Annotated in this window: 49 protein-coding genes and 1 tRNA gene (1 of these 50 only partly in view); 32 read left to right on the forward strand and 18 right to left on the reverse strand. The window is 55.9% G+C overall.

The window, feature by feature from the left end:
• Nucleotides 1-232 carry the 3' end of a glycoside hydrolase family 20 zincin-like fold domain-containing protein gene (locus J9789_RS02975; RefSeq protein ID WP_209342138.1) on the forward strand. 1,772 nt of this gene lie to the left of the window's left edge, so the window shows 232 of its 2,004 coding nt (coding positions 1,773-2,004); its start codon lies off the left edge, out of view; it ends in the stop codon at nt 230-232.
• 227 nt (nt 233-459) lie between these two features.
• Here the strand turns inward: J9789_RS02975 and J9789_RS02980 are convergent, their stop codons facing one another.
• The gene (locus J9789_RS02980) at nt 460-684 is read right to left on the reverse strand and encodes a hypothetical protein (protein ID WP_209342139.1); all 225 of its coding nucleotides are present in this window, start codon (nt 682-684) and stop codon (nt 460-462) included.
• Nucleotides 685-713: 29 nt separating this feature from the next.
• Between J9789_RS02980 and J9789_RS02985 the strand changes: the two genes are divergently transcribed.
• Complete coding sequence (locus J9789_RS02985; RefSeq protein WP_209342140.1) at nt 714-878, forward strand: helix-turn-helix domain-containing protein; 165 nt, start codon at nt 714-716, stop codon at nt 876-878.
• A 353-nt stretch (nt 879-1,231) separates the two neighbouring features.
• Here the strand turns inward: J9789_RS02985 and J9789_RS02990 are convergent, their stop codons facing one another.
• On the reverse strand, nt 1,232-2,752 hold the full coding sequence (locus J9789_RS02990; protein ID WP_209342141.1) for a helix-turn-helix domain-containing protein: 1,521 nt from the start codon (nt 2,750-2,752) through the stop codon (nt 1,232-1,234).
• Between the two features lie 173 nt (nt 2,753-2,925).
• Between J9789_RS02990 and J9789_RS02995 the strand changes: the two genes are divergently transcribed.
• From J9789_RS02995 to J9789_RS03025, 7 genes are all read left to right on the forward strand, one after another.
• A complete protein-coding gene (locus J9789_RS02995; RefSeq protein ID WP_245185002.1) occupies nt 2,926-3,183 on the forward strand; it encodes an acyl carrier protein in 258 nt (85 codons plus the stop codon).
• 22 nt (nt 3,184-3,205) lie between these two features.
• Nucleotides 3,206-4,978, forward strand: coding sequence for a CocE/NonD family hydrolase (locus tag J9789_RS03000; protein ID WP_209342143.1), 1,773 nt, complete (start codon nt 3,206-3,208; stop codon nt 4,976-4,978).
• Between the two features lie 33 nt (nt 4,979-5,011).
• A complete protein-coding gene (locus tag J9789_RS03005; protein ID WP_209342145.1) occupies nt 5,012-5,425 on the forward strand; it encodes a holo-ACP synthase in 414 nt (137 codons plus the stop codon).
• On the forward strand, nt 5,413-6,411 hold the full coding sequence (locus tag J9789_RS03010) for a phosphate acyltransferase (protein ID WP_209342148.1): 999 nt from the start codon (nt 5,413-5,415) through the stop codon (nt 6,409-6,411). The genes J9789_RS03005 and J9789_RS03010 overlap by 13 nt, the downstream gene beginning before the upstream one ends.
• Nucleotides 6,412-6,425: 14 nt before the next feature.
• The gene (buk, locus tag J9789_RS03015; RefSeq protein ID WP_209342150.1) at nt 6,426-7,532 is read left to right on the forward strand and encodes a butyrate kinase; all 1,107 of its coding nucleotides are present in this window, start codon (nt 6,426-6,428) and stop codon (nt 7,530-7,532) included.
• Between the two features lie 97 nt (nt 7,533-7,629).
• On the forward strand, nt 7,630-8,991 hold the full coding sequence (locus J9789_RS03020) for an MFS transporter (RefSeq protein ID WP_209342152.1): 1,362 nt from the start codon (nt 7,630-7,632) through the stop codon (nt 8,989-8,991).
• A gap of 18 nt (nt 8,992-9,009) precedes the next feature.
• A complete protein-coding gene (locus J9789_RS03025; protein ID WP_209342154.1) occupies nt 9,010-9,846 on the forward strand; it encodes an alpha/beta hydrolase in 837 nt (278 codons plus the stop codon).
• A 312-nt stretch (nt 9,847-10,158) separates the two neighbouring features.
• On the opposite strand, the gene J9789_RS03030 is transcribed toward J9789_RS03025, so the two are convergent.
• The 4 genes from J9789_RS03030 to J9789_RS03045 form a co-directional block, all read right to left on the reverse strand.
• Nucleotides 10,159-10,235 (reverse strand) — tRNA-Arg (locus tag J9789_RS03030).
• A 68-nt stretch (nt 10,236-10,303) separates the two neighbouring features.
• Complete coding sequence (locus J9789_RS03035; RefSeq protein ID WP_209342156.1) at nt 10,304-12,343, reverse strand: serine hydrolase domain-containing protein; 2,040 nt, start codon at nt 12,341-12,343, stop codon at nt 10,304-10,306.
• Between the two features lie 123 nt (nt 12,344-12,466).
• Nucleotides 12,467-14,599 carry a ferrous iron transport protein B gene (gene feoB, locus J9789_RS03040; protein WP_209342158.1) on the reverse strand — a complete coding sequence of 711 codons (2,133 nt, stop codon included), beginning with the start codon at nt 14,597-14,599 and terminating at the stop codon, nt 12,467-12,469.
• Nucleotides 14,590-14,832, reverse strand: a complete 243-nt coding sequence (locus J9789_RS03045; RefSeq protein WP_209342160.1) for a FeoA family protein — start codon at nt 14,830-14,832, stop codon at nt 14,590-14,592. The genes feoB and J9789_RS03045 overlap by 10 nt, the downstream gene beginning before the upstream one ends.
• A 233-nt stretch (nt 14,833-15,065) precedes the next feature.
• Here J9789_RS03045 and J9789_RS03050 point away from each other — a divergent pair, with 233 nt between their 5' ends.
• The gene (locus tag J9789_RS03050; protein ID WP_209342161.1) at nt 15,066-16,436 is read left to right on the forward strand and encodes an MATE family efflux transporter; all 1,371 of its coding nucleotides are present in this window, start codon (nt 15,066-15,068) and stop codon (nt 16,434-16,436) included.
• A gap of 58 nt (nt 16,437-16,494) precedes the next feature.
• Here the strand turns inward: J9789_RS03050 and J9789_RS03055 are convergent, their stop codons facing one another.
• From J9789_RS03055 to J9789_RS03070, 4 genes are all read right to left on the reverse strand, one after another.
• Nucleotides 16,495-17,526, reverse strand: coding sequence for an aminotransferase class I/II-fold pyridoxal phosphate-dependent enzyme (locus J9789_RS03055; RefSeq protein ID WP_209342162.1), 1,032 nt, complete (start codon nt 17,524-17,526; stop codon nt 16,495-16,497).
• Between the two features lie 66 nt (nt 17,527-17,592).
• Complete coding sequence (locus tag J9789_RS03060; RefSeq protein WP_209342163.1) at nt 17,593-19,275, reverse strand: glutamine--tRNA ligase/YqeY domain fusion protein; 1,683 nt, start codon at nt 19,273-19,275, stop codon at nt 17,593-17,595.
• A gap of 87 nt (nt 19,276-19,362) precedes the next feature.
• Nucleotides 19,363-20,526 (reverse strand): YibE/F family protein, encoded by a 1,164-nt coding sequence (locus J9789_RS03065; RefSeq protein ID WP_209342164.1) that lies wholly within the window; start codon nt 20,524-20,526, stop codon nt 19,363-19,365.
• A gap of 96 nt (nt 20,527-20,622) precedes the next feature.
• Nucleotides 20,623-22,182, reverse strand: a complete 1,560-nt coding sequence (locus J9789_RS03070; RefSeq protein WP_209342166.1) for an alkaline phosphatase — start codon at nt 22,180-22,182, stop codon at nt 20,623-20,625.
• Nucleotides 22,183-22,376: 194 nt separating this feature from the next.
• Here J9789_RS03070 and J9789_RS03075 point away from each other — a divergent pair, with 194 nt between their 5' ends.
• From J9789_RS03075 to lysS, 3 genes are all read left to right on the forward strand, one after another.
• Nucleotides 22,377-23,102, forward strand: coding sequence for a hypothetical protein (locus J9789_RS03075; RefSeq protein ID WP_209342168.1), 726 nt, complete (start codon nt 22,377-22,379; stop codon nt 23,100-23,102).
• A gap of 129 nt (nt 23,103-23,231) precedes the next feature.
• On the forward strand, nt 23,232-23,705 hold the full coding sequence (gene greA, locus J9789_RS03080; RefSeq protein WP_209342170.1) for a transcription elongation factor GreA: 474 nt from the start codon (nt 23,232-23,234) through the stop codon (nt 23,703-23,705).
• Nucleotides 23,706-23,717: 12 nt separating this feature from the next.
• Complete coding sequence (gene lysS, locus J9789_RS03085) at nt 23,718-25,682, forward strand: lysine--tRNA ligase (RefSeq protein ID WP_209342171.1); 1,965 nt, start codon at nt 23,718-23,720, stop codon at nt 25,680-25,682.
• Nucleotides 25,683-25,817: 135 nt separating this feature from the next.
• Here the strand turns inward: lysS and J9789_RS03090 are convergent, their stop codons facing one another.
• Both J9789_RS03090 and J9789_RS03095 read right to left on the reverse strand, forming a co-directional pair.
• Complete coding sequence (locus J9789_RS03090; protein WP_007713157.1) at nt 25,818-27,047, reverse strand: site-specific integrase; 1,230 nt, start codon at nt 27,045-27,047, stop codon at nt 25,818-25,820.
• 57 nt (nt 27,048-27,104) lie between these two features.
• On the reverse strand, nt 27,105-27,305 hold the full coding sequence (locus J9789_RS03095) for a hypothetical protein (protein ID WP_007713156.1): 201 nt from the start codon (nt 27,303-27,305) through the stop codon (nt 27,105-27,107).
• 912 nt (nt 27,306-28,217) lie between these two features.
• Between J9789_RS03095 and J9789_RS03100 the strand changes: the two genes are divergently transcribed.
• From J9789_RS03100 to J9789_RS03190, 19 genes are all read left to right on the forward strand, one after another.
• Nucleotides 28,218-29,282, forward strand: a complete 1,065-nt coding sequence (locus J9789_RS03100) for a lambda-exonuclease family protein (protein ID WP_007713152.1) — start codon at nt 28,218-28,220, stop codon at nt 29,280-29,282.
• A gap of 15 nt (nt 29,283-29,297) precedes the next feature.
• The gene (locus J9789_RS03105; protein WP_209342173.1) at nt 29,298-31,571 is read left to right on the forward strand and encodes an ATP-dependent RecD-like DNA helicase; all 2,274 of its coding nucleotides are present in this window, start codon (nt 29,298-29,300) and stop codon (nt 31,569-31,571) included.
• A gap of 69 nt (nt 31,572-31,640) precedes the next feature.
• Nucleotides 31,641-32,660, forward strand: coding sequence for a hypothetical protein (locus J9789_RS03110; protein WP_209342176.1), 1,020 nt, complete (start codon nt 31,641-31,643; stop codon nt 32,658-32,660).
• Nucleotides 32,661-32,698: 38 nt separating this feature from the next.
• Nucleotides 32,699-34,477 (forward strand): YodL domain-containing protein, encoded by a 1,779-nt coding sequence (locus J9789_RS03115; protein WP_209342178.1) that lies wholly within the window; start codon nt 32,699-32,701, stop codon nt 34,475-34,477.
• Nucleotides 34,474-34,737 (forward strand): hypothetical protein, encoded by a 264-nt coding sequence (locus tag J9789_RS03120; RefSeq protein WP_245185003.1) that lies wholly within the window; start codon nt 34,474-34,476, stop codon nt 34,735-34,737. Before J9789_RS03115 ends, J9789_RS03120 begins: the two co-directional genes overlap by 4 nt.
• A 71-nt stretch (nt 34,738-34,808) precedes the next feature.
• A complete protein-coding gene (locus J9789_RS03125) occupies nt 34,809-35,771 on the forward strand; it encodes a Cas9 inhibitor AcrIIA9 family protein (protein WP_209342180.1) in 963 nt (320 codons plus the stop codon).
• An 11-nt stretch (nt 35,772-35,782) separates the two neighbouring features.
• Nucleotides 35,783-36,328 carry a hypothetical protein gene (locus J9789_RS03130; RefSeq protein WP_007713138.1) on the forward strand — a complete coding sequence of 182 codons (546 nt, stop codon included), beginning with the start codon at nt 35,783-35,785 and terminating at the stop codon, nt 36,326-36,328.
• A 1-nt stretch (nt 36,329) separates the two neighbouring features.
• A complete protein-coding gene (locus tag J9789_RS03135) occupies nt 36,330-38,522 on the forward strand; it encodes a PcfJ domain-containing protein (RefSeq protein WP_245185004.1) in 2,193 nt (730 codons plus the stop codon).
• A 65-nt stretch (nt 38,523-38,587) separates the two neighbouring features.
• Nucleotides 38,588-39,070, forward strand: coding sequence for a hypothetical protein (locus J9789_RS03140; RefSeq protein WP_040411903.1), 483 nt, complete (start codon nt 38,588-38,590; stop codon nt 39,068-39,070).
• Between the two features lie 13 nt (nt 39,071-39,083).
• Complete coding sequence (locus tag J9789_RS03145; RefSeq protein ID WP_130868875.1) at nt 39,084-39,308, forward strand: hypothetical protein; 225 nt, start codon at nt 39,084-39,086, stop codon at nt 39,306-39,308.
• Entirely contained in the window at nt 39,305-39,625 is a 321-nt protein-coding gene (locus tag J9789_RS03150; RefSeq protein ID WP_007713133.1) for a hypothetical protein, read from the forward strand. Before J9789_RS03145 ends, J9789_RS03150 begins: the two co-directional genes overlap by 4 nt.
• The gene (ligA, locus tag J9789_RS03155) at nt 39,625-41,646 is read left to right on the forward strand and encodes an NAD-dependent DNA ligase LigA (protein ID WP_209342182.1); all 2,022 of its coding nucleotides are present in this window, start codon (nt 39,625-39,627) and stop codon (nt 41,644-41,646) included. Before J9789_RS03150 ends, ligA begins: the two co-directional genes overlap by 1 nt.
• A 76-nt stretch (nt 41,647-41,722) precedes the next feature.
• Nucleotides 41,723-41,947: a hypothetical protein gene (locus tag J9789_RS03160; protein ID WP_040411900.1), complete on the forward strand. Its 225-nt coding sequence runs from the start codon at nt 41,723-41,725 to the stop codon at nt 41,945-41,947.
• A gap of 20 nt (nt 41,948-41,967) precedes the next feature.
• Complete coding sequence (locus tag J9789_RS03165; RefSeq protein ID WP_209342184.1) at nt 41,968-44,088, forward strand: hypothetical protein; 2,121 nt, start codon at nt 41,968-41,970, stop codon at nt 44,086-44,088.
• A complete protein-coding gene (locus J9789_RS03170; protein ID WP_209342186.1) occupies nt 44,085-46,550 on the forward strand; it encodes a hypothetical protein in 2,466 nt (821 codons plus the stop codon). Before J9789_RS03165 ends, J9789_RS03170 begins: the two co-directional genes overlap by 4 nt.
• 4 nt (nt 46,551-46,554) lie before the next feature.
• A complete protein-coding gene (locus tag J9789_RS03175; protein WP_209342188.1) occupies nt 46,555-47,187 on the forward strand; it encodes a hypothetical protein in 633 nt (210 codons plus the stop codon).
• A 23-nt stretch (nt 47,188-47,210) separates the two neighbouring features.
• Entirely contained in the window at nt 47,211-47,750 is a 540-nt protein-coding gene (locus tag J9789_RS03180) for a hypothetical protein (RefSeq protein ID WP_209342190.1), read from the forward strand.
• Nucleotides 47,750-47,992 carry a hypothetical protein gene (locus J9789_RS03185; protein ID WP_209342192.1) on the forward strand — a complete coding sequence of 81 codons (243 nt, stop codon included), beginning with the start codon at nt 47,750-47,752 and terminating at the stop codon, nt 47,990-47,992. Before J9789_RS03180 ends, J9789_RS03185 begins: the two co-directional genes overlap by 1 nt.
• Nucleotides 47,993-48,335: 343 nt before the next feature.
• Nucleotides 48,336-48,668 (forward strand): hypothetical protein, encoded by a 333-nt coding sequence (locus J9789_RS03190; protein WP_209342193.1) that lies wholly within the window; start codon nt 48,336-48,338, stop codon nt 48,666-48,668.
• A gap of 58 nt (nt 48,669-48,726) precedes the next feature.
• Here the strand turns inward: J9789_RS03190 and J9789_RS03195 are convergent, their stop codons facing one another.
• The 6 genes from J9789_RS03195 to J9789_RS03220 form a co-directional block, all read right to left on the reverse strand.
• Nucleotides 48,727-49,131, reverse strand: a complete 405-nt coding sequence (locus J9789_RS03195) for a winged helix-turn-helix domain-containing protein (RefSeq protein ID WP_209342194.1) — start codon at nt 49,129-49,131, stop codon at nt 48,727-48,729.
• Nucleotides 49,132-49,284: 153 nt separating this feature from the next.
• Nucleotides 49,285-49,941, reverse strand: a complete 657-nt coding sequence (locus J9789_RS03200) for a biosynthetic peptidoglycan transglycosylase (protein ID WP_209342196.1) — start codon at nt 49,939-49,941, stop codon at nt 49,285-49,287.
• Between the two features lie 106 nt (nt 49,942-50,047).
• Nucleotides 50,048-50,401: a YxeA family protein gene (locus J9789_RS03205; RefSeq protein WP_209342198.1), complete on the reverse strand. Its 354-nt coding sequence runs from the start codon at nt 50,399-50,401 to the stop codon at nt 50,048-50,050.
• Between the two features lie 12 nt (nt 50,402-50,413).
• Nucleotides 50,414-51,031, reverse strand: coding sequence for a hypothetical protein (locus J9789_RS03210; protein WP_209342200.1), 618 nt, complete (start codon nt 51,029-51,031; stop codon nt 50,414-50,416).
• Between the two features lie 13 nt (nt 51,032-51,044).
• Nucleotides 51,045-51,851, reverse strand: a complete 807-nt coding sequence (locus J9789_RS03215; RefSeq protein WP_209342202.1) for an ABC transporter permease — start codon at nt 51,849-51,851, stop codon at nt 51,045-51,047.
• Nucleotides 51,852-51,865: 14 nt separating this feature from the next.
• Nucleotides 51,866-52,273, reverse strand: a complete 408-nt coding sequence (locus J9789_RS03220) for an ABC transporter permease (protein WP_348633622.1) — start codon at nt 52,271-52,273, stop codon at nt 51,866-51,868.
• Between the last annotated feature and the right edge of the window lie 111 nt (nt 52,274-52,384).

Below are 52,384 nucleotides of genomic sequence, written 5' to 3' on the forward strand. Positions count from 1 at the left end.
GATCAAGCGGTTTGTGCGCCTGCAGTTGGATTACGTAAAGATCTGGCTTTCTGTGGCACGGCCCTCTGAGATAGAGCTTTCCATCACCTACTTTGCGCATATCATTGAGCGCCTGGACTATCTGAAAGAGTGGCTCTCTGTTCAGAGGGAACTGACGGCGGCTGGAAGAATTGTGGACTATGATTTCGATACCTATGAGACCGCGGGCTATCGTACGCTTCCCACCTACTGATCGCTGCGGTATCTCAGTTAAAGAAAGGAAGCCCAGGGAGTATAGCTCCCTGGGCTTCCTTATTCGTTCGAAGACGGTAACAATAATAGTTGGTTCTCAGCCTCAGGAATGGCGGATAAGCAATTCTGTATTCTTGCCGAAGAGTAGGCCTTCATTATAGGTTCAACATTGTTATTATGTGTTTTTTCTAAATTTGTGCTCAACCAGTAATGGTCACGCCCCCAGCATTATTGCAAATGAAGTATGTCCTCTACCGCGATATGAAAGAGTTCTATACCATTCCGAAACTGTGCCGTCTCTTTGAGTTGGACAAAAGTGAGCTGAGACAACACGCCGACAAATATGCCATCAGCCCGGTAGAGAATCAGTTCGGTAACTGGGGATTCCTCAAGGCTGGTGTGCAGAAGCTGCACAACGCTATCTACAAGTAGCAGTGGAGCTACTAGCTCCAAAGCAGCAACTTCCATCAGGATCCCTGAGCATGAGCGAGATCCTGACGGTCAAAGAGGCAGCAATTTTGCTCAAAACTAGCTGCCAGCAGATCTGCAGGATGATCCAGAATGAGAAACTCCCGGCCGTCACGGTTGGCCGGGAGTGGAGAATCAGCAAGTACGCCCTGCTGGATTATCTGGGGTTCCCGTATTAGCGGGAACCCCATTTTTATTTGGCCAACGTTTCTAAAAAAGAAATCAATGCCAGTATCTGTTTATCTGTAAGTTTGGTGATCTGTTGCAGCAACCGATCCTGCTTTGTATCCCAGTCGGACGGAACATCAAAATCCCTCAGTAAGATATACAGGGCATCACATGCTTGCCGAATAAAGATGGATGGCATAGCTAGGCAGACCTAAGAGAAATGAAGTAGCTACTCTCTTTTATTTCGGGCGATTTAGAAATTGAACAGTACGGTTGACAGACCAAAGCCCACTAAAGAGTAGGCAATAATGCCGCAAAAATACTAACTGCTTGGGGACAGTCCGTTGGACCGTCCCCTCTTTTTCTATTGCATCAGCTGCAAAAAGGCCAGTGTGAGTCCTATGCGCATCCGCTCACTACCGTCCTCCAGCCGCAGGCCAAAGCGCTCCTTGATCTGCCGGATGCGGTAAAACAGCGTGTTTTTGTGGATAAATAGTTCGTCCGCCGCCTTATGCGGGGTCTCCGCGTACTTCAGGTAGCTGGTCAGGGTAGCCAGATACTGGGTCTGGTTGGCCCGGTCATACTCCGCCAGCCGGATGACGTTCGGGCGGCAGAAGGAACCCAGGGGCGCATGCTGAGACAGAAGCTCGCCAATGTGATAGGGCAGATAATCCCGGTAATTGTAGACTGTCCGGTCAGGCGAGACCCGGCACCCCAGCTCAAACGCGGCCAGACTCTGCTGATAGGCGCAGCGCAGCTCCAGCAGCGTTTTGAAGCGTCCGCTGATCGCTGCCCGCAGCTTGTTTTTGGACAGATACTCCAGCAGTCCTGTGTTGGTCTTATCATCCGCCGCACCGTCGGCGGGGTAAGCGGTGAAATATACGATCTTATTGTCATAAATGACCCAGCGGCTGTTGGGCAGCAGCGAATGGAGGGCCTCCGACACCAGCCGCGCTTTCCGGTCAAATACGCCGAATCTCTGGTCGAACACGGTAATGATGTACATGTTGTCGGTCAGCGTCCATCCCAGCTGCGCACTGCGAACGGTAGCTGTTTCGCCGTCGGTCACATTCCCGTTGAGCAGGTCGGCCAGCAGTACGCTGTGCTGCAGGCTGACGTTGTTGCCATAAAAGTCGTTTTTCTGCAGTTCCAGCGCCACCAGGCGGCAAAGAAAATTCACCAGTTCAAAATCGTAGTGGGTAAATGGGCGGTTGCAGTCCATCACGCCGATCTGCGCCACCTCAATACCGTCGGAGTAGACCAGAGCTGTGATCCAGCCGTGGGCGGCGTCCGGCTCCTTGTTGTAATAGGGATAATGAAACTGACGGGCGCACTCATACAGCTTGGCCCGCTTCATGGCATTGATGTTGGCATCCAGCATATATCCCACGTCTTTTTGGCGGGTCAGGTCCGCCCGCTGGAGAGTCAGATCCGAGTTGATGGCCAGGATCTTGTAGCTGGTATCCACTACGATCATGGGATTCCCCAGAACACGGTAGGCGCAGTCCAGCAGATGCTGCAGGCCCCGACCAGTGGACAGGGCCCCCACCAGCTCCCCGCAGGCAGACTGATAGCGATACTGCTGGGACAGGCACTGGCTGACCTGCCGGATTACATTCTCCGGCGGACTGGAGGTCCACACCAGATTGACCCCCTCCCAGGCGGGCAGCTGGTCCTCATCCGGCCGGGGACCAATGCACAGACAACTGATGCCAAACCGGGGCGGGGGCAGCTGTTCCAGCTGCCCAACATACAGTACGCCGATTTCCGGCGCATCATCGTTATCCGCCGGCAAGAAGGTCTCAATCTCGGCTTGGCGGTCAACGGAGCGCAGCCAGGTCACGTCTTTGAACTGCGCTTCTTCCAGCAGGCGAAACAATTCCAAACCCGTTTCCTCCATTTCACCCTATTGTGCTGGAACACAAAGAGACCGCATTTTTTGTCGGTTTGTTTACACTCCAGCACATGTTGAATTGCTTTTTATTATAGTACAATACACCAGAAGAAAGCAAGGAACGTTGCTAAATCTATTCATTTTCAACAATGGAGGGTATTAAAATGTCTGCATCTGTGCGTGAAGAAGTAAAGGCCAAGCTGATTCAGCGGGCAGCGCCCCTGTTTGGGAAAAAGCCCGAAGAGCTCACCGAAGAGCTGCGTTTTGTGGAGGATCTGAATGCCAAGTCGGTCCATTATTCTCAGATCACCACCTTCCTGGAGGACGAGTTTGATGTGGAGATCCCCTACATGACCTTCCGCCGGAAAAAGACCATCGGCGAGGCCATTGAGTACGTGTACGACCTGGTCGAGAACGGCTAAAAAACGAGAGGAGCTGAATACCATGGCAGAGTGTCCCAAGGGTGAATACGTAGTCAAAAAGGAAGTGTTCGGCGGCGAGGAGCTGGAGGCTATCTACCGCGTGGCCCGCAAGCCGGTAGCCAATCAGGAAGAGGTCGACCTGGCCACCAGCGACGACCCCATGGCCCGCATGGGTCAGGGCTTCTGTCCCGCCTTCAATCAGCGGGTCTACGAGGCGGCTCCCGGCATCCTGTGTGAGCAGGATGTGCCCGTGAAAATGCGAGACGGTGCCACCATTTACTGCGATATCTTCCGTCCCAAGGATGAGAGCAAGACCTATCCCGCCATTGTGTCCTGGAGCTGGTTCGGCAAGCGCCCCGGCGACGGCATGAGCGAGTGGCAGATCATGGGCGTACCCCCTCACACCGTCTCCAAGATGGCCAAGTTCGAGAGCCCCGACCCCATGTACTGGTGCTATCAGGGTTACGCCGTGGCCAACGTGGATGTTCGCGGCGCCGGCCATTCTGAAGGCGCCGTACATATGTTTACTCACCAGGACCGGGAGGATGGCTACGACTTCGTAGAGTGGCTGGCCGCCCAGCACTGGTGCAACGGCAAGGTGGGCATGTCCGGCAACTCCGGCGTCGCCATGCATCAGTGGGGCATCGCTGCCATGCAGCCCCCGCACCTGGCCTGCATCGCCCCCTGGGAGTGCACCACCGACCTCTTCCGCGAGAGCCTCTATGAGGGCGGCATCCCCGCACTGAGCTTCAACGAGTTTATCGCCGCCCAGGTCACCGGTACCGGCGGCGTGGATGATCAGGTGGCCATGGCCCGCAAGTACCCCTTCATGAACGCCTACTGGCAGGACAAGATCGCCGACTGGGCCAGCGTGAAGATCCCTGTGTACCAGACCGCCGGCTGGAGCCACTTCCACCTGCCCGGTTCCATCAACGCCTGGCGCCGGTGTAAGAGCCGCCGCAAGTGGCTGCGTATCCACCGGGACTTTGAGTGGCCCGACACCTACGCTCCCGAGAACCTGGAGGACCTGAAGCGCTTCTATGACCGCTACCTGAAGGACATCCACAATGGCTGGGAGATGACCCCCAAGGTGCGGGTGGACGTGATGGACGCCTTCGATCTGGACCACGCCGACCGCCGTCCCGAGACCAGCTTCCCCCTGCAGCGCACCCAGTACAAGAAGCTGTACCTCAACGCCGCCGACACCAGCCTCCAGACCACCCCTGTGGAGACGGAGAGCCAGATCTCCTACGACGGCAACACCGGCAAGGTGGAGTTTGACATGGCCTTCGATGAGGACACTGAGCTGACCGGCTACATGTACCTGCGCTTGTATGTGGAGGCCGACGGCCACGACGATATGGACCTGTTCGTCAACATCCAGAAGGCGGATGCCTCCGGCCGCTGGATCCCCTGGTTCACCCTGAACGAGCCCCATCCCGGCGCCTGGGGCAAGATGCGAGTCTCCCGCCTCGAGCTGGACGAGAAGCTGTCCACCAAGTTCTGCCCCGTGCTGGCCCAGAAGCGTGAACTGAAGCTGTCCAAGGGCGAGATCGTGCCGGTGGACATCGCCATCGTGCCCTCCAGCCGCTTCTGGCACAAGGGCGAGCGCATCCGCGTTCAGATCGCCGGCCGCTACATCCGTGAGGGCTGGTTCGAGCCTCTGGCTTGGGACACCGACAACCGCGGCAATCATATCATCCACACCGGCGGCCAGTACCAGAGCTTCCTCCAGGTGCCCATGATTCCCAGCAAGTACGACTACTACATGGACATGGGCTACGAGAGCAACTGATCCATAGGGCGGCATCAGGCAGGAGGCGGTGTTATGGTAGTGGGCATCGGTACAGATATCGTAACCAAGACGGAACTGAATCCGGAGTGGCTCACGCCGACGGACCCCTTCTGCCGGGCCACCTTTACCCCGGCGGAGCAGCAGGAGGCCCAGGCCTGCCGGGACCGGCACAGCTATTTCTGCGGACGGTTTGCCGCCAAAGAGGCGGTCTTCAAGACCCTGGGCCTGCCCACGGATACCCGGCTCCCACTGGGGCAGATCGAGGTCCTGCACAATGCCCAGGGCGCCCCGACGGTTCGCCTCCACGCCGATGCGGCGGAGGCGGCCCGCCGCCGGGGGATCGGGAGCATTTTGCTCACCCTGACCCACAATTCAGATTACGCGGTCGCCTTTGCCCTGGCGCAGAGCGGCCCGGACAGCAATGAGGAGGAACTATGGCAAACCTGATTCAGGAACTGATTCAGAAGGCGGCCCAGAACCCCAAACGGGTGGCGCTGCCTGAATGCGAGGCGGAGAAGACCCTGCTGGCCGCCCGCGCGGTGCTGGATTCCGGCATCGGCATGCCGGTGCTGGTAAACGACCCCGCTGTGATCCGCGAGACGGCGGAAAAGGCAGGGGTATCTATTGAGGGCATGGAGATCGTGGACATCACCGACGAGGCTGGCCGGGCCGGCCTGGCCGCCCGCTTCCCCAAGGAAGAGATGATGCTCAGCGAGAAGGCCTGCCTGCGCAAGATGAAGAATCCCATCTACTACGCCATGATGCTGGAGAAGGTGGGCGATGTGGACTGCACCTTCTGCGGCCACACCAACACCACCGGCGACGTGCTGCTGGCCGCTCAGACCGTGATCGGCATGCAGGAAGGGGTGGAGGTGCCCTCCATCTTCGCCCTCATGGAGGTACCCGGTTTTGAGGGACCCGAGGGGGACCGCATCGTGCTTACCGACTGCGGCCTGAACCCCGCCCCCACGCCCAGCGAGCTGGCGGGCATCGCCATTGCCACCTGTGACAACGTGCGGGCTCTGATGGGCTGGGAGCCCAAGGCAGCCTTCCTGTCCTTCTCCACCCTGGGCAGCGGTGCTGCCGACAGCGTGGACAAGATCACCGAGGCCCTGCGCATTGCCCAGGAACGGCGGCCCGACCTGAAGCTGGACGGCGAGCTCCAGCTGGATGCCGCTCTGGATCCGGCGGTGGCCGCCAAGAAGCTGGGCCGGGAGTCCTCTGTGGCTGGCCAGGCCAACATCCTGGTCTTCCCTGAGCTCAACGCCGCCAACATCGCCGTCAAGCTGATTCAGCGCTTCAGCCACGGCAAGGGCTACGGCCACACCCTCTCCGGCTTCCAGAAGCCGGTGGCCGACTCCTCCCGGGGTTCCAGCGTGGAGGAGATGACCGGCGATATCGCCATGGTGGTCATTGCCGCTGCCAACCAGTAAGAAGGAGAACTACGATGGGATACAAAATCTTTACCCTGAGCCCCGGCTCCACCAGCACCAAGCTGGCAGTGTTTGACGGGGAGGAACGCATTTTCAAAGCCAACGTCACCCACGATCCGGAGACCCTCAAGAGCTTTGCCAAGGTCAACGACCAGCTGCCCTACCGGGTGGAGACCATTCTGGAGGAGCTGGGCAAGGAGGGGATCTCCCTGGAGGAGATGGACGCCTTTGCCGCCTACTCCGGCGGTCTGGAGTCCACCCCCGGCGGTATTTTCCCCGTCAACGACAAGATCATTGAGGACTGCACCAAGCCCCACATCTTTGAGCATCCCGCCATCCTGGGCGCTCAGATCATCCACCGCTTCAGCCAGCAGACCGGCAAGCCCGCCCTGCTGGTCAATCCTCCCGACACCGACGAGTTCCAGGATCTGGCCCGCGTGTCCGGCATTAAGGGCATCTACCGGGGGAGTCACGTCCACGTGCTCAACCAGAAGGAGGTTGCCATGCGGGCCGCCAAGGAGCTGGGCAAGACCTATGAGGAGTGCAGCCTGGTGGTGTGCCATGTGGGCGGCGGCCTGTCCATCACCGCCCAGCAGAACGGCCGTATCATCGACGGCAACGACGTGCTCCAGGGCGAGGGCCCCATGGCTCCCAACCGCTCGGGCAACGTGCCGCTGATGCCGGTGATCCGGATGTGCTTCTCCGGGGAATATACCCAGAAGGAAGTGGAGAACAAGGTCAGCAAGACCGGTGGCTGGCTGGGTTTGGCCGGCACCGACAGCGCCCTGGAGCTGGAGCGCCGTATCGGCGAAGGCGACCAGTGGGCTGAGCTGGTGTTCGACGCCATGGCCTATCAGCTGGCCAAGAACATCGGCAGCTACGCCTGCGTCCTCCGGGGCAAGGTGGACGCGGTGGTTATGACCGGCGGCGTCTCCAACAGCAAGCGCTTCGTGGACAAGGTGAAGGAATACGCCGGCTGGGTGGCCCCCTTCATCGTCTACGGCGGCGACTTTGAGATGGAGGCCCTGGCCAGCGGTGCCATCCGCTACCTCACCGGAGCGGAGGCCCCCAAGGAGTACACCGGTATTCCGGTGTGGTCTGGCTTTTCTTTCGAGCACTGAGACCCGCTCAATACGGGCTGCGGCGCTTTTGAACCACATGACCCATTTCGGCGCCGGAACATACGCCTTGAGTCAATGAGAAAAGAGGAATGGAAACATGAAAAACAAACATAAGGCTTCCTCCGCCGTCAACTTCGGCGGCTGGGGATGGTTTTTGGTTCTGATCTGCATCGTCTATCAGATGATGTACTCCGCCTTCGCGGTGGACGGCATCAACGGATACGGCGCCAGCCTGGCCGCCTATCTGTCCCAGGTCAGCGGAACGGAGATCACCAGCGATATGCTGACCGCCATGCTGACCCCCATCGGCATTATCTGCTGTCTGCTGGGCCTGCTCTTTACCACTCTGGTGCTGAAGAAAGGCACCAAGCTGGTGGCGGTGGTCTCCTGCTTCGGTATGGCCATCGCTGTATTCTGCTTTGGCCGCATTACCAACTTCACCAACTTTACCATCGGCCTGTTTTTCGTACAGATCTTCGGTACCTGCCTGGCCTTTGCGGTTCATCACAGCTTCGTAGGCTCCTGGTTCCCCACCCTGAAGGGTGTGGTCATGGGCTGGACCACCATGGGCCTGCCTCTGACCAGTATGATCCTGGTCCCCTTTGTGACCTGGTGCTTTGCCGGCAGCTGGGGCTGGACCGGTTTCTGCAACACTCTGGCTGTGGTCCTGCTGGTTCTGGGCTTTGTTACCCTGATCTTCATGACCAACACCCCTGAGGAGAAGGGCTGCTATCCCGACAACATCCGGCCGGAAAACCGTCCCCATCAGGATACCCGCGAGGACCTGACCCGCTACTTCAAGACCAAGTACTCCATCGTGGACCTGCTGAAGAACAAGAGCGTCTGGATGATCGTCATCGGCTTTGGCATTCCCTGGGCCACCACCGCTGGTGTTATGAGCCAGATCATCGTGCGTATGATGAGCACCGGCTATTTCGCTGATCCCTTTGCTCCCGTGGCGATCCTCTCCGGCTGCACCCTGATCGGTCTGCTGGGCAGCTTCTGCTGGGGCTGGCTGGACACCGCCATCGGCACCAAGCGGGCCGGTGTGCTCTACAACCTGGCCTATGTGGTGTTCCTTATCGGCATGATGTTCCTGCACAAGATGCCTGTCATCATGTGCACTGTGCTTACCGCCTGCTTGTGCTTCACCGCCGGCGGCATCCCCAACCTGATGCCCAGTATGGTCATCTCCAAGTTCGGCCGCTATGAGTTCATGTCCGCCAACCGGGTATGCACCCCGCTGGCCACCATCATCCAGAGCTGCGGCTTCGCCATCCTGGTTCTGGGCAAGAGCCTGGGCGGCGGCAACAACTGGTTTGCCGGATACGGCGTGTTCGTGGTGCTCTGCCTCATCGGCGCCTTTGTGATCTCCCGCATCGATGACACCAAGGAGTCCGACGATGCGGCCATCGAGCAGGAGCTGCTGGAAAAGGCCAGAGTTCACAGCGCGAAATAAGTCAAACGGAGCTTATAAATGGAACAGAAGCGATATCAGGACCCCTTCCTGCGCAGCTTTGTCAAACTTCTGCCCTCCCTCCGCAGCTCCCAGCGCGACGCGGTATTAGGACAGCCCCTCAGTGGGCTGTCCTTCTCCGTACCCTGCGACGGTCGGGAAATCCCCGTGTGGATCCACCCCGCCAGATCGGCCGGGCGTCCCGCGCTGTTTGAGCTGCACGGCGGCGGCTTTGTGCTGGGCGATGCAGAAAAGTGCGATGGATTCTGCGAGCTGCTGGCGCAGGAACTGGATATAACCGTAGTGGCCATTGGCTACCGTCTGGCCCCGGAATTCCCATATCCCGCGGCGGTGGAGGATGTATATGAGGTTGTGCGCTGGTTTTCTCAGCATCCCCAGACCCACTCCATCGACCCACACCGGATGATGGTCATGGGATACAGCGCGGGCGCCAACCTGGCCACCGTGTGCGCCATGCTGGCAAAGGAACGGGGAGAATTCTCCCTGTGCGGGCAGATTCTGTGCTACCCCTATCTGGACAGCGTTCATGCGCCTGGAGAAAAGCCGCATTTTGAATCAGACATGGATCCCGAAGTTATGGAGGCCTTTTCTGCCCTGTATTGCACCCAAGCGCAGCGGTCAGATCCCCATGTCTCCCCGGTCTGCGCTTCCCTCGCACAGCTCCGGGGTGTGTGCCCCGCCCTTGTGCTTCTGGCTGAGCATGATGCATTAAAGCCCGAGGGGGAGCACTATATCCGCCTTCTGCAGCAGGCAGGTGTACCTGTGGACTACAGGATCCTGAACCAAACCCACCATGGCTTTCTGGAGGACTGGGCTAACCGGGCGGCCTACGAGTAGCAGCCTTCCGATGTCCGCGCAAAGCACAGTCCGGACTTCATCCGGAGTGCTCAGTGGGCTGTGGTCATTATTAAAAATTTTATTCAGCAGATCAACAAGAGTGCCCAATAGTATATTTGGGTTGTTCGCCTCTTTCCTTTTCTTCCAAACGCCACAAACCAACCAGGTATTCGGGTCTATTATGACAGACGATCCTGAGCTGTGAAGCTTCTATGGGTTGGCGCTAAATATAGAGAGGGAAACCATAAGGCAAACCAATCCTCAAAAAGCAAAAAGAAATCCTGTAACCCTTGTGGTTACAGGATTTCTTCGTGGTACGCCCGAAGGGACTCGAACCCCCAGCCTTCAGAACCGGAATCTGACGCTCTATCCAATTGCGCTACGGGCGCGTCTGACACGCTCATTTAACGTGCCAGATTATTATAGCAAAGGAAGGTTGGTTTGTAAAGAGTAATTTTTACTTTTCTTCCCCTGCGGTGAGGGTGAGAACGAACCGGGCATCGGGCGCGCCGGAAAAGACTACCCAGCCGCCCTCCGGCAGCACAGCGGAGGTATCGCCCCAGGCCCAGGAGGCCGCCACCACAGCGCCGTTGGCGTCATAGACCGCGAAGCCGCCCTCTTCTGGCAGCTGGACCGACATGGTCTTTCCGGCGGCGGAGCCCACCTGATACCAGCGGGCATAGCCGTCGGACTGGATGGTGGACCAGGAGTAGGAACCGCCGTAGAGGGTCTCCACGGCGGAGATATCCATATAGATGCTGCCGCAGGTGGAGAGATACTCCACGCCGTTCTGCTCCGTCATGGTGATATTCTGCCAGTCACGGCCGTCCAGGCCGGGGATCTGGGCCGCGCCCTCGGCGTGGTTGGCGTCCACCATGCGGTCAAAGACCATGTAGCCCGGCATATTGACCGGGTCGGTCGCCAGCCCGGCCATGGGGAGTGCCAGGGCATACTGAATGTTGGTGTACTTCAGATTTGCCGCCAGATAGAGCTTGCCGCTGCGAGCATCCCAGGCGGACTGGACGTCCTGGGAAACCGGGTTGTCAGGCAGCTTCATGTAGATATAAGAGGAACTGGGCACCTCCCCCAGGCCGGGAACGGAGGCATAGGCCTTTTGCCAGAGATAGGTCTGGCCGTTGTCTGCCTCCACGAATTTGACCATCACCATCTGGTTTTCGTCCCGGAAGGAGCCGTCGCTGTAGTAGTACAGCGGGGAACCACCGGCGGACAGAACGCCGTCCTCGGTCAGGGTAACAAAGGTGGCCTGGGTGGAATCACCGTACAGGCCAACATAGTCCATCAGCTCCATAGGTACCTCTGTTGTACGCTCTGCGGGAGGCAGGGTGTGGGTCGGCTGATCCACCGTTACCCCCTGCTGGGCCAGAGCGGCAATGAGCATCTGGTTGGCGGCCATCTCGTCATAGGTGCTGATGCCGCCGGAGGAGAGGACCGCCGCCGCCATGTGGTACTGGGGTAGGACCACCAGTCCGCCGTGATAGACAATGGTGTCGCCTCCCTTGGCCAGGGCCTGAACGTCGCTGTAGGCAAAGGGGTACCAGTGGACGTTGTCCCAGCCCAGGCCGTAGGCCACCGCGTCCTCGTCGTCCTCCGGCCAGAGGCCGTTGGCGTATTCCTCCGCCATGGAGGCAGTGCGGGCGGTCTCCGACAGAATGCCGTCCTGGCAGAACAACAGCCCGCCGAAGGCGGCCAGATCGGAAGCGGTGGCGTAGATGCCGCCGGTGCCGTGAACGCCTACCGACTCATTGGGCAGGGCCTGGGTGTCCTCGGCAGAGAGATAGGTCTTGGCCAGACGGCTGGCGTCAAAATCATCGCCGGGGAAGTAGGTGTTTTCCAGCCCGGCAGGCTCCAGCAGGGCCTGGCGGACGTACTGGCCGAAGTTCATGCCGCTGACGGCCTCCACCACCAGCTCCGCCAGGGTGAAGCCGTCGTTGCAGTAGACGCTGAAGGCGCCGGGGTCAGCCTTCAGTGTCTGGGTGGACAGCTCCTCCAGCAGGGTGTCCGCCGCCAGAGTGTCGGGGTCGTTGAGCAAAAAGGCGTTGGCGGTGGTGGAGCCGGCCAGTCCGGAGGAGTGGTTGAGCAGCATCCGGACGGTGATGTCTTTATAGCGGGCGTCCGCCATGGTAAAGTCGGGCAGATAGGTGGTCACCGGAGCGTCCAGCCGGAGCTTGCCCTCGTCGGACAGCTTGAGGACGGCGGCGGTGGTGTACACCTTGCTCACCGAGCCGATGCCGTAGAGGATATCGTCGGTGAGGGCCCGGTTCTCCGTCCGGGAGTAGTCCCCGGCGTGGCCGGTGAGGATGATCTCGCCGTCCTGCCACAGAGCGTACTGGATGCTCTGGGCCCCGCCGTACTGCTGGGCCGCCAGGGCCGCGGCATGGGCGGTCTCTGACAGGGTGTCCTCCGCTGCCCCGGCGGGCAGGACACAGAGGGAGAGGGCCAGCGCTCCGGTCAGGAGCAGGGATCCCATTCGTTTCATGTGTGATTCCTCCTTTTTTCAGATCCTGTGGAGAGCCTACACCCTCCACCAGATAGAAGGTCAAGTGCCTTTTTTTAGGATAGCACCCCTTCCAGTTTGTGTACAGTTAAAAATCCATAAAAATCATGCCAGGCCCAGCAGCCGTACGGCGGAGGCCACCAGGAAGCACAGTCCCATGCCCAGCCCGGCAGGCAGTGCCACCGACAGCAGGGTCCATCTAACGCTGCGGGTCTCCCGGGCAATGGTAAGGCAGGTGGTGGAACAGGGCCAGTGGAACAGGGAAAAGAGCATGGTGCACAGGGCGGTGAGCCAGGTCCAGCCGTTGGCCACCAGCAGCTCCCGCAGAGCGTCCAGGCTGGCGGTGTCCTGAATGGTGCCGGTGGACAGGTAGGACATGAGGATGATGGGAATGACGATCTCGTTGGCGGGGAAGCCCAGCAGGAAAGCCATGAGAATGGTGCCGTCCAGGCCGATAATCTGGCCCAGAGGGTCCAGAAAACCAGTGCACCAATTCAGAATACTGGTCCCGCCCACGGTCACGTTGGCGCACAGCCAGATCACCAGCCCGGCGGGAGCTGCCACAGCTACCGCCCGGCCCAGGACGAAGAGGGTGCGGTCCAGCACCGAGCGGACCAGCACCTGGCCCACCCGGGGCTTGCGGTAGGGGGGCAGCTCCAGAGCGTAGGCCGAGGGAAGGCCCTTCAGCAGGGTACCTGACAGCAGCCGGGACACCGCAAAGGTCATGACCACCCCCAGCAAGATAACGGCGGTGAGCAGCAGGGTGGAGGCCAGCCCCTGCCACCAGCCGCCGGACGTGCCCACGAAGAACATGGCGATGAGGGCGATGAGGGTGGGGAAGCGGCCGTTACAGGGGACAAAGCTGTTGGTCAGGATGGCGATGAGCCGTTCCCGGGGAGAGTCGATGATGCGGCAGCCCACCACACCGGCGGCATTGCAGCCAAAGCCCATGCACATGGTGAGGGCTTGCTTGCCGCAGGCCTTTGCCTTCTGAAAGGCGTGGTCCAGCAAAAAGGCCACCCGGGGCAGATAGCCGAAGTCCTCCAGCAGGGTAAATAGGGGGAAGAAGATGGCCATGGGGGGCAGCATGACGCTGATGACCCAGGCCAGCACCCGGTATACCCCCAGCACCAGAGCTCCGTGGAGCCACTCCGGCGCGCCCAGCCAGAGGAACAGGTCGGTGAGCCGGTCCTGGACCCAGAACAGGCCGGTGGACAGCAGCTGAGAGGGGTAGTTGGCCCCTTCGATGGTGAGCCACAGCACGGCCGCCAGCAGGAGCAGCATGGCGGGAACGCCGGTGGCCCGGGAAGTGAGCAGCCGGTCCAGCCGCTCGCCGCCGGAGGGGGCGCTCCCCTGGGGCAGAGCGGCGGCTGCGGCCTCATGGGCGGCCTGGACCAGACTGGCGGCCAGGGCGCCGCCCAGGTCGTCCACCCCGCTGTGGGCCAGTTGTTCCCTGGCGTGGGTCAGCGCCTCCTGGAGGGGGTGGTCCGTTCTCGGATCCCAGCCCAGCTGCCTGGCCAGGCTGGGCGGTAGGGTGGGGTCCCCCTCCAGCAGCCGCAGCGCGGTCCAGCGGGGGTCCAGCTTCCCCTGGAGCCGGGGCTCCAGCAGAGGACGGAGGGAGGCGGCGGCAAATTCCACCGCCGGTGGGTAGCGGACCGGCCGGGGTCGTGGCGGCTCCGGGGCGGTCAGCAGGGCGTCCAGGTCGTCCAGCAGTTCCTCCAGCCCCTCCTCCCGGCCGGCGGAGATCCCCGCCACCGGCACGCCCAGGTGGGCGGACAGGGCGGGCAGGTCCACCTGGATGTGCTTGCGGGCGGCCTCGTCCAGCAGATTGACGCACACCAGGGTGCGGGGTTCCAGTTCCAGGGTCTGGAGGACCAGGTTCAGGTTGCGCTCCAGGCAGGTGGCGTCGCACACCACCACCGCGCCCTGGGCGCCGCCGAAGCAGAGAAAGTCCCGGGACACCTCCTCCTCGGCGGAGTGGGCCAGCAGGGAATAGGTACCGGGCAGATCCACCAGGGTATAGCTTCTGCTGCCCCGGAGACACTGGCCCTGAGCTACCTCCACGGTCTTTCCCGGCCAGTTGCCGGTGTGCTGACGCAAGCCGGTCAGGGCGTTGAAGAGGGTGGACTTGCCTACGTTGGGGTTGCCGGCCAGGGCCACCACCGGGCCCGAGCCCTCTGTAGGCCGGACCGGCGGGGCGGCGGCGCCCGGCCCGGTGGCCGAGCGGGTCAGTCCCATGGCGCGCCCTCCAGTCTGACGCCGCTGGCGTCCCGCCGCCGCAGGGCAATGACCGCCCCCCGGATCCAGTAGGCCGCCGGGTCACCGGCGGGGCTGACTGCCGTGCAGCTCACCGGGGTCCCCGGCACCAGCCCCAGGTCCAGCAGACGTCGCCGCATGGCGGGCTCGGTGGTCACCTCGGCCACCTGGCCCCACTGGCCCACCCGAAGGGCATCCAAGGTCATGGTACTCATATCAAAACGCTCCTCGCTGTCGGATGAAATGGGGGAGGCCGGGGCCATAGGGCCGGTGCAGGCCTCCACACCCTATCCTATTGCGGGTCGGGAGAGATGGTGCCTTGGGAAAACTGATTCGTATACTGAAAATCTATTGACTAACCATATACAATCCGTTAGAATAACAACGAAATATATCCTTTTTTGCCGCAGCGGGCCGCTGCGGCTCTCTTTTCGGTTGGGAGGTTTTTATGTCGGAACTGCAAGAAAACAAAATGGGAGTCATGCCCATCAAGCGGCTGGTCCTCTCCATGTCCCTGCCCATGATGATCTCCATGCTGGTGCAGGCCCTGTACAACGTGGTGGACAGCTACTTTGTGGCCAAGGTCAGTGAGAACGCTCTGGCTGCCGTAGGCATGGCATTCCCCTATCAGAACCTGATGATCGCCGTGGCCGTTGGTACCGGCGTAGGTGTCAACGCCCTGCTCTCCCGCAGTCTGGGCGCCAAGGATTTTGAGACGGCCAACCACACGGCGGAGAACGGCGTTCTGCTGGCGATCCTCAGCACGGTGGTCTTTTCCATCGTGGGCGTGGTCTTTGCCCAGCCCTTCTTCCAGGCGCAGAGCAATGACCCGGACATCGTCAGCAAGGGTGTGGCTTACCTGCGCATCTGCGCGGGCCTGTCTTGCGGCCTGTTCCTGGAGATCATGTTTGAGCGGCTGCTCCAGTCCACGGGGCGCACCTTCTACACCATGATTACCCAGGGTGTGGGTGCCATCATCAACATCATCATGGACCCGGTGCTCATCTTCGGCATCGGTCCCTTCCCCAAGATGGGTGTGGCCGGCGCTGCCGCTGCCACTGTTATGGGTCAGATCGTGGCTGCTATTCTGGCCCTGATCTTCAATATCACCCGCAACCATGAGATCCAGCCCAGACTGAAGGGCTTCCGTCCCAGAGGAAACATTATCGGGCGGATCTACAGCGTGGGTATCCCTACCATCGTGCTCAATTCCATCAGCTCGGTAATGACCTTCGGTATGAACCTGATCCTGGGCGCCATCTCCACCTCCACTGCCGTGGCGGTCTTCAACGTGTATTTCAAGCTGCAGAGCTTTGTGTTCATGCCGGTGTTCGGCCTGAACAACGGCATGGTGCCCATCGTCTCCTACAACTTCGGCGCCCGGAAGCGCAAGCGCCTCACCGATACGGTGCGGTTCTGCGCCATTCTGGCCGTGGGTATCATGCTGGTGGGCCTGGTCGTCATCCAGCTCTTTGCTGCCCCCATTCTGGGTATCTTCGAGGCATCCGACGAGATGCTGCGCATCGGTGTGCCCGCCCTGCGGATCATCAGCCTGTGCTTCGTCTTTGCCGGCTTCAACATCATCTGCTCCTCCACCTTCCAGGCTCTGGGCAACGGTGTGCTGAGCATGATCATGTCCATCGGCCGTCAGCTGGTGGTGCTGCTGCCTGCCGCCTACCTGCTCTCCCTCACCGGCAACGTGACCGCCGTGTGGTGGGCCTTCCCCATTGCGGAGATCGCCTCTCTGGCTATGGCGCTGCTGTTCCTGCGCCGGATCTTCCGGGAAGTCATCACTCCGCTGGGCGATGTGGAGGCGTAATAGAAAACATAAAAACCCTCCGGGACAATGTCCCGGAGGGTTTTCTTTTTTGCGTTGCTTACTGCAGGTCGGGCAGGGTGGCCAGCAGACCGTCCACGTCAGCCTCAGTGGTGTGGAAGCAGGCCACGAAGCGGACCACGGTGTGGTTCTCGTCGTAGGGGCACCAGTCCTCGTACTGGCAAACCTCGTCCAGCAGAGGCTTCTTGTCGTTGGGGGCGATGACAAAGACCTGGTTGGTGGGGGATTCCACCCACAGCTTCCAGCCCTTGGCCTTCAGACCCTTCTGGAGGCGGGCAGCCATCTCGTTGGCCTGGCGGCCCATCTTGAAGTACAGGTCGTCCTCAAAGACGGTGAGGAACTGTACGCCCTGGATCCAGCCCTTCTCCATCACGGTGAGCAGGCGCTTCTTCATGCGGAAGAAGCCTTTGGTGAGCTCGGGGCGGGTGATGACCAGAGCCTCGCCGAACATGGTGCCGTTCTTGGTGCCGCCGATGTAGAAGGCGTCGCACAGGTGAGCGAACTCGGGCAGGGTCATGTCGTTGGCGTCGGAGGCCAGGGCGCAGCCCAGCCGGGCGCCGTCAATGAAGAGGTACAGGCCGTTCTCACGGCAGAAGGTGTACAGAGCGGTGAGCTCCGCCTTGGTGTACACGGCGCCGTTCTCGGTGGCGTTGGAGATGTAGACCAGGCCGGGCTCAGTCAGATGCACGTCCTGGTGGAGCTTCAGCAGGGGAACCAGCTGCTCGGGAGCGATCTTGCCGTCGGGAGTGGCGGGCACGGTGAGGATCTTGTGACCGGTGGCCTCGAAGGCGCCCACCTCATGGCCGTTCAGGTGGCCGGAGTCGGGGCAGATGGCAGCCTGCCAGGGCTTGAGCAGAAACGCGCAGGTAAGCACGTTGGCCTGGGTGCCGCCGGCGACAAACTCCACCATGGCGTCGGGCAGGCCGCACACTTCGCGGATACGGGCCTTGGCCATATCGCTGTACTTGTCATCGCCGTAGCCGATGTTGCCCTCCAGGTTGGCGGCGCAGACGGCCTCCAGGACCTTGGGATGGGCGCCAAAGGAATAGTCATTGCGGAACCAGAATTTCATGTTCATGACCTCCAAACGGATGGCGCGGGGGCAGAGCCCCGCGCGCCACTCTTTAAAATTTAAGATTTAAAATTTAAAGCTGTCCTTCAGGCTCACAGAACGGTTGAATACCAGATGGCCGGGCTTGGAGTCCTTGTTGTCGGCGCAGAAATAGCCCTGACGCAGGAACTGGAAGGAGGCGGGAGCCTCCACGTTGGCCAGGCCGGCCTCCACCTTGGCGTTGGAGAGGATCTCCAGGGAGCCGGGGTTGAGGCAGTCCAGGAAGTTCTTGTCGCCGGCGTCGGGATCGGCGTCGGTGAACAGGTTGTCGTACAGGCGCACCTCGGCGTCCACGGCGGTGGCAGCGTCCACCCAGTGGATGGTGGCGCCCTTCACCTTGCGGCCATCGGCGGGATCGCCGCCGCGGCTCTCGGGATCGTAGGTGGCAAAGATCTCGGTGATGTTGCCGTTTTCATCCTTGGCACAGCCGGTGCACTTGATGAGGTAGGCACCCTTCAGGCGGCACTCGGGGCCGTCGGGATAGAGACGCTTGTACTTGGGCACCGGGGTCTCCAGGAAGTCCTCGGCCTCCACATACAGGTTGCGGGAGAAGGTGATCTCACGGCTGCCGGCCGCGGGATCGTTGGGGTTATTCTCCACGGAGAAGGTCTCGCTCTGACCCTCGGGGTAGTTGGTAATGGTCAGCTTGACGGGGCGCAGCACCGCCATGACACGCTGAGCGGTCAGGTTCAGGTCCTCCCGCAGGCAGTGCTCCAGGAAGGCATACTCCACGGTGGAGGCGGCCTTGCTCACGCCGTTGCGCTCGGAGAAGTTGCGGATGGCCCGGGGGGTGTAGCCCCGGCGGCGCAGGCCGCACAGGGTGGGCATACGGGGATCGTCCCAGCCGGACACCCGGCCCTCCTCCACCAGCTGGCGCAGCTTACGCTTGCTCATAACGGTGTAGTTGATGCCCAGGCGGGCGAACTCAATCTGCCGGGGCTTGGCGGGCACGTCGCAGTTGGCGATGACCCAGTCGTACAGGGGACGGTGATCCTCAAACTCCAGGGAGCACAGGGAGTGGGTGATCCCCTCCAGGGCGTCCTCCAGGGGGTGAGCGAAGTCGTACATGGGATAGATGCACCACTTGTCCCCCTGGCGGTGGTGGTGCATGTGGTTGATGCGGTAAATGACGGGGTCGCGCATGTTGAAGTTGCCGCTGGCCAGGTCGATCTTGGCCCGCAGGGTCATGCGGCCGTTCTCAAACTCACCGGCCCGCATCCGGGCGAACAGGTCCAGAGACTCCTCGATGGGACGGTCCCGGTAGGGGGAGCGGGCGGGGGTGTTTACGTCGCCGCGGTACTCCTTGAACTGCTCGGGGGTGAGCTCGCACACGTAGGCCAGGCCCTTCTTGATGAGTTCCACGGCGTACTCGTACATTTTCTCAAAGTAGTCGGAGGCGAAATAGAAGCGGTCGCCCCAGTCATAGCCCAGCCAGTGGATATCCTCCTGGATGGCCTCCACGTATTCCACATCCTCCTTGGTGGGGTTGGTGTCATCCATGCGGAGGTTGCAGAGACCGCCGTACTTTTCGGCGGTGCCGAAGTCTACAAAAATTGCCTTGGCATGGCCGATGTGCAGATAGCCGTTGGGCTCCGGGGGGAACCGGGTGTGGACGGTCATGCCTTGGAACTGACCACCCTGGGCGATGTCCTCGTCAATGAAATCATGGATGAAGTTCTGCGTCATGGTGGGGTTCAGCTCTTCTGGCATTTGGTTTCACTCCTTTATCTTAATACGAACCAATATTTTACCCCGGAACTGGAAAAAAAGCAAGAGGCCAAGCAAAAAGGAGGCGGATCATTCCGCCTCCTGCAGGGCCTGCCGTTTTTGCCGTCCCGCCAGCAGGAAGCCGCTGGTGAGGGCGGTGAAGGGGGCCACCGTGACCAGACCGAAGGAGCCCACGATGGTGTGGACGATCTCGGAGGCCACATACTTATAGTTAAGGATGTTCCAGATGGGGGTGCCCTGGGCCATAAAGACCATCAGCAGGGCGATATAGCCGCCGGAGTAGGCCAGCAGCAGGGTGGTGGTCATGGTGCCCATGGCGGCCCGGCCCACGTTCATGCCGGAGCGCACCGCTTCCCAGCGGGAGATGTCGGGCCGCTTTTCCACTACCTCGTGGACAGCGGAGGTGATGTCCACGCTCAGGTCCATCACCGCGCCGGAGGAGCCGATGAAGATGGAGGCCATGAAGATCTGGGTCAGGTTCAGGTCCTGATAGCCGGCGTAGAGCAGGCTTTCGGAGTAGGCCATCACCGCGCCGTGGATCTGGAAGAGGTCGGTGAACAGAATGCCCAGCACACAGGTGACCAGAACGCCCAGAAAGGCACCGGAAACGGCGGAGAGACACCGGCGGTCAAAGCCGTAGACCAGGGCGATGATGAGCAGGGTGAGTACCAAAGTCACCAGCAGCCCCATAAAGATGGGGTTCCAGCCGTTGAGGTAGAGGGGGACCAGCACCTTCCACAGCATGAGCACTGTCAATACAAAGGAGGCGATGGCCCGCAGGCCGGTGCGCCCGGCAAAGAGGATGAGGAACACCGCAAAAATGCCCGCCAGGATGGCCTCCTTGCCGATACGGTAGTGGTCGGTCATGGTGACCGAGAGGATCTCGTCGCCCTGGTAGCTTACCACCACCATGGCCTTGTCGCCGGGGACGAATAGTTTGTCCTGCTCCAGGGAGCCGTTGAGCATATTGATGCCGGTGGTGGTCTGTCCCTCGAAGCGCCCGCCCAGCAGCTCCAGGGTGCAGCGCTGCTCACCGGAGCGGACCAGGCCGGTGTCGATGATGGCGGAGTCGTCTACCGCCGTCACCAGGGCGGTGCAGCGGTCGGCCTGCTGGTATTGCAGGGCCCCCTCAAAGCCGGTGGGGGCCAGCAGCAGGAGGACGATCAGAGCCAGGCAGATGGCCAGAGGGGCGCAATAGCGCCGCTTTTCGGCGTCCAGGAGAAGGGATTTCATCAATGTATCGGTCCTTTCGCATGGGCAGAGAGGATGCGGCATATGCCGCATCCTCTCTGCTGTCTGTATCGGTAGGGGTGGGAAGGAAGGGGAATCTTACTGAACGTTGAGCATGTCAGCCAGCTTGTTGAAGATCTCGGTGTTGTCGTAGTAGCCGTTGAACTGCTCGGCATTGACACCGTGGGCCAGCACGGCCACGGGCAGGCCGGTGTGGCTGTAGGAGGTGAAGGACACGCCGGACTTATTGTTCAGGATGTGGGTGATGGTGACGGTGAGAGGCTCGTAGGTGCCGTACATCACGTACTCCTGCTGCTCGTCCATGCCGGTGGCGGTCTCATTGATGCTCTTCTCGTAGGCGGTCTTCAGCTGAGACAGCTCGTAGGGGGTGAGCACCAGCTTGTCGCCCTCCTCGCCCTCGGTCTTCAGACCGAACAGGGTCTCGATGTCGGCCAGCACGTCCTCAAAGGAGGTCTTGTTCTCCTTGTAGGCGGCCACATAGTCGCTGTCATACTTGGCGAAGGAGATCTTCTGGCTCTCCAGCAGGTTCAGGTAGGTGTCGTAGTCGGTGCCGGCAAAGCCGATGGTCAGGCCGCCGGTCTCATGGTCGCCGGTGACCAGGATCAGAGTCTCGTCGGGATGCTCCTCAGCGAAGTCGATGGCCACCTGCACGGCGTCAGCCAGAGCCTTGGTGTCGTGGATGGAGGAAGCGGCGTCGTTGGCGTGGCAGGCCCAGTCGATCTTGCCGCCCTCGCACATCATGAAGAAGCCCTTGTCATTGTCCAGGACCTCGATGCCCTTCTCCACATAGTCGGCCAGCGCCCACATGTCGTCGGTGCGGTCCAGCTCATAGGCCATGGCGTCGCCGTCGGCCAGGTGCTCGTCCACAATCACCACGGGGCCCTCGGTGACCTGCTCGGCCTCGGCCTGGGTCTTGACCACGTTGTAGCCGGCCTCCTCAGCCAGGGTGTACAGGTCGGCCTGGTCGCCCTCAGCGCCGGTGGGCTTCAGCAGGCCGCCGCCGGCGAAGTACTCAAAGCCGGAATCCACCAGCTCCAGGCCGATCTCATAGTAGTCGTTGCGGCTGGCCTGATGGGCATAGAAGGCGGCGGGGGTGGCGTGGTTCAGGTTGACGGAGGAGATGACGCCCACCTTCATGCCCAGCTGATCGTGGACCTTCTCGGCGATGGTCTCATAGGCAGTGGTGCCGGTCTCGTCCATGTTGATGGTGCCGGAGTAGGTCTTGTGACCGGTGGAAATCGAGGTAGCGGTGGAAGCGGAGTCGGGGCAGAAGCTGTTGGAGTCATAGGTGACGGCGGAGCCGGCAGCCTCGAAGTTTATGAAGTTCAGGTAGGAGGGGCCGTCCAGAACGGCGCCGCCGTTGTCGTCCAGGCTGGGCTCAGCCTGCCAGTAGTCGGCATCCTCGAGGGCGCCCAGGTAGTCGGCGGTGGACTGGATCTGGGGATAGCTCATGCCGTCGCCGATAAACAGGAAGACATACTTGGGGGCCTTGACGGCCTCGTTGGACAAATTCTGGGCCTGGGCGGCGGGCGTAGAGCTGGCCTGAGCGCCAGAGTCAGCGGGGGCTCCGCAGGCGGCCAGGGTGGTGCCGAAGGTGGCGGCGGCCAGAGTGATTGCCAGGGGGCGTTTCCAATTCATGCTTGATTCCTCCAAAATCAGGTTCAATCTTAATCTCTCCAGAGACACATGCATCATACCCGAAAGATTTAAGGCTTCGCTATCACGGTCCGGTAAAGGAATGCAAAACCGGGGTAAGGCATTGTAAAGGAATTGAAAAGGGGTGGGCATACAGGGGGGCGGGACGCATAGGCTTTTCTGAGGTGAAGACGGGCATGATGGGCGTACTGGAACTGACAGAGCGGCGGGGGCGAAAGCCCCAGGCAGAACGGCGATGGCTGCTGGGGCTGTGCTGCCTCTGGGGGGATGTACCGGTGAAGACAGGGATGGGAGAGCGCAGGCTATGCAGGCGGGTGGAGCGGGGATGTGACCTGCTGCTCCGCTCCGGTGTGCGGCGGGTGCTGACGGCGGAAGACTTCCCTTACTGGGAGGAGCTGTTCCGGGCAGGGCTGCGCCCGGTGGAGCCGGAGACCTTCTGCCAGGCCCAGGCCGCGCCGCTGGCCCTGGCTGCTCTGGGCTGGCAGGAGCGCAGACCGGAGCGGGCGTCGGTGCTTTTGTACGGGCGGCGGGTAAGCCCCGCCCTCTTCCGGGCGGCGGAGCAGCTGTGCCCCCGGGTGCGGGATCTGGCGGTGGATGCCGGGGAGGAGGGGGAGGAACTGGCCGGCTGGCTGCGGGCGGAGTTCGGGGCGGCGGTACGGCCGCCGGAGGCGGGACAGGCCGACGTAGTCCTGGCCTTTGACCCGGGGGCCCCGGCGGGGCGGACCGTGTTTCACCTGTACGGACACCGGCCCGATCTGGCTGGGTTTCTGCCCGCTTTGGCGGACTGTGGGCTGCCCTCCGGACTGGATCGGCTGCCTCTGCTGGCGGTGCTGTGGGAGGAAGGAAAAATCAAGGGGGAACAGCTGCGTTTTCTGCCACCTAATACCAAATTATTGACTTGACAGGAGGGGGTAAACTACATATAATATCGTATTAACGTGGCGGAGTGTTTCCGTTCTGAATTTGCGGGGGCCGCTGCCGGCCCCGTGCCGATAGAGTAAAGCAATCAAGGAAAGGTGTGCACGATCGACATGGCAAAAGAATTCAAACTCAGCGCTGAGCGCCTGGAGGAGCTGAAACAGGAGCTGAACTATCTGAAGACCGTCCGTGAAAAAGAGGTGGCCGATCAGATTAAGGAGGCCCGTTCCTTCGGCGATCTGTCTGAGAACAGCGAGTACGACGAGGCCAAGAATGAGCAGGGTAAACTCTACTCCCGCATTGCGGAGGTGGAGAACATCCTGGCCAACTACGTGGTCATCGAAGAGCATGAGACCGACCCCAATTCCGTCCGTCTGGGTTCCACCGTCAAGGTGCTGGACCTGGAGTTTGAGGAGGAGGAGACCTACCAGGTGGTGGGTTCTCAGGAGGCCGACCCCATGAACGGCCGCATTTCCGAGGACTCCCCCTTTGGAAAGGCTCTGCTGGGCCGGGCGGTAGGCGAGGAGATCCAGGTGGAGGCGCCTGCCGGTGTGTTGAGATATCGTATCCTAGAGATTCAAAAGTAAGGAGCAAGAGCAATGAGTACTGAAGAGAGAAGCGTCAATCAGCCGGAGGAACAGAACCTGTCCGAACAGCGCCTGATCCGCCGCGCCAAGCTCAAGGAACTGCAGGACGCGGGTCAGGATCCCTTCCAGATCACCAAATACGTGGTCAAGCATCACTCCGCCGATATCAAGGAGAACTTCGAGGCTCTGGAGGGCAGCATGACCTCCGTGGCCGGGCGCATCATGTCCAAGCGGGGCATGGGCAAGGCCGTGTTCTGCGACCTGCAGGACGGCAAGGGCCGCATCCAGCTCTATGTCCGTGTGGACGAGCTGGGCGAGGAGGCCTTTGCCAAGTTCAAAAAGGTGGACATCGGCGATATCGTGGGCGTGGAAGGCGAGGTCTTCAAGACCAAGCGGGGCGAGATCTCTGTCAAGGCCCACAAAGTGACCCTTCTCTCCAAGTCCCTCCAGCCTCTGCCTGAGAAATTCCACGGCCTGACGGACAAGGAGACCCGATATCGCCAGCGCTATGTGGACCTGATCATGAACGAGGACGTGCGCCGGGCCTTCGAGGTCCGCACCGCCTTCATCAAGCATGTGCGCCGCTACCTGGATGAGCGGGGCTACATGGAGGTGGAGACCCCCGTTCTGAACACCATCTCCGGCGGCGCCAACGCCCGCCCCTTCATCACCCACCACAACACCCTGGATATCGACATGTATATGCGTATCGCCACCGAGCTGCACCTGAAGCGCCTGGTGGTGGGCGGTTTCGAGCGGGTGTACGAGATCGGCCGCATCTTCCGCAACGAGGGCATGGACCCCAAGCACAACCCCGAGTTCACCACCATTGAGCTGTACGAGGCCTACGCCGACTTCAACCACATGATGGACCTGTTTGAGGAGGTGCTCTCCTCCGCCGCCAAGGACATTCTGGGCACCTATCAGGTGACCTGGCAGGGGGAGGACATCGACCTGACCCCCGGCTGGCCCCGTCTGCCCATGCACGAGGCGGTGAAGCAGTACTGCGGCATCGACTTTATGGCCATCAACAGCGACGAGGAGGCCGTCGCGGCCGCCAAGTCCATCGGCGTGGAGCTGCCCGAGACCGCCGACCCCACCTGGGGCAACGCGCTGTACGAGTGCTTCGATCAGAAGGTGGAGGAGAAGCTGATCCAGCCCACCTTCATCACCATGCATCCCGTGGATGTGAGCCCCCTGGCCAAGCGCTCCCCCGCCGATCCCCGGCTCACCGAGCGGTTCGAGCTGTTCATCTGCCACAGCGAGATGGGCAACGCCTTCTCCGAGCTCAACGACCCCATCGACCAGCGCCAGCGCTTCCAGAAGCAGGCTGAAATGCGGGACAAGGGCGACGAGGAAGCCGGCATGATGGACGAGGACTTTGTCAACGCCCTGGAGTACGGCCTGCCCCCCACGGGCGGCCTGGGCATCGGCATCGACCGCTGCGTCATGCTGCTCACCGGCGCCGACTCCATCCGGGACGTCATCCTGTTCCCCACAATGAAGCCACTGGAGCAAAAACGGGATGAAAGCAAGGCTGGAAATGCAGCTGTAAACGTATCTGCGGAGGCTGCAAGCGTGTCCGCGCCGAGCGTACAGATTGATCTTACCAAGGTGAAAATCGAGCCTTTGTTTGCAGATGAAGTAGACTTTGAAACATTCAGCAAATCTGATTTCAGAGTGGTCAAGATCGAAGCTTGCGAGGCTGTACCGAAGTCCAAGAAGCTCCTGAAGTTCACATTGAATGACGGAACAGACCGGAAACGCACGATTTTAAGCGGTATTCATGAATATTACGAGCCGGAAGAACTGGTTGGTAAGACCTGTGTGGCAATCACAAACCTGCCGTCGAGGAAGATGATGGGGATTGATTCCGAGGGTATGCTGATTTCCGCAGTGTACGAGTATGACGGACGGGAAGGCTTAAATCTTCTGATGCTGGATGACAATATCCCGGCGGGAGCGAAGCTGTACTAAAGAGGTCGTTTAACACTGAAATTCGTGTTACTACAACTTTTTTACAACTTTTGCTTGAAACCAGACGACACCAGACGGGCCAAAATAAAGGGCAAATCCGCGTTTGAAATGCGGATTTGCCCTTTTTTGTAATTTTCACATTAGTACCAAATCGTCCTTGATCACTTCAGCTTTTTCCTTCATGCTTTCCTGCGTGATATGGGTGTAGATATCCATGGTGGTGGAGAAATCAGCATGTCCCATCACTTGCTGGATGAACTTAATGTCGTTTGTCTTCTCGCAAAGTCTGGTGCAAAAGGTGTGCCGTAAATTATGTACGCTGAAATGAGGCAAGAGATTCGGTTCACGGTCTTCCAATTCTGCTTGATCCATTTCTTCAGCGTTATAGGCGATGGAGATGCGCTCAATGGCCCGATTGATGTTATGGGCGCTGAGAAAATAGCCAGAGCGGTTGCGGAAGAGGAATCCATGATATCCATTCATTACGAGATCCTCCGGATACAAGGCGTCCATCACTTCAATCAGAGCGCGGAGCTGTTCGGCAACCTGCGGATACAGGATGGGAATAGTGCGTGTGCCGCTCGCCGTTTTAGGAGTGGTGATGTGAAAGCCTGCTTCTCCATCAATAACTCGATAAATCAGGTTGTGATTCACAGAGATAGTGTTGTTCTCCAGATCTACATCGTTTTTGGTCAGCCCAGTACACTCTCCCACACGCAGTCCCGTACCGAGTAGTACGACCATAACTGGTAGCCAGTGGCTATACATCGGTGACTTGGAAATAAAGCGAAGAAAATTCTTCTGCTGCGTCATCGTAAGAGCGATCCTTTTTTTCGCAGGTTTCCCGGCGCCCTCTGCTTTTAGGGAACGATAAACGCCTTTACTGGGATTCTTCCGGATGTAGTCATCATCGACTGCCAATTCAAGTGCAGGATGAACCAGATTATTGATGTTTTCCAGTGAGTTGATTGCAAAGCCCTTTTTCAAGAGTTTCGTGTAAAATGTCAGGATATCGCTTTTACGAATATTGGGCAGGGGAATGTTAGCAAACGGCTCGTCTTTAACATAGTTGCTCCAAAGGTATTCGTAATTAGCTCGCGTGGAAGCCTTCAACTGGAGTTTCGTATCCATGAGAACTTTGAACATATCATTTAGGGTGATTTTCATGGCCTCTTGGGTACGAATGCCGTCATCGGCATCTTTCGTGAGCTGTTTTTCTTTTACACGAAGAGCAGCTAAGTCGGAATCATAAATGTACTTTTTCTTTTTTCCCAGCTTGTAGACAAACATATAGCTGCCGTCTGATCGCTGGGTTTCACCTGGCCGCAGATTGCGGCCTTTGTTGTCTTTCCTGATTTTTGGCATAGATTGATACCTCCCGATGGTTGGTGTACTGTTGCGCCCCTGGTGGGCAGGATTCTGTCAGCATGAGATCTCGTAAAGATATTCCTTTACGCGCTGAACGCTCCAAAGGACACGAGAATTCATGGTGATGCGAGCATGGGCAAGGTCGCCAATCTGAACGGCGGTGTGCCGCCCGCAGTCGAGCAGTTTGCAGAGCGATTCCGTATCTACCGCCAAGCACTGCTCAGGCGAAAGGTCATTGGGTTTTCTTTTCTCCATAATTGCCCTCCTTTATTTGCAATTACATATATCCTCTACTGTTTGTAGGGAAAGGTTTTCAACAAAAACAATGAAGTCATTAAAATTCATCGGGAAGTATCAGGACTCTTCCAAAGGCCATTTCCTGCGCCGGGCTTTTCCGCCGCGTATTTTCAGGCAGCCGCTATGCGGCAATTAAGCTGTGGGCGCGCAGAAGCACACTGTCCGCAGCGCCTGTATAACTCCAATGGAAAAGGTTTATAGGGGCTGTCAAGGTACAAAAGGCGTACAGACAGGCAGTGGAACCACACGCCATGTCTATACGCCTTATATATAGGGACGGAACGGGTTGAATTCTGCAGATTCCCGTTTTTTTATGCTCAAACAGCTACGAAGAAATAATTGAAACGCTATATGTAGATTACGATGCTTGACTAACACTATATATTGTGCTAAACTTGCTTTGTAATTGATTTTTGTGCGCTTCCCGTATGGGATACAGACCGATGTTCTGTACCGCAGGCCGAAAGCCCGCATTGCACACGCAGTTAAGATTGTACTTGTGCCAGTAGTATTACTGCGCCCGTATGGGACGGTATATTACTGGCTTTTTCTATTTTCAGGGAGTATCCATTCCCTATTTGCGAGGATGACTTTGGTTCACAGGTTACTGTGGACATCAGGCGTATGCCGCAGTCAGCCTCGCTTATTTTTTTGCCCAAACGCCGGAAACGGCTTTGAGGATATATCAAAAATAAGAAAGGCAGGTATACAGATGAACACGAAAATGTCGAACCATGAAATCATGGTGAAAGAGAAGAAATTGAACGAGAGCTGGAGGCAGTCCAAGAGACAGCAGCAGCCTATCAAGAGACGGTGCCCGGTGATGAAGGCGCACGTCGTTCCTCGCCCGACGAGGAGGGGGTGCTGAGTATGCCGGATAGCTGTGCGGCATTGAAAGAAACACATCAACCGCAGGTATTGGTCGAGACCGCAGGCTTATCCGAAAAGGAATGGCTCGCTTATCGGCGAAAAGGAATTGGCGGCAGTGATGTGGCTGCGTTGCTGGGGATATCGCCCTGGCGGACGGCCCGTGACCTCTACTACGACAAGCTGAATATTGCAGCGGTTGAGGACAACGAAAACAACTGGGTTGCTCTGGAAATGGGGCATCTGCTGGAGCCGCTGGTGGCAAAAATTTTTCAGCATCGGACCGGCTACAAGATTTATCAGGTCAAGAAGATGTTCCAGCACCCCAAGTATCCCTGGATGCTGGCTGATGTGGACTACTTTGTAGAACTTCCGGATGGCACGACCGCAATTTTGGAAATCAAAACCACAAACTACAATGCTAAGGATCACTGGTGGCTGGATGGGGAAGAAACTGTTCCGGTCTACTACGAAACCCAGGGGCGGCATTATATGGCGGTCATGGATGTGGATCGCTGCTTCTTCTGCTGCCTGTATGGCAACAACGAGGAAGAAACCATCATTCGTGAGATTCGCCGTGACGAAGCTTATGAGGATGAGATGATTTTTCTGGAACAGCATTTCTGGGAGAACCACGTCCTTGCCAAAACACCGCCGCCCTATACCGAGGATGGCGATCTTGTAATTGAAAGCGTGCGCCGGCATACGGGTCCTGCAGATAAGGACGCCCCTGTGGTGACCTTTGATTATTCTCTGACTGCCAAGCTGATGCGGTATCTCCAGCTTCAAGAAGAAAAGAAACGTGCTGAAAAGGACAGCAAGGAAATCGATGCGGATATGCAGCGACTGAAGGGAGCACTGATTGCCGAAATGGGCAAGAGCTGCAAAGCTATTTGCCAGCAGGATGGCGTAAATTATACGGTCACCTACAATCCGGTGCGGAAGCCTAACATCGACAAGGACAATCTGATCCGGCTGAAACTGGAACATCCTGATATCTACGAGCAGTATGTCACAATTTCGGAGTTTCGCCGGTTCAGTGTGAAAGCTGATACCAAGGCGGCTTAAAGGAGGGAAAAAGAAGTGATCCACAGAGGAACTTATGACGGGACGATTTATCACAACCCGGCAAATCGGTTCTGCATTATTAGTGTGAAGACTGCCGACAAAGAGGTGCCGCAGGAGGCCCGTTCTACCCGGCGGTACAGAGACCATCTGATCCGTTTTGTGGCGACCGGTTATGAACTGCCCCGTACGGATGCGGTGGAGCTGGAACTGGATGGTGAATGGAAGCAGGGCAAGTATGGTATGCAGCTTCAGGTGGAGCAGTGGCGCGAGATCGTCCCCCGGACCAAAAGCGGTGTGGAGGGGTATCTGGCATCGGGTCTTATCAAAGGCATCGGGCCCGCAACCGCCGCGCTGATTGTCGCCCGGTTTGGCGAGGACACGCTGGATATTCTGCAAAACCAGCCGGAACGGCTTTTGGAAATCAAAGGTATCACGGAAAGCAAGCTGGAGGACATCAAGACCTCCTATGCGGAGAGCCGGATGCTGCAGGATCTGATGACCCTGCTTTCCCCGTTCAAAATCACGCCGAAAACTGCGCTCAAGATTTATCAGTATTTCGGGCCTGCCAGCGTAGACATCTTGAAAAAGAGTCCGTTTGAGCTGTGCCAGATATCCGGGTTCGGCTTTCTGCGTGTAGACGCCATTGTTCAGAAGAACGGCGGTGACCTTCATGCCCCCATGCGGGTCAAGGGTGCGCTGTTCTGGGCGCTGGAAGATGGTAAAGGAGCTAAAGGGCACCTGTTCTTGCTCAGGGAAACCCTGCAGAAAGAGGCGCTTCGGCTGCTCAACAACAAGATTCCGGTGCCGGCACTTCGCCTTCAGGCGCAGGAAGTCGCAGATGTGCTGCAAGACATGATCCTTAAAGGAGAAGTGGTGGCAGTCAAGGATAACATCTATCTGCCCCGGGTGTTTGCACAGGAGGACGAAACCGCCCGCCGCATTGCCATGCGGTTGGTGGAGCCGTCAGAACCGGAGCGGATTGAGCGGGTGTTGGAACGGGTCAAGCGTGAGATGGGCGTGGTGTTGTCCTCCAAACAGGAGGCTGCCGTCTATGCGGCGTATCGCCACAATCTTTCCATTATCACAGGCTCTCCCGGTACCGGCAAAACGACGGTTCTGAAAACGATCCTGGAGGTATACCGCCGGCTGCACCCTGACGGCCAAATCGTCTTGATGGCGCCGACGGGCAGAGCCAGCCGTCGTATGGCAGAGAGCACCGGCTTTGATATGGCCCGGACGCTTCACAGCGGGTTGGGCCTCGGCAGCGAAGAGGACGATGTCAACCGAACCAAACAACAGGAGCCGTTGTCGGCTGACCTGATCATCGTGGACGAGTTTTCCATGGTAGATATGTGGCTGGCAGATAAATTCTTCTCGCGCATCAAGGACGGTGCACGAATCGTACTTGTAGGCGACCCGGATCAGCTCCCCAGCGTGGGAGCCGGAAATGTGTTCCGTGAGCTGATCGACTGTGAGTTGGTGCCTGTCACCGTGCTGGATCAGATTTTCCGTCAGTCCAAAGACAGCTTGATTGCCTACAATGCCAAGTTCATCAACGAGGGCAATACCAAGCTGTACTATGGGCCGGATTTTATGTTTATGGCAAGCGATAACCAGGCGGATGCCGCCGAGCGGATCATCTCCCGTTATTGCAGAGAGATTGAAGAAAGCGGCATCGACCGAGTGCAGATCCTGTCGCCCTTTCGCTCAGAAGGTGCGGCATCGGCGGAACAGCTCAATGAGGCTATCCGTGAAGTGGTCAACCCGTTCCGATCCGCCGAAGACGAGATCAAAATCGGTGTCAAGGTTTTTCGGGTCAATGACCGTATTATGCAGACCAAGAACACAGCAAAGGTATCCAATGGCGATCTGGGCTTTATCCGTTATATCAAAGACGGGGAGAACGGAAAGCGTGTGGGCCTCGATTTTGGAGTTGGCCGGGAACTGGAATACAGCGTAGAGGATATGGTCAATCTGGACCTTGCCTATGCCACCACCATCCATAAGTCTATGGGTTCTGAGTATGAAACGGTTATCATGCCGCTTTTGAAAGCGCATAGCATCATGCTCTACCGCAATCTGCTCTATACCGGAATCACCCGTGCTAAAAAGCGTGTGGTGCTGATTGGACAGAAGCAGGTGCTGTTCATGGCGATTCACCGCAACGAGATTAGCAAGCGAAATACGCTGCTGGGCGCACGCATCGACATGTACTTTAAGGCCTATGCCAGACGTGCCGGTATTCCGCTCCCGAATGAAGCGAAAAAAGAATTGAAACATGCAGGTTAAAAAGGGACGCAAAGTGCAGAAAAAGCACAGTGCGTCTCCTATTTTATTTAACAGGAAGGAGTTTGCAAGATGAACGAAAGCAGCAATCCCAAAACCATGTATGAGGCCGTACCCGCCGTAGCAGAGTTGAACAAGGTGCCGGGCTTTGACCCGCTCAAGTTCCTCCGCCGCACCAAGGACAGCATGAGACTGGATCTGCCCTATCAGAAGCTGTGGTTCCGTATGGCCCATCCCAATGGCCGTATGCGCGTGACGGCGCTGCGGATCACCGAACAGATGGCGATTTTCGAGGCCCGGGTGTTTTTGGATCGTGGCGATGCCGAGCCTTTCAGCATGAGCGTGGCCCAACAGCAGCTTCAGGACAACCGTGACTTTATCCGAGGTGCACAGAATGAGGCTTTGAGTCAGGCTCTCACGGATGCCGGCTTCGGTATTCAGCTCATCAACGCCGACGCACAGGCCGCCGCCGAGCAGAAGAAAGCCAACGCCGCCGAGAAAAAGGCGGCTGAGACCGTTCCTGTTCAGGTGGAGCGCACGGAACCGCGTCAGACGCCTGTCAACGCCCCTCGGAAGCCTGTTGCGCCCGCTGTTGGTGATTCCCCTGCCAGCGACCTTAAAACGCAGCAGAGGGCGTCTGTGGCCCCGAAAACGGCTGTGACGGCCCCGCCTGTGGAGTCGGTGGAACAGCGGCTGCCGGTGGAGCCTGTTAAGGCGGAGAAAGTGGTGCCCACGGATACTGTGATGGCTGCCGCTGAACCGGGAGCTGTGGAGCAGACGGATGAACTGCCGCTGCCCGCCCAAAAGGCTGAGATGCGAATCGAACCCAAGGGCAACGATGCGCCTGCGCAGGACGAGGCTCCGGCCTACACGCAGAATACTCCTGTGGAAGAGCTTCTGCAGGTGATGACGCTGGAACAGGCTAGACAGGTCGTTGTGGATGATGGCATCTGCCGTGGCATGACGATTGCACAGGTGGCGGAGAAACGCCCGGTCAATTTGCGCTTTTATCTCATTCCGGGCAAGAGCAAGAACAACCTGGTGCGCGCTGCCGCCCAGCTGGTGCTCGATTCTCTCCAGAAGGCCGGCTGATATGAACCCCAGCGTGGGTACAAAGGGAGGAATGACAGATGGGCTCATACCCGGATGAATTTCCGTTCAATATCATGGATGTCGTGGAACTGCTGCACCTGCGTATCAGGCGCCAGCAGTCAAATAGTGTCTATGTGGATTGCCCGTTCTGTGGCGATCGCCGGGGAAAGATGAATGTCAATTTCGTCAAAAATGTGTGGCGCTGCAATTACTGCGGCGAGCATGGCGGAATGCTTGGGCTGTATGCACGGCTCAACAATACGACGACCTCGGACGCTTATTGGGAAATAGCAGAAGCTTTGTGCGACAACTGCCATGAAGAACATATACGCTCCGGGAATGAAGCTCCTAAGCTGACGGTCAGCACCGGGTCCTCGCTTTCGGGGGCCCGGGCTGACGCCGGCTGTCATTCTACTTCCGAGCGAAAAACTGTGCCGCAGTCAGAAAAAGCAAGTCCTGCGGAGATCCATCAGACGCTGTCCCTGCTGTTGGCCCAGCTTACACTGCGGCCAGATCATAGGGAGCACCTTCGTTCACCCAAGCGTGGGCTGTCTGATGAACAAATTGAATCGCTGGGCTTTAAGAGCACCCCGCCGCCCTTTTTGTGCCGCTCTATTACGGCGCGTCTGATACAGATGGGCTGTAAGGTGGAAGGTGTCCCAGGGTTCTACCGCGATGACTGCGGCTACTGGACCATGGCCTTTTATAAAAAAACATCTGGAATCTTGATTCCAGCCGTTGGTTTTGACGGCAGATTACAGGGGTTTCAAATCATGCTGGATGTGCCGCTGAAGGACAAAGATGACCCGCCGGAAAAAGCTGGCGCCAAATACATCTGGTTTTCTTCTTCTTCCAAGAGAGACGGCGCTTCATCGGGAAGCCCGGTACACCTGGTTGGTGATCCGTCTGCCCGTGTGGTGTATGTCATTGAGGGGTTGCTGAAAGCCGACATATCCCACTGTTTGACTGGACGCACCTTTGCTGCGATTGCCGGAGCCAATAACACAAGTCCACTGGAACCGTTATTTGCCCTTCTGGCGCAGAGCGGTACAGAGGAGATCATAGAAGCCCACGATATGGACAAGTACAATAACCAAATGACCATGGCGGGAGCCTCAAAAATCTATCTGACAGCCCGAAAGTACGGAATGAATTGCAGGCGGCTGACATGGAATCCCAACTATAAGGGGTTTGACGATTGGCAGCTTGCCTTGCGCCGGGAAAATCAGCGAAGAAAGGAGTTGGAAAAAAAGACATTCAAAGAACAGTACCTCAATGGCTGGTGTGAGCTGGCGCATATTGAGGACTGCACCGAGCAATGGCAGCACCTGGCAGAGAGGAGTATCAGTTTAACCGAATATTTGGGTCTGACCCGGGAAGAGCATGAAGATTTTCTGCGCCATGGCAGGAAGGCGCTTGGCGTCCTTCTGGAACCCCAGCGCAGGAAACAGCGATTTGTGCTCTATCAGCTGGAACTGGACGAGCAGAGAGCGATTCCGTTTGCTTTCAAGGATATGGAAGCGGTAAGAAAGGCCGGCTATGAGCAGCCGCCTGCGGCTCAATATCGCATGGTCTGGACGGGAGAAGTCTATTGTCCGACCGAGCAAAGTGATGCCGAGGTATTGAAACGCCTGTTTTCAGAACTCAGTGTGGGGTTGCCGGAAGACTGCAACGGACGGCCAATGTCTCTTTCTGATGTTGTGGAACTAGAGTATCCCATGAAACGAATTTACTACTATGTGAACGGAGATACACAGTTTCAACAGGTGAAATTTTCTCCAATGCTCGCCAAAAAGAAGGTTTCGGGAGGAGCATGAGCAGATTGATGGTTGTTGTAAAAGGAACGAAGAAGGGACAGTTGGAGGCGCTTTTGGAGCAATGCGTTCAGCTGGATGCGGATGTGCGCCCCAGCATGGAACAGGGATATTTCACGGTGACAGTTCCGCCGCCCTGGAATATTTCGGCACAGATGGTGGCGCAGGCAGTACAGGAACAAATCAAAGAATGGGCGGAGCAGTACCCCAATGTGGTCTGCTACTGCTTTGACAGCTTCAGCACTTTGCTCTATGTGCTGTGATACTGGTAACGATGGCATGGAATGGGCTTTGGCCCGTCCATGCCGTTTTCGTTTACAGAAAGGAGTTCACTATGGGATATTTTTCAGAGATGTCGCTGGATATGCAGGAGGGACGCAAACCGTCGGCAACTGCACTCACGGGCGAAAATGCCTTTGAGGAAGAGGAAAGCTTTGACGAGCTGCCGGTGCCTCCGGTCAGCAGTTCGTCTGTCCAGCCCCTGAACGAAGCTGCACCCCAGCCTGGTTCTGATGCGGCATCCTCCGTTTCCGCTGAGATGATGGAAGCGCCGGAGGATGACCCCATGGAAGAGGATGGCGGATGTGACGATGCAGTTGACATCAAAACGGATGTGCCCGTCGGAAATGGTGCGTCCAAGGATGCCGATGAAGAAAAGCGCCGTGCCGAGCATGAGGCTGCCGAAGCAAAACGCAAGGCTGAATGGGAGGCCAAGCAGGCAGAAAAAAAGCGGGCCCTGCAGGAGCAGATGGACCGCCTTGCCGCTATGAGCGATGATGAAGTGGTATCCGCCTCCATGCAACGTGTCAGTAAGGATGTGGAAAAGCTGACCCGTCGGAACATGAAGGAGTGTGTTTCGGAGTATATCCAGACGCTCTGCCTGGATGATCCGGCTTTTGCCCGGCTCACCATGCACCCGAAGAAAACCATGATCCATTGCTTCCAGTACATCAGCCGGAAGGCGTGGGACTATGTTCAGGACGAGCTCAAGGCCAGTGGTATCCAGCCCGGACAGGGCGGCCAAGGCTATGGCTGCGATATTCCTGACGATTTGTGCTACCAGTGGGCGGAAGATTATTTCCGCGACCCGGATGCCAAGGAGGACCAGGAGCAGGAGGAAAAGTTTGTGCCGAAGCCCTATATTGGCAAGACTACCGGAAATACCGGCAAGAAAAAGAAAGCGGAAAAGAAGCCCGCCGAAAAGAAAACGCCGGAACCAAAACCGGCGCCGGAAAAGAAGCCTTCTACTGATGGCCAGATGTCTTTGCTGGATTTCAGCGTGGCAAAAGCTGGGTAAGGAGGTAGCGTATGATCGCGTACAAAGGGTTTCATCCTGGCATGGTTTGTATCGGCTATCAGTTCCAGATGGGATTGAACGTGACCAAAGAAGCCAACTGCCGCCAAAACGGTTTTCACTGTGCGGAAGACCCACTGGACTGTCTGAGTTATTACAGTGATGTGGATCACTCGGAATACTATATCGTCAACGCTGGCGGCGACATTGATGAAGACGAATTCGATTCAAAGATTTCCTGCACTGAATTGACGGTTCTTAGGCGGCTGACCAAGGAAGAACTTTTCACCCTTGGCCTTGCGTTTATGGCCGATCATCCGAAACGGAAATGGAACAGCCATGTGAAGAAGGACAAAGCTGTGGCGTGTTGTGGATACGCTGTTGTGCGTGGTGTTGACCCTGTTGCACAAGGCAGCCGGAAAGGTGATGTGTTAGCGTTTGCCAAGGAAGATCCGGTCACCGGCTGTATCCAGCAGATCGTGGTGGCGACCATTGATGGGAAGAAACTCCGACCCAATGAGTGGTATGGAGCCGATCTTGAAAAAAGGACGGTGAAATGAATTGAAGAAATCTATTCTTCTGGGGATGCCAAAACTGACGGCATCCCCGGAAATGAAAAAAGTGGCACTTGAAGACGAGCCGGAAAAAGTGAGAACCTACTCCGGGTACACCCGCATTCGTCGGAAGTATAAATGCTATATGAATTGCATGGTTCAGAACGGCATTTTGAAGGTGGCGCTTTATCTGCCGGATCATCTTCGATTGGATGGGGACAATCCCGCCTATGAGGTGTTTCTTGATAAAAAGAAGCGCCAATTCCTTACCTATGACTATTTGGATAAGAAGTGGCGAGATGCCAAGCTGGACAGACTGGAATGGCCTGGACAGGATTATGATGCGGTTTGCTGGGTGAGTACAGGAGACTCAGATATGGTGCAGCAGTATTTTTCCAGCGAACGTGGCGGATACTTCGGCATCCTCGATTTTCAAAGAAAAGTGAGAGAAGAACAGCTGGATCAGCGTCATAGGCGAATCACCGACCCGTGGGACAAAGATCTTGCTCAGGTACCGGAATTGCCGAAAGACTGGGGCCGTTGGGCCGACAAGGTGGCCGTGCGGGAAAATTTTATATTTTACAACTACAAGCGCGGCGGAGCAAAAACTGGCTACTGCACCTTCTGCGGGAAGGAGGTGCCTATTTCCGGGCATCCCTACCACAACAAAGAGGGACATTGCATCCGTTGCCGGCATCCCGTTGTTTTTAAGGCGCTGGGCCGCACTGGCTATTTTCAGACGCAGAGGCATTATGCTTATCTTATCCAGCGGTGTAGAGATGGGTTTGTTGTCCGAGAATTCTGGGCGAACAGGACCTATCGAAAGCACAGTTTGCCCAATAGTGAACCTTATTGGCATGAGATCCGGCGTTCGATTTATGACCGCAGCGGAGAAATCCGATCTTATTACTGGGGAATGTACTGCCAAAGAGAAGTGCGCTGGATCATAGGAAGCCCCTGCTATTACAACTATAGCTGGTATCAGTCTGGCCGGGTGTATGGAAAGACTTTGCCCAGCCTTGGGAAAAAAGAACTTCGCCAGACCGGCTTGGTTGAGTGGGTACGAAGCCATCCCATCACTGATCCTGAAAAATACTTGGCGGTATGGGAAAAACTTCCCCAGATGGAGCAGATTTGGAAGGCTGGACTGCCGAAGCTGACCAACGAGTGCTTCAACTCCTGTGACCGTGTGCGAAAATTGGTTCTGCATCCGAACGAGCCAGGGTTGATTCGAGCTCTTGGTCTGGATACGCCCAAATTCCGCCGCCTGCGCCAGTTGGACGGAGACACAGAAACTTTAGCCTGGCTGCAGCTTGAGAAGCGGACGGGACAGTGTATCACGAATGAAATGCTGTGCTGGAGCAAAAAAGAACGGATCAGCCCCAGGGATCTGGTGTTTATCGCAGACCGCATGAGTGTGGTACAGATCAAAAATTATCTGGAACGGCAAAAGAAGTATTTCGATGGCAGCTGCCAGCAGGCGCTGACCACCTGGCAGGACTACCTTGCTATGGCAGAACGGCTGCACTATGACACCAGTGATGAGATCGTATACCGTGTGCGCAAACTGCGCCAGCGGCACGATGAACTGGTCCTTCAGAGTGAAGCTGGGAGTCTGGAGGAGCAGGCGTCGAAAATGGCGGCGAAATATCCCCATGTCAACGACATCTGCATGGAACTGCAGGAAAAATATGCCTACAGCGATGGCGACTACATAGTGCTTGCGCCTCAAAACATCTTTGCCATCATCAAAGAGGGGCGTATGCTCCACCATTGCGTCGGAAATGACGGAAGCGGCGAGCGGTATTATGAGCGCATCGAGCGCCGGGAGAGCTTCATCATGTTCCTTCGCCGGACGGATGAACCGGAAGACCCCTATTACACGCTTGAAATCGAGCCGGATGGTACTGTGAGGCAGAAACGTACCCTGTTTGACCGCCAATATGAGGACATCGAACAGGCAACGGAATTCCTGCTGAAGTGGCAGAAGGTCATAGCAGCCCGTCTTACCGGCCGCGACCTGAAGCTGGCCGAGCGGAGCCGTGAGCTGCGGAATGAAGAATTTATCCAGATGCAGAAAGACCGTGTGATTATCCACACTGGGCATCTGGCTGGCCGTCTGCTGGCAGATGTGTTGTTGGCCGACTTAATGGAAAATACGGAAGTCATACAGCCGCAGGCACTCCCTGCAGTCGCGTGAGACAGGTTCAATGGCCGGGCGTCCCTTGGGGCGTCCGGCCATTCATTTAAGAAAGGGGTTTTACATTGAGCAAATTGAAATTTGAGTACAACATCCGCGGTTATCGCTATGCTCCCGAGAGCTTCCACATCTATAAGGGGCTGCCGGGACAAAAGAAAAAAGAGATTCCCTTGTCCGATGAACAGCGCCAGCAGATGGGATACCTCTGTTTGACGGAGGGGGTTAAAAGCGCCGTGGACTATGTGAAACACATCGAGCGGGAGCGGGAGCGTAAATGCCGTCAGTATATGACCTATGGCTTCATGCTCAAAGAGAACCCGCACGAATATGTGTATTGCCCTTCGCTTCGTTGCAGAGAAAGCGACACATTGAAAACTCGCCTATGTATTTTGCAGGCGGTTCGTGAAGAACTGGCCCGGGATAAAGGCCGAGTGGAGCAAAGCGTTGAATGCGATTTGGATGGGCACTACCGTCCTGTCAATATCAGAAAGCATTATGCGACTGCAGACCTTCGCCGTCCTGTCATGGTTTGGCTGCATGTTGTGTGAACAAGGAGAAATTATGAAACAGCTTGGAAATTTGTCAATCGTCTGTGCCCAACGCACGGATGTGTTGATGCAGATCTATGGTGGACAGGTGAGTGTCCATGTGGGGGAAGGGCCGGAGCGGACTTCTCTTTTTGCCGCATGGGATGATGACGAAGTGATCCAACGCATTATCCATGAATTGAATTTTGGCCGCTACGCTATCAAGGAAAAACGGAACAGTAAGGAGAATGTCGCATGATCGAAAATTTGAATCAGCTGAAACGCGCGCTGCGGCCCGGAATCCGTCTGCAAATCGTTGATCATCGCCGAACGGAGTGCATCAATCAACTGCGTGAGGTCACATGGATTACCTCAAATGGATTTTGCACGAAGGTGTTGAATCAGCCGGCTGACAAGATCGATGCCGGCAATAATGGCCGCGGCGCCATGCTCTGGTGGGGGCCGGCCAGCACCTGGACATTTGAAAATGGTGTGTGCAGTTCGTTCACCTACGGCGGAAACAGAAAAGAAACGCTGATCATTGCGTTTCGTGTACTGAATGAGGAGGTAGCGTGATGAATCAGGAATTGATAAGGAAACAGCAGGATCTGACTGCCCGGCTCAACCGTTATCGCCATGAGTATTACAATCTCAATGCGCCCAGCATCAGTGATGCTGTCTATGATCGGCTGTTTGAGGAACTTCAAGACCTGGAGCGGCAGACGGGCATCCAGATGGCGAACTCTCCTACCAGTACGGTGGGGTATCCGGCAATCAGCAAGCTGGAGAAAACCAACCATCCAATCCCGCTGCTGTCGCTGGATAAGGAAAAAAACATTGTGGAGGTGTGCCGTTTCATGGGCGAGCATCAGGTGATGTTCATGCTCAAACTGGACGGGCTCACCATCAAGTTAACCTATGAGGGCGGCGAATTGCTGGAAGCTGCTACCCGAGGCGATGGGGAAGTGGGCGAAATCGTGACCCACAATACCCGCGCCATTGGCGGCATACCTGCGCATATCCGATATGAAGATCGTCTGGTGATCACTGGAGAGGCATTCATTCGACCCAGCGATTTTGAACAGCTGAAGGCCTCGCTGGTGGACAATAACGGAGAGACCTACAAAAACGGACGCAATCTGGCGGCTGGCTCGGTACGCCTGCTGGATGCCAAGACCTGTATGGAGCGGCGTCTGATGTTCATGCCGTTCACTGTGCTGGAGGGATTTGAAAACCTGCCGCGCAAGTCGGAGCGGCTGAAAGAGCTCTCTGCGCTGGGATTTACCCCCTGCAAGTATCTGGTGACCAAGCGAACGCTGACGCAGGCAGAGGCGGAGGATGGAATCAAGCAGCTGCAGCAGTATGCCAGAGACAAAGATATTCCTATCGACGGCATCGTTGTCACCTACAATGATGTGGCCTTCGCCAAGAGCTGTGGGCGTACAGGCCACCACTATAAGGACGGACTGGCGTTCAAATTTGAGGATGATCTGTTTGAAACAAAGCTTCAGATGATTGAATGGACGCCCGGACGCACCGGCGAGATTGCCCCGGTCGCAGTCTTTGCACCGGTGGAAATCGATGGCTGCGAGGTATCCAGAGCGAGCCTGCACAATCTTTCCTTTATTGAAGATCTGGAGCTGATGCCGGGAAACCGCATTTTGGTATCGAAAAGGAATCTCATCATTCCTCATGTGGAAGACAATCTGGACCGCGGCGGCTTTGTGCTGGAAAGCGCATACCCCCACCAGTGCCCTTGCTGCGGGGAACCCACCCGTATCCACGAAACCAGAGGGCGCGATGAGAACGGCGAGGAACGCACGATCAAGACGCTGTTCTGCGACAATGCTGGCTGCGAGACGAGAAAGCTCAAGCAGTTTGTCCATTTTGTCGGCAAAAAGGCGATGAATATTGAGGGACTGTCCGAAGCAACGCTGGAAAAATTGATTGGCCGGGGCTGGATTCACAGCTATCTGGACATCTACCGGTTGGATCAGCATAAAGACGAGCTGGTGCGTATGGACGGATTTGGAGAAAGATCCTGGCAGCGCCTTTGGAGTGCTATTCAGCAGAGCCGGAATACGACCTTTGAGCGGTATGTAATTGCTATGGACATCCCCATGATCGGCAACACCGCCAGCGGCGTCCTTTGCCAGGTATTCCACGGTAATCTGGACGAGTTCCGGGATGCCGTTTATGCCGGGTACGACTTCCGTCAGCTCCCGGACTTTGGAGATACGCTGCACAATAATATTCATGAGTGGTTCAGCAAAGAAGAAAATTTCTGTATTTGGGAGGAATTGCAGATGATGATGAAGATCCAGAAGCCGGTGCAGCCGGTTGCGGAAAACAACACGCAGGACAATCCCTTTGCCGGGAAAACCATTGTGGTGACCGGAAAGGTGGAACCCTACACCCGCGATGAGATGAACAGCCTGATCGCCTCGCTGGGGGCGATTGCTGGCAGCTCGGTGACCCGTAAGACCCACTATCTGGTCTGCGGCGAGAAGGCCGGCAGCAAACTGTCCAAGGCGCGGGAGCTGGGTATCCCTGTGCTGGAACCGCAGGAATTTTTCCGTATGGCGGGTGTGGCCTGAACACCAGGCCAGTCAATAATAACAGGGAGAGCGCCAAAAATCGGCGCTCTCCCCCTGTTTTTATGGAGGAATTGATATGGATAGAACCTATATCACGCCAATCGTGAACCAGACCTATACCAATCGTAACGGCAGTGAATATCGCTGCACCAGTGTTGCCGAAGCAATCCGGCCGTGTGAAACGACGGCGCTCTTCACGCGAGTGCGCGATGGCTGGAGCCTGCAGGCGCATGGAATTCTCCAGTACGACGATGGAACCATCGAATGGAACTACTCCACTGGGGGCCACTGGCCCAGGTAATCACGAAAGGAGGGACAACTGTGAATCAAGAAATCATGCCGGCATACGCGGCCTATCAGAAAGCCATTGATCTGACATTGTATCATGCTTTTGCCGAACTGGTGGTACAGACTTCTCAGGACGACAAGGCAAGGATGCACTATCGCCAGATTGAAGCTGCCCAGATTTGGCAGCAAGATGTGGATGTCTCTATCTATTTTGAGCAGTATAGCCTGCGCTATCCTGGAGAGGTGCTGGAGCGGTTTGAGGAAAAGTTGGGCACAGATATCCGTATTGTCCGTGCATTGGCACTGGCACTTGCCGTTACACGCACACTCCACGCAGACCAGATGTTTGTGGGCAGTCAGCGTAGTGGCTTTTTCCAGAAAATCCGGCGAATCGCTGATGGGGATGTGTACCTGAGCGGTGCTCTGTATCATCTGGAGGAAGATACTGTGCGCCAGCGTGCCCTGTTGGATGCCCTGGCAAAGACGGAATACACCAAGACAGAAGAAGCCTTGTTTGTCCTTTCTCTGTTTGATGACCGGGAGGAAGGATATCAGGTGATGCACGCACAGCTGCTCCGGTTGTTTGGTCCGGAGCGGACGATGCCGCTGGCTTTTAACTGTGGTGTGCTGGAGTGGTTTATCCGCACATACGCTGAGCAGGTGAAGGCCTGCCGGTCAAGGGCAGATCTTGTATTGCGAACACTGGTAAAGCTTCCTTGTATGAATATGAAACAGGACAGCCGGGAGTTTGCAGTTTTGACCGCAGCTGGGTACGGAGCAGATGAAATCATTCTGACAAACTCACTCGCAATGTGGATGGATAGAATTTCTTATCGGCTATCCTCTAACAGCATTCCTGCCGAGAAACTTGCGGCGGCGTGCTGCAAGATGTTGCTCAACTGCCCGGAAGCATTGCCGGATTCGCTCTATGGATATGTTGGCTGGCTATTTACCCGCTACAAGGATTTCTCCATCAAATATGAGGGCAATCGGGATTTGTGGGCGGCTGTAAATTCAAGCCTTTCACCGTCTTCCCCCAAAACTATCCTTTGGATGAACCGAAACATCAAGCAGTCATTTAATTATCGGTTCGATGTGTTTGATCCGCAGTATGACTGCCTGGCAGTCGAGTTAAAGCGGGACACCTATTTGGAATTGTTCACGATGCAAATGCTTCGCTCGCTTGGATCGGCAACTACTGGACAGTGGCTTGCCCGGTATAAGCAACTGACCGGTGCCGACTACATGGAGTATTTCACTTGCTTTCGGCAGCACACCGAGGAGGCGTTTACCCTTCTGGTGGAAACGAAGAAAATCGACCTGTGGGCTTTTTTTGAGAAACACCGAGCGGAGGGTGAATACGCATACCCTTTGAAGCTTCTTCGGGACTATGCCCTGCGTATTTCCAGCTGGAAATGCTATCGGTTTGTCGAAAAGTTGCTGAACCAATACAGATTTACACAGTTGCAGGAGATTTTCGGAGATCGGTTCTATTTTCACCGCTTTTTCTGCGAGAATACTGGTGGTTACGGAAACGAGAATTTTCGCACCATAATTGCCCGGCCTTTCCTTGGCCCAGAGGAGCACCGAAAGCTCTACGAATGGGTGGACTCTTCGTTTTTTCAAATGGAGCCGGAACACTATACGGCATTTGTCTGGAGCGCACTGAAGGACCCGACGATTCAGCGGCTCTACGACAGGCCCACCCTGGCCTCTGTACTGCGGCAGCTGATTGCCCAGGGCAACAGCGGAGGCTATGATGGCAACTGCCTGAAAAAGCGGTTCTATTCCAAAAAAGAACTTGAAGCCGACCGAAAAGCCGCTGCAGAGAAAAAAGAGCAGGAGCAGATGCTGCAAAAGCAGCAGGAATTTTTGAAAAGAAAGGAAAAGCTGGCACAGATCTATAACGGAAGTGCGATGTCTTTGGTTCAATTTGCAGACAAGTATTATTACAAAGAAGATAAACAGCAAGCCATGAATATGGTCTATGAAAAACTGTTGGAATGGCCTGCCGGCTGTGTGCAGGAACTGACGCCGATAGACACACAGAATTTCTTTGTGCTGTGCGGAATGCTGGCAAAGTACGAGACCAGGCCAAAACAAGAACTATTGGATATGGTGAAAAACATGATCGAAGGAGGTGCAGCAGCATGACCAATACGATGAAACATTTGTCTCTGCTGGGCCGCATGGAAACTGACGGCCTGATGCTGAGCCTAACGGGCTTGTTTTCTGAGAACGAGTTGGACGGGGCGTGCGAAAAGGTCGAACGGCTGGAACTGCAGGCGCGGCTGAAGAAAAACAGGAGCTCCCAAATTCAGCGGAAACTGGTTGAATGCGGTGAGTTCGCAGATTTGTACCATGCTTTGTGTACCTGTGAGATCGAGGATGACAGGATCGAACCGATGCTCAAATCGGCAGATGACTGCCATGAGAGCCTGACACAGTATCCGACGGAACAGGTACTGGAGGCAGCGTCTTTGAATGTTCCAACGGCGCTGACTTTTGAGTATTTGAAATACTATTTGCCCTATGTCAAGTACGAAGAAGAGGAAAAAGCTATTCTGGATAATCTCTGGCTTTTTCCTGTTGCAGATTGGAAAGGACTTTCTTCACTGACCGCACATCAGCGGGACATGATGCGCTTTCCATTTCTTGGCGCCTGCCTGTTCAACTGGCATAGCAACGAAAAAGAGACGCTGGTACTTCTGGAGCAGAATACACCGCTGCAGAAGATCCTCGGCCTGCTGTACCAGCAGGGCGTGACCGTGTTTCTTGATTCTGGCCGGCTGAAAGCACTTCAATGGCTGCGGGAAACCGATATCGGGAAGTTCCGCCAGCTGCTGGAGGTCTTTGAACATGATGTAGATGATTTGAACATCTTTTTCCAACGCTGGTTTGAAAACCGTGCGGGACAGTATGATCTGAACTGGTTCATCAGACAGGAAGCACCGCTGAACAAAGAACAGCGTGAGGAGATCTTGTGCAATCAGGTCAGTTACCTGAATGCACTGTATGCCGGTTGCCTCCATCTGGATTTCGGTGCGATCCGCTCGTATCAGTTCCCGATCCTTGTCTATGCGGTGGAACACCGGAAAAAGCACTTTTTACAGTTGGTGGATCAGAACAGTGAGATTTTCCTTTCTCTGAGCCGCTATGCGCTCCTGTTTGAAGACTGCTTTTGTGAGCACTGCAATATCAATTCCCTGTCAGAAAAGAATTTGCAGGATTGCGATGCTGCAAAGCGCCCAGACAGCTATTTTGACTGCCTGGAGGAAGGACAGCAATATACCTTTGAAGAGATGCGGCTGCTGTGGCAGCAGGACCAAATCTATGTCCGCTTGTATGCAAAGCTGACCCCACTCCCGGTAGACCAGCGTATGCTCACGCTTCGCCAGCTCCTCAAGCGGGATCTGGTCAGCCGATACACGGAGGATGAGCAACTGACTCAGCTGGCTCAATGCCTGCTGGAGCAACCGTTCAGCGAATGGTATCGGAAGCGATTCGGACATATTCGCGGGCTGACGAGGCGGACGGCTATGCAAATGCTGTTTCATTACACCCAGCTTTGCCCCTTTGTCCTGGATCTCCAGACGGAAACGGATGCGGTCTTTGCGGCCAGAAACCTGCCATTGCTTGCCGGGTGTGAAAATTGGCTGCAGGTTCGAACCTCTGTCTTGACCACGGATATGGATTGGGCCCAGTTGAAAGAAAGCCTCTCCATTTCAGACGAGTTTGTGAAACAGAACCAAAATCGTATCACAGACTTCCTGCTTCGAGGAGGCAGTAGCCTGGTGACTCCGCTATATAACTACCTGCAGGGAAATGATGCGGCTATTGAGGCACTCAGAAGGATCGTACAGGCTGAACTCATGGGCCAGTTCTATGTGCTGAAATATTTCGCAGACGATCTGCGCCGGGAAATAAACCACCCAATCAGTGAGCAGCAGGAGACCGCATGGCAAAAGAACCTTGCGTTGGATCGAGGCAAGTTTATTGCCGAGGAAGCGGATGATTTCTACCACACCATTCAGATAGGCGAGCTGCCCTATAGCACCTGCTTGTCTTATCGAACGGGGAGCCAGCGCGAGTGCCTGCTGGCGGCTTTTGATTCCAACAAGAAAATCATCCTGATCAGAAAAGGTGATGAGATCGTGGCCCGCGCCTGCATTCGCCTGACGAAAGGGGCGTTTCAAAAGCCGACAGAACTGATGCTTTCTTTTGCTGATCTGGCCGGAGGAAACACAACCGAGAGCGGTCATATTGTCAGTGAGAAGCTGGTGCTGTTTCTGGAGCGCATTTACACCTCCGGCATCAATGACGATGAGCAGCAGGTGGTCATGGAGATGGCCGTCGCTCTGGCAACGCAGAAGGCTGCGGAGCTGGGGGCAGTCTCTGTTCTGGCAAGGAGGTATGTCAACTGTTATGCACGGGATCAGTATGTCAGCAGCCCGTTTTATGTGTATATCTCTAAATCTAAGAACGGGCAGCAGTATCTCGATTCCCTGGGCGGCGCAGCAACGACCTCCCGCAAAGAAAAATATGTGGAAGGTGCATTTTTGGTAGAACGGGCGGCCCTGCATACCGCAGGGGCGCTTCCTGAAAAGGAGGAATGAACATATGAATGACCGGACTATGATAAAAGTGCGGTGCGACAAGGAACTGCTTTATATTCGCACCATTTCATGGGAGAAAAAGTCCCCGCATCGGTTTGCCATCCTGCGCAGCGAACTGCAAAAGTTGGAGCAGGAGCCGAATAAAAGGGTACTGACGAGTGATTGCGGTTCCTTTGCCAGTCTGCGGCTGACAAAGGGACCAGATGGTACGCAGATTCTGGAGATCCGGTTCACATGGCTTCAGGAAGATGGCAATGACAGGGTGCATGGCTGGAAAGAGGATGTGCGGCTTCCCTATGAGCCATTCCGCGCTTTTGCAGGGGCCGGAGAGGATATGGATGGTGCCGAGTGGCGCCAGCTCTCCATCCCGGAACTGGTAACACGCCGATATGAATTCCGCTGCCGGAAAAATCTCCAGGAGGTTACCGGGTGCCGGCTTCTGCGTCACAAATTGGGAAAGATCCTGGAACAGCATTTCCAGTGGCGCGGTACGGAAAAGATCGTCCTCTATGATGACAGCCAGCCGTACAGCTTCTTTTTTGAGGAGTATACGCCTTATGGCAGAGGAATCTGCGGCGCTGTCATCCTGCATGGTGCGGACAATCTCCAGAAGGCTCAGTACAGCGTGCATACCTGACCAGAATCAAAGAGGTGCATACAATGACGGTTATTAAGATGAACGGCAGTGTTTGGGGACAAGCACCTTTGGAGACGCTGGAACAGCTTTATCCGCTGTTTGATCAGTATACTCTGGACCCCATTTATGAGTGGTACGGAAACTTTGTAAACCGAACGCCGGTGTGGCAGAGAGCGAAAGAGCAACAAGCGTATCAGGGCTGCACCGTAATCTCGGGGCAATTCCTGCATTATGGGCACTTTTTCTATATCGTCACAGATGATGAGAAATTGATCCAACGCTTTGAATGTTTGGTGGCGGATAACAAAAGGACGCAGACGTATCAGAATGAGCGGATGCGCTGCTTTCCGTGCCGCATTTGTAATCAATGGTCGGCTACTGGCTGTTTGTGTAAGCTGACTGGTCGTTTTAGAAATCCTGAATGGGAATGCTTTGCGCGATATTTGCCTTCAGAGCGCAGACCGGAGAAGAACGGCGACAATACCCCTATTAAATTCTTGATCCCGGGAAAGGCTGGACAGGAGGCAGTCCTTATAGAGCGAGGAATATGGGAGGTGAAGTAATGGATTGGAGCAAAGTACAAAGAAAGCTCGCTGGCCGGTTCCGACTCCTGGAACGCAGGAATGACAAGGGAAATTGTGTGATTCATTGCTTTGGCTCGCTGGGCCAAACGGGCGTGAGCAACGACGATGTTCGCTATATGTGTGGCTTCTATGGGATTCCCTATAAGGAAAATTGGGTAAGAGAAGAAACCTGTGATATTGGCGATAGCTTTTATGTCCTAATTAAAGTAGACGGAAATTGAAGCGGTGCTTCGTCTGACCCTTTATAGAATTTGGGTTAGATTTCGTGCAGATTCAAAATAGGGCCGGGTAGAGGAATATTCCTCACCCGGCCTTTTCTGTGTTATAGAAGTGTTTGGAACTTATAAATCATTTGTACTTTTCACCTGTGCCCAGTACGGGAATTAAGGACTCTAATTCTTTCTGCGGATCAACAACAATGATTTCCTTCAATCATACGGCAATATCAATTTCGACGCCCAACTCTTGTGTTTCGATACTTTATATGCTACTCTTAAACATAGATGAATATGTCTAACTGATTACTTGGCAATTCAATAATAAATCAGGAAGGAGATCATACAAATGGCAGAACTTGAGAACAAGCGCATACGCCGCACCCCACAGGAGAGAGCGGCCGAGTTAGAAAGCAAAATCGAAAAGGCAAAAGAGTCGATTGCAGATCTGGAAGAGAAAAAGCAAGCTGCCATATCTGATTATGATGCCAAGATTGCCGCTGTTCAGGATCGCATAAAGGCGCTGGAAACAAAAAAGCAGGAGATTCTGGCCCCTAAGCCGCCTCGCAAGCCTCGTAAGACGAAAAAGCAGAAGATTCAGGAGATTGTCAAACTGGCAATGAAAAATGGAATGTCTGTGGAAGAAATCGCCGGCCAACTCAATGTAGAGGTCTCGGACTAAACCTTTGCAATATATCAGCAGCGCCGCCCACGGTAGAGCCGGGGCGGCGCTGTTCTTGTTATTTTGGCGTAAAGCGGTAGCCATGACCCCGTACCGTTTCAATAGTGTCGGTGCCCAGCTTGCGCCGGAGCTTGTAGACCATGCTGGAGATCCCCGTCCAGCTGGTGTCAAATGAGTCTGCGGCAACAGCCTCATAAATTTGGTGTGCAGAGAAGACCTGCCCTGGGCGCCGAGCCAGTAGGTGAAGAATATCAAATTCCATTGGAGTCAATTCTATCAGTCTGCCAGCCTGCCATACCTGGCGCCGCCGCACATCAATCTGCAGGTCACCGACCAGCAGGGTAGAGGTGGTATCTTCAAGCACCTCAATCTGCTCCACACAAAAACTCTGAAGAAGTTCCTGGAGCAAAACTTCCTGTGATATGGTAAGATCTTCAATGTGAATGATGATTTTCTTTCTCATAATGGTGTCCCCCTCCCTTGTGAGCCACCAAAAAATGGCGGCCTTGATTTCTCAAAGCCGCCATGTAATAGTTTGGGCGTGTCAAATGACTGCTGTACGACGGCTTTTTTTCTTTTGCCGTCGCCCGGCAGATAGATCGCATATAGCTATCGGTTATGATTGATCTTGCAAAATGTTTTGTGCCTCATTCTCGCTTATGTAACCGTATTGAACCATTCTCTGTACGACATACTCTTGACGCTGTTCCGCCAACTTCGGGTTGGCAGTCAGTGAATAAACCGAGGGCGCATTGGGAATCCCTGCCAAAAGAGTACATTCATAATTCGTCATATCAATGGGGGCTTTCCCAAAATACCCTTGGCTTGCATCGTAAATACAGTAGTAGCCGTCTCCAAAATAGATAGAATTGACATACAGCTCTAAAATCTCGTCTTTTGTATAGGAGTTTTCCAAACGGAAGGCCATAAACATCTCGGCAATCTTGCGGATAAAACTTTTTTCCTGCGTGAAATACAGATTTTTGGCAAGTTGCTGTGTTATGGTACTGCCACCCTCACGCAGACTCAAAGAGGTCAGATTGTTCCAGGCGGCTCGGCCTATGGCAATCAGGTCAATCCCAAAATGCTGTTCAAAACGGTGATCTTCCACTGCCACAACTGCGTCCAAATAAATCTCCGGGATTTCAGCCAGGGTAGTATAATCGGGATCAGCTTGAATCTCTGCAACCTTCTCAACAAGAGGCTGTTCAGCAAGTGCATCATGATACATTTTATAACCCAATCCGCCCAGAACACCGCCAGCAATGAGCATAGCGAGTATCGCCAGAGCGAAAAAACGAATTATGATTTTTCTGACTCTTTTTATGTTCTACACCTGCCTTTCCGTGGAAAATAATGTTTATGCCATAGGCCCCAGCTTACGAATTGCCGCCGTATTGTTCCTGCACAGCGGTGGGCATTTCCTCAAATTGAACTTCCGCCCAGGTCACGACACCACGGAATGGGGCTACCTTCAGACATAGGTAGGCATCGTCAGTGAGAATCCGGCTCGTTTCAAAGCTCAGTTCTTTTTCGGCCCCGGTTTCGTCGTAGGCGTTTAATGTGTAACGATAATTCATCGCCCCGTGCGGTGCGATCTCAGTTACGCAGTCGTTGTCAATTTGTGTGTAGTAATCGGCGCTTTTCTGCGTGGCAAGAAAAGCAACTGCGATAAACGCTACTGCCAGAACAACTATAACAGCAACAATGATCGTTTTTTTCTTTGCGCTCATAATGTGTACTCCTTACTCAATTTCGATGGATACGGTTCCGTCTGTCTGGTCGCCCCACACACCGATATAAGTGCTTGTGCCATCTACTTCTACTGTGCCATCGTACTCACCGCTCTCCGAGAGAAGAATGACTGGATCATCTGCCCCTGAGCGAAGAAAAACTGCTGCTTCGCCGCTTTCGAGAGAAAGAGAACAGGTGATGTGGATCATACTTCCTGCTTCTCGCTCCAGCGTAGTACCGCCAAACAAAATTTCTGTGCCCGCAAACTCGGAATACGTTGCTTCATAGGACCCCGTGTAATCATCTGCCCCGGTTTCTTTGTGACCCTGTAATTTACTTTGGGGCGTAAGGGCCGCATTTCCCGCATCGCCAACAAGTTCGCCAAAGGCTTTCACGATACTGTCCTTTGCCTGGCCGTCGTCAGCCTCTGATAGACCGTCAAGAGCCTGGTCGGCTCCTTCCGATAAGCCATTCAACACAATATCTGTACCGTCCGCCAAACCGTTCAACACGGCATCCGCACCATCGGTCAAAGACTGCATGGCCGTTGAACATCCAGACAAACTGCCAACACAAAGAATTGCGCAGAGAACGATGCAGATTTTACCTGTATAGTTTAATTTTCGCATGAACTCGCTCCTTTCATTCGGCGCGACGCCTGCCGCGTCCTTTTTTGACTTTTTCCTTTTTGTTATTGCCTGCTTTTTTGCTGGGGCGGGAAAGCAGTAAAACCGCCATCGTCAGAACCAGCACCGCCGCAATGCCTACCACTGCCAGCAAAACACTGGGAGCCTGCGTAGCGCCGTTATACGCTTGCATATCAAAACCGGCAAGGATCAACGCCGCCGAAAACGGGTAGGTGGAAAGCAAGAAGCCGCTCTTGAAGAACAAAATGCAATACCCCAGAAAGAATGTCAGAATCGAACCGCCTAGGTAGGCACCCCGCATCTGGCCGAAAATTAGAATCATCGGCATACAGACCAGGCTGGTATTGAAAGCGGCCGCGACCACCTGCACGCCCTGCTGAAGCAGAACAGCGGCAGAAAGACCATCCAGGCCGGCAATCAAGCCTGTCAGAACCGTTATAACTACACTGTAAACTCCGAACAGCAGTGACAGGAAAATCGTGACGATTAGTTTTCCGCCCAGCAGCTTGGGATATGATACCGGCACGGTCAACAGATTTTTCATGGTGTCATTTGTGTTCTCACGGTCGATCAGCCAACCGCCGATCATCACAAGCGAGATCGGCAAAAAAATCTGCGTGTTTCCCCAAATGACATTGGCAAACAGTTTGACAAAATCAAAGTTCTGGTCCCGCATTTCCGGGTTGATAATCAGCTGGGTGCCATATTGCACGACAGGACACAGTGCCAGAGCCACAATACCAACCAGCAGGATCTGGCAGCGTCGCAGCTTGCGCCATTCCCCTTTTAGAATACTCCACATGACTTTACACCTCCTTAACAGCTCTGGCGCTTATAGACCAGCGCAATCAATGTCAGGAATACCACCGATTCCAGAATAACGACCAGGAACGCCTGGGGCGTTGTCACAAAGTAAGGACTGATCCGCTCCATCAATTCCGTCATCTGTGCGCCGGATGTGTCCAGATACTGAAAGAACCAGCGGAAGGTCAGTGGTCCGGGTAACAGCGTACCTGGGTTGAACCCAAAGGGCTGCATGATGAAATAGTCGTTGGTGCCAAAAATATAATTGACCGCCGTGTAGAAGAACGTGATGATTACGGAGATAATGTAACTGCGGTTCAAAAGCACTACCAGGAGGACGCAGGGCAGCGCCCCGGCCCACATCATGATCCCTTGTCCAATGCCTACAAAAAACAGTTTCCAAAAGCCGACCGGCTCCAGTGAAGTGACCCCAAAAAGTTAGACAATATTTGAGAGTAAAAATTGTTCAAGCAACCGAAAGGGCTTGTTGTCTGTGAAGAGCAGGCGGCAAGCCCTTTAGCTTTGCCTTGA

Origin of the sequence: Flavonifractor sp. AGMB03687, from assembly GCF_017811815.1 — a bacterium.
Taxonomy (GTDB): Bacteria; Bacillota; Clostridia; order Oscillospirales; family Oscillospiraceae; genus Flavonifractor.

Excerpts from the sequence above, each read along its gene's own strand:
- J9789_RS02985 (WP_209342140.1), top strand. The coding sequence starts at position 714 with ATGAGCGAGATCCTGACGGTCAAAGAGGCAGCAATTTTGCTCAAAACT.
- J9789_RS02995 (WP_245185002.1), top strand. The coding sequence starts at position 2,926 with ATGTCTGCATCTGTGCGTGAAGAAGTAAAGGCCAAGCTGATTCAGCGG.
- J9789_RS03000 (WP_209342143.1), top strand. The coding sequence starts at position 3,206 with ATGGCAGAGTGTCCCAAGGGTGAATACGTAGTCAAAAAGGAAGTGTTC.
- J9789_RS03005 (WP_209342145.1), top strand. The coding sequence starts at position 5,012 with ATGGTAGTGGGCATCGGTACAGATATCGTAACCAAGACGGAACTGAAT.
- J9789_RS03010 (WP_209342148.1), top strand. The coding sequence starts at position 5,413 with ATGGCAAACCTGATTCAGGAACTGATTCAGAAGGCGGCCCAGAACCCC.
- buk (WP_209342150.1), top strand. The coding sequence starts at position 6,426 with ATGGGATACAAAATCTTTACCCTGAGCCCCGGCTCCACCAGCACCAAG.
- J9789_RS03020 (WP_209342152.1), top strand. The coding sequence starts at position 7,630 with ATGAAAAACAAACATAAGGCTTCCTCCGCCGTCAACTTCGGCGGCTGG.
- J9789_RS03025 (WP_209342154.1), top strand. The coding sequence starts at position 9,010 with ATGGAACAGAAGCGATATCAGGACCCCTTCCTGCGCAGCTTTGTCAAA.
- J9789_RS03035 (WP_209342156.1), bottom strand. The coding sequence starts at position 12,343 with ATGAAACGAATGGGATCCCTGCTCCTGACCGGAGCGCTGGCCCTCTCC.
- feoB (WP_209342158.1), bottom strand. The coding sequence starts at position 14,599 with ATGGGACTGACCCGCTCGGCCACCGGGCCGGGCGCCGCCGCCCCGCCG.
- J9789_RS03045 (WP_209342160.1), bottom strand. The coding sequence starts at position 14,832 with ATGAGTACCATGACCTTGGATGCCCTTCGGGTGGGCCAGTGGGGCCAG.
- J9789_RS03050 (WP_209342161.1), top strand. The coding sequence starts at position 15,066 with ATGTCGGAACTGCAAGAAAACAAAATGGGAGTCATGCCCATCAAGCGG.
- J9789_RS03055 (WP_209342162.1), bottom strand. The coding sequence starts at position 17,526 with ATGAAATTCTGGTTCCGCAATGACTATTCCTTTGGCGCCCATCCCAAG.
- J9789_RS03060 (WP_209342163.1), bottom strand. The coding sequence starts at position 19,275 with ATGCCAGAAGAGCTGAACCCCACCATGACGCAGAACTTCATCCATGAT.
- J9789_RS03065 (WP_209342164.1), bottom strand. The coding sequence starts at position 20,526 with ATGAAATCCCTTCTCCTGGACGCCGAAAAGCGGCGCTATTGCGCCCCT.
- J9789_RS03070 (WP_209342166.1), bottom strand. The coding sequence starts at position 22,182 with ATGAATTGGAAACGCCCCCTGGCAATCACTCTGGCCGCCGCCACCTTC.
- J9789_RS03075 (WP_209342168.1), top strand. The coding sequence starts at position 22,377 with ATGATGGGCGTACTGGAACTGACAGAGCGGCGGGGGCGAAAGCCCCAG.
- greA (WP_209342170.1), top strand. The coding sequence starts at position 23,232 with ATGGCAAAAGAATTCAAACTCAGCGCTGAGCGCCTGGAGGAGCTGAAA.
- lysS (WP_209342171.1), top strand. The coding sequence starts at position 23,718 with ATGAGTACTGAAGAGAGAAGCGTCAATCAGCCGGAGGAACAGAACCTG.
- J9789_RS03090 (WP_007713157.1), bottom strand. The coding sequence starts at position 27,047 with ATGCCAAAAATCAGGAAAGACAACAAAGGCCGCAATCTGCGGCCAGGT.
- J9789_RS03095 (WP_007713156.1), bottom strand. The coding sequence starts at position 27,305 with ATGGAGAAAAGAAAACCCAATGACCTTTCGCCTGAGCAGTGCTTGGCG.
- J9789_RS03100 (WP_007713152.1), top strand. The coding sequence starts at position 28,218 with ATGCCGGATAGCTGTGCGGCATTGAAAGAAACACATCAACCGCAGGTA.
- J9789_RS03110 (WP_209342176.1), top strand. The coding sequence starts at position 31,641 with ATGAACGAAAGCAGCAATCCCAAAACCATGTATGAGGCCGTACCCGCC.
- J9789_RS03115 (WP_209342178.1), top strand. The coding sequence starts at position 32,699 with ATGGGCTCATACCCGGATGAATTTCCGTTCAATATCATGGATGTCGTG.
- J9789_RS03120 (WP_245185003.1), top strand. The coding sequence starts at position 34,474 with ATGAGCAGATTGATGGTTGTTGTAAAAGGAACGAAGAAGGGACAGTTG.
- J9789_RS03125 (WP_209342180.1), top strand. The coding sequence starts at position 34,809 with ATGGGATATTTTTCAGAGATGTCGCTGGATATGCAGGAGGGACGCAAA.
- J9789_RS03130 (WP_007713138.1), top strand. The coding sequence starts at position 35,783 with ATGATCGCGTACAAAGGGTTTCATCCTGGCATGGTTTGTATCGGCTAT.
- J9789_RS03145 (WP_130868875.1), top strand. The coding sequence starts at position 39,084 with ATGAAACAGCTTGGAAATTTGTCAATCGTCTGTGCCCAACGCACGGAT.
- J9789_RS03150 (WP_007713133.1), top strand. The coding sequence starts at position 39,305 with ATGATCGAAAATTTGAATCAGCTGAAACGCGCGCTGCGGCCCGGAATC.
- ligA (WP_209342182.1), top strand. The coding sequence starts at position 39,625 with ATGAATCAGGAATTGATAAGGAAACAGCAGGATCTGACTGCCCGGCTC.
- J9789_RS03160 (WP_040411900.1), top strand. The coding sequence starts at position 41,723 with ATGGATAGAACCTATATCACGCCAATCGTGAACCAGACCTATACCAAT.
- J9789_RS03170 (WP_209342186.1), top strand. The coding sequence starts at position 44,085 with ATGACCAATACGATGAAACATTTGTCTCTGCTGGGCCGCATGGAAACT.
- J9789_RS03175 (WP_209342188.1), top strand. The coding sequence starts at position 46,555 with ATGAATGACCGGACTATGATAAAAGTGCGGTGCGACAAGGAACTGCTT.
- J9789_RS03180 (WP_209342190.1), top strand. The coding sequence starts at position 47,211 with ATGACGGTTATTAAGATGAACGGCAGTGTTTGGGGACAAGCACCTTTG.
- J9789_RS03185 (WP_209342192.1), top strand. The coding sequence starts at position 47,750 with ATGGATTGGAGCAAAGTACAAAGAAAGCTCGCTGGCCGGTTCCGACTC.
- J9789_RS03190 (WP_209342193.1), top strand. The coding sequence starts at position 48,336 with ATGGCAGAACTTGAGAACAAGCGCATACGCCGCACCCCACAGGAGAGA.
- J9789_RS03195 (WP_209342194.1), bottom strand. The coding sequence starts at position 49,131 with ATGAGAAAGAAAATCATCATTCACATTGAAGATCTTACCATATCACAG.
- J9789_RS03200 (WP_209342196.1), bottom strand. The coding sequence starts at position 49,941 with ATGCTCATTGCTGGCGGTGTTCTGGGCGGATTGGGTTATAAAATGTAT.
- J9789_RS03205 (WP_209342198.1), bottom strand. The coding sequence starts at position 50,401 with ATGAGCGCAAAGAAAAAAACGATCATTGTTGCTGTTATAGTTGTTCTG.
- J9789_RS03210 (WP_209342200.1), bottom strand. The coding sequence starts at position 51,031 with ATGCGAAAATTAAACTATACAGGTAAAATCTGCATCGTTCTCTGCGCA.
- J9789_RS03215 (WP_209342202.1), bottom strand. The coding sequence starts at position 51,851 with ATGTGGAGTATTCTAAAAGGGGAATGGCGCAAGCTGCGACGCTGCCAG.